This window comes from Pectobacterium aroidearum (assembly GCF_015689195.1).
GTDB classification, from domain to species: Bacteria; Pseudomonadota; Gammaproteobacteria; order Enterobacterales; family Enterobacteriaceae; genus Pectobacterium; species Pectobacterium aroidearum.
On the sequence record NZ_CP065044.1, the window covers coordinates 1727691 to 1785361 of the forward strand.

Sequence of the window (57671 nt, forward strand, 5' to 3'; positions counted from 1 at the left end):
CCCTAACAGATAGGGGATGTGGATGGCGTACTCATTCTGCATCGTTTCCTGATTAGGAATGGCGAACAGCGTGAAAGAGGCCGGTGCAGGCTGTGTTTCCCATTCAGCTTCGATCGCTGCCAGCTTGGTTTTCTGTACGTCGCCCATCACATAGCCGGATTCATCGCCTAGTACGATGACGGACAGCACCGAAGCCAGGCCGAAACTCGCTGCAATGGCGAACGAGCGCTTGGCAAAGGCAATATCGCGGCCTCTCAGCAGATAGTAAGAGCTGATGCCGAGGACGAACATCGCGCCAGCGGTGTAGCCTGCCGCTACCGTGTGCACGAACTTCACCTGGGCTACCGGGTTCAGCACCAGTTCGGCGAAACTCAGCATTTCCATTCGCATGGTTTCATAATTGAATTCAGCGGCAATCGGGTTTTGCATCCAGCCATTGGCGACCAGAATCCACAGGGCGGAGAAGTTGGATCCCAGCGCAACGAACCAGGTCACCAGCATATGCTGGACTTTAGTCAGACGATCCCAGCCGAAAAAGAACAGGCCGATCAACGTGGATTCGAGGAAGAACGCCATCAGCCCTTCCATCGCCAGCGGCGCGCCAAAAATATCGCCCACGTAGTGAGAATAGTAAGACCAGTTGGTGCCGAACTGGAATTCCAGCGTCAGACCGGTTGCCACGCCCAGCGCAAAGTTGATGGCGAACAGCTTGCCCCAGAATTTGGTCATATCCTTGTAGATTTGCTTGCCGGTTAACACATACGTGGTGTTCATAATGGCCAGCAGGAAAGACAACCCCAGCGTTAGCGGGACAAAAAGAAAGTGATACATGGCGGTCAGGGCAAATTGCAGCCGCGACAGCTCAACGACATCAAACATGTTACGCTCCTAACTTCAGGCAGGAAAATGCAGTTATTCCGATACTTGCCGGAATAAATAGTGATGAATAAATGTGAATAAATTACCGTCGACGGTATTTGCATCCGTCGGAAATTAACGTCACTGATTGACGTGAGATAAGAATAAATAGTGAGTGAAACGTGCGGGGATTATACCGTGCAAAAACTGAAGGATAAATAGTACAGTTTTTCGATTTGGCATCTTTATCGTTAATGTTGTTTTTTCGGTTTTATATTTTTAATTTTATCTTATTTTTGGTTTTTAATTTCACATAAGTTAAATTTATTGTGTTTTTATTCTTGATTACTGCATGTGTCAGTGACTTATTTTAATTTAAACAGTACAGATTTGAAATATATAAATATAACAGTTTCATTTTTTATTTAAATTTACATTTTTGATGGGGAATAATTAGGGATTATCAGGATAGCCTGCTCAAAGAGACGGAAATGATGAGAGTGCCGTACGCTCAATACGGCACTCCTGATGTGTAATGGTTGCTGGTGTTACCGATTAAATGGATGGGGCTTCTGGCCACATTACTGATGTGGCTGTGAGGTCAATGCGGCTCAGCGCGACCAGATAAATTTTCCATTGGGTTAACCGTTCTTGCTCTTCATCCGTGGCAATGGCTAAGTCCACGGCGTAGCTCAGCTCGGTAATGTGGGTGTTTGCCGCCGTGCGTCGTGTTGTCAGTTCTTGTTGTAGACCTTGGGCTGTGGCAAGCTGTTGCGCCTCCCGGTTTGTCACCCATGTCATTCCATCCCACCGATCAAACTCGGTTACTGGGGCCAAAAATGTCATATTTTCAGGTAGATCGCCGAATTGCGTCACCGTCTGTGGCTGGCGGGTTTCCGTGCTGTAAACCGTCTGGCCACGATAGTCCGGCACCTGTTCCCACGATTTTCCATCAGCAGAACGGCGCAGGGCTTGTCCAACTGGCGGTAATTGCGGTTCGTCGGCATAGCTGTCGGCGGGCAGGCCAACACCTTGCATTACATATTCATAGCTGGCGCTCTGATATTCTCGAGTCGTCGGGTTCACGTGATAAACGGTAATCCATCCCGTATTGATGGCTAATCCGTGTTCGTTCAATTCTGCGTTTTTAATTTGTGTTGAATAGTTACTCATTATGCTGCTCTCACGATGTAGTTAAAGGCGATATTGCGTGGACGGGTTTCAGTTCCACCGGTCATTGATGTTAATTCTCTACTGGTCGACCCTGCTGAATGTCCGATATCCTCAATAACGGCGCTAGGTTGATTATGGGCATAGCCATATATTGCTCCGGCCCAAAGCGACGGATCAGAAATTGGTAGCATGTGATTGTGAGACTCTATCATTCCGATTTGCGCACTCAGTAGAGCACGCCCTGCATCAGCGCCGCGCCCATCATCCCAGCCGCGCACGAACTCGCCGCGTAGGTCTGGCAACACACCGGATGGATAACGGGATGCTAAAATCGGATACCGTGATTTATCAAATGATTGACCGTTGCATTTTAGCCAGCCAGTAGGGGCGACAGCGCCGGGGAATGGCAGGGGGATGCCAGCTAGATCGTTGATGGAAATAGCTCCCACATCTGCGGAGGTGGGTTTATTGTTGGGACTGTAGATGCGCTGGCCTTTTTCAGTGATTGCACCAACCACATTTACATTATGCCCGGCAGTTAACTCTCCAGTGGCAAGATTGATATCAAATGGCCGTAATGAATTAAAACTCCCTTTTTTATCGCCTTTGTTTGTCAGTAGTATATAAAATCGGTAACCGTCATTACGAAAAATAACGCCATAATCCCCATAATTCAGTCGCAATCCATTAGCCGCTGATAGCTGTAGTTCTCCAGTTGCCTCCCCGCCGGATTGTTTTAAATACCGGGTATCACCCTCGTCTTTTGAGTATGTACCGATGTCTTCCGGTGTAGGCTTATTATTCGGGCTGTAAACCCGTTTCCCTGCTTCATGCAGCATGCCGGAAACATATAACGACCCGTTAGAATTCAGTGACGCCAGTTCGCTTAATGCCTCATGATTGCCGTTCCAGAATGAAAAACCGCCACCGCCGCTGCCACGGTGATTCACGAAATCGGTACGTCCTTCCCCATTAATGCGATTCCAGCATAAAAACGCGCCTTGAGAATCCGGTAATTCAGTCCCCCTTCCGGTTACTTTTACAATATCGTTTGTCTCCAGACGACCGGACATTTTACCCCCGGTCAGCGACAGTTTTCCGGCTAACGCATTCAGTATCGTGGTGGAGAAGTTCGGATCATTACCTAACGCCGCCGCCAGCTCTTGCAGCGTATCAAGCGCGGCAGGTGAACCGTTTACCAATGCGGCTACGGCGGCTTTCACAAAGGCGGTTGTCGCCAATTGCGTGTTATTAGAATTGGAGGCAGCCGTCGGCGCTGTTGGGGTACCCGTGAACGCAGGGCTGTCTTTCGGGGCATATCGAGGGTGTGCATCAAGGACGGAAGCATGGGCATTCAGCTTATTGGCCGCATCAGTTTTCACATCAGCAATTGCATTCAATATGGTTGTGCTGAAGTGCGGATCGTTGCCTAACGCATTCGCCAACTCTTGCAGTGTATCCAGTGCCGCAGGAGAACCATTAATCAGTGCGGCAATGGCCGTTTTCACAAATGCCGTAGTGGCAATTTGCGTGTTATTTGTCGTCTGCGCTGTGGTAGGTGCAGTAGGCGTCCCCGTCAACGCTGGGCTATTTTTGGGGGCATATTGCGAATGCGGATCGCTGGCGGCGAGATGGGTTTGCAAACTCTTGCCCGTGGTTTCCTGCATTTTTTTCAGATAGGCCGTGCGGCTGGCTAACTGCTCTGCCTGACGGTTGGAGATTCCCCCAGGGCCTGCGACAACGGGATCCGATGTCTCAAGCTGATAAATTCCATCAATCCAGCTTTCTTGTTCAGATAAATTTGCCATGTTCATGCCTTCCTATGGTTGTGTCGTCGCTACGATGCGGTTTTTTCAGCGATTTTTTCTGTTTCCGCGCCGATGTCAGCATCGTGCCGATGGCTATAAAACAGTTTTAGTAACGATGATGAGAGTACCTTTTACGGTACGGCGGGTTTAGTAACGGAGTTTAAAAATGGAAGTGAAACGTGCACGCAAATGGCAGTCATCGTGCGGAGCACATGTCGTTTCTTTCTGCCGCATTGAACTGAGGTAACTGGCGCGCTAATTGCATCTTTCTGGCAGTGGTTTTTTTCAGGAGAGACAGCGATGGTGGCGGAGCCTTCAACGACAATTCGATTTTTACTTGCCTCGCGCCAGTGTGAGCTAAACAGCCTGCGCTACCTGCTGCAAAGTGGTGAGCTGGTGGGGAAAATCAGCCAGCTTGTGCATCTGTTGCAGCGCGAACGGGGAACGGCCAACCTGTTTCTTTGTTCCGATGGCCGATTTTTCGCTGACGAACTGGCGCTACGTGAGAAAGATGTGCAGGCGGCGCAGGCACACTTGATGACGCATCTGGCCGGATTGGAAAAAATGACGGCAGAATTGCCGCAGGCGAGCCGTCTGTTCAGCCGTGTCGCCAGCGTGGTCTATGCGCTGAGTCTGCTGCCCGCGCTGCGTCAGCAGATTCGCCAGCGTTTGCTGCCTCAGCCGCAGGCGATGACATTTTTCAACGATATTGTCCGTAACCTGCTGGCACTGGTTTTTGAGGTCTCTGACACGGCGGCCGATCCGGGGATTTCCCGCACGCTGATTGCCATGTTCAGCTTTATGCAGGGGAAAGAACTGGCGGGGCAGGAGCGGGCTATTGGTGCGGCGGCCTATGCAGCAGGCAGCGTCGATGAGGACACCCGGCAAAAGCTGCTGGATTTGATTGAACGGCAGGAGCGTTGTTTCGATACTTTTCTGAGCTTTAGCGATGAAGAAAACCAGCAGTGCTGGCGTGCTATCGCGGTAGACAGTGAATTTGAACGCTTGCGCCGCATCGTGTGCACCCGTAGCCCGATAGAAAAACTGTCGGAAGCCGACAGCCTGCACTGGTTTTCGATTGCCACGCGACGCATCGATGAAATGAAACAGATGGAAGATGAACTGGAGCAGACGCTGATGCAGCGCTGTCGGACTCGTATTGCGGCGGCGGAGAAAGCGTGCAGCGATCAGCGGGCGGATCTCGAAGAGCTGATGGCACATCAGGAGAATGACGATCCTGGTTATTCGATATTTGTCGCCGGTCACGACGTGGAAGGGCAGAATGCCCCTCCCGGTTGGCTACATAGTGATGGCGTCAGTCCACAACTGGGACGCTCGCTGCTGTCGCTGGTGCAGCAACAGTCGCGGCGCTTACAGGCGCAGGATCATGAACTGGCTGCACTACGAGCGACGTTAAATGAAAGAAAACAGATCGATCGCGCGAAGGGCTTACTGATGCAACACCGTGGATTAAGCGAAGAAGAGGCCTACAAAACCCTGCGCCGCATGGCGATGAGCCAGAATAAAAAGCTGATTGATATCGCAACGGCGATGCTCGCGGTAGCAGACGTATTCGGGGATACCCCTTAAGAGGTATATGCACATGAACTGTGCGTGTTCTGCCAGTTAGCGGTGCAAAACTCTGTCTTGTGAAGAGGAAATCGTGGAGTCAATAGAGGAGTCACTGACGGTGTGAAATGGTTTCGTGCGTAGTTGGTTCTCGCTGTCGTTGTGTTGTGATGAGCGTAAATAACGCTGAAGGAAAAACAGGCTTAGGATGAGCGGCAGGGAAGCCGCGAAAGTCGTTGCCGCGCCGGGAGCGCGTCAACGACGGTCCGTTAAGAGACTGTTTTTTCTGAAGGTATCGCATAGCGACGTTATTTCTCGCGAAAAAGCCACGGGTCACGGGGCGGCGGCGACTGAGCGCCCCGTGTCGGGCGCGTGCTACGGCGTAGCATAGAAATGGCAGTATTCTCGCGCACGAAATAATCATCATAATTTACATGTGGTTACCTAAATTTCAGTTCACTTATCGATTAAACAATCCCGCTCGACAATACGCAAAACTGTGACATCTGGCACAAACCTTGCTTTAACTCATTAGCAACAACCAAACATTCATAACGCGTTTCGGGCCAACGGCGGTGCGGAAGGTGTTAATCGGACAACGGCGTCCATAAGCGTGCAGATTTTGCATGGGCTTGTGGACGCCGTTTTTGTTTTTTCCGCCTGAAAAGGTGTTTTGCGCAAGGGTGTCGTTGATGAGTGATTCCAAAACCAAAAGCATGACCGTCTCTCGCCGCCAGTTTCTGTTGGGGAGTGCAGCACTGGGAGGCAGCCTGATGCTGCCAGGGTTGATGAATAGCGCCTGGGCCGCGGGTTCCGATGCACCGGAGAAAAAGGAAATCCGGGTCGGTTTTATCCCGTTGACGGACTGCGCCTCGGTCGTGATGGCGGCAGTGAAAGGTTTCGATAAGAAATATGGCATCACTATTGTGCCCAGCAAAGAAGCCAGTTGGGCAGCGGTGCGCGACAAGCTGGTGTCGGGCGAGTTGGATGCCGCACACATTCTGTACGGGCAACTGTACGGTCTGCAAATGGGGCTGTCCGGGTCGCAGAGCAACATGGCGGCGCTGATGACGCTCAACCAGAACGGGCAAGGGATCACGTTGGCTAACCAACTGCGTGAAGCCAATGTCACGGATCTCGCTGCGCTACAAAAATATATCGCCGCCAGCCCGGCGGGCACCTATACCTTCGCGCAGACCTTCCCGACCGGTACGCACGCCATGTGGCTCTATTACTGGCTGGCCTCCGCCGGAATTCATCCATTGAACGATGTACGCACCGTGGTGGTGCCGCCGCCGCAGATGGTGATGAACATGAAGATCGGCAACATGGTTGGTTATTGCGTCGGTGAACCGTGGAACCAGCGTGCCATCAGCGAAAAAATCGGTTTTACCGCTGCTACCTCGCAAGACATTTGGCCGGATCACCCCGAAAAAGTGTTGGGCACCCGCGCTGACTGGGCGAACGCCAACCCACACAGCGCCCGTGCACTGACCGCCGCGATTCTCGATGCTTCGCGCTGGATTGATGCCTCGGACGACAACCGCCGTGAGACGGCAGGTGTCGTTGCCGGACGTGCGTACATCAATGCTAAAGAAGAAACCATCGTCGGACGCATGTTGGGCCAATACGAAAACGGGCTGGGCAAAAGCTGGAAAGACGAACACGCGATGCGTTTCTACCACGACGGTTCCGTGAACTACCCGTACCTGTCCGATGGCATGTGGTTCCTCACCCAGCACAAACGCTGGGGCTTGCTCACCGAAGAGCCGGACTATCTGGCCGTCGCGAAGCAGGTTAACCGGATTGATATCTACAAGCAGGCGGCCGAGGCCGTGGGAAATGTGCCGTTACCCGGTAGCGACATGCGCAGCAGTGTGCTCATCGATGGCCGCCGCTGGGATGGTAGCGATCCGGCGGGCTATGCCAACAGTTTTAGCGTGAAGAAATAAGTGAGGTTGATGATGAAAAACCAGGCCCAAATCATTCCGATTACTGCGGATAACGCTTCGGAAACCGTGCACAGCGCTGAAATTATGCCGCTGCCAACCAAACCGGTAGCACCTGAAAAAGCACCGGCAACGCCTGCTTTCGCCTACCGCCCGCTGCTGCGTAAGCTGTTTCAGCCGCTTTTCCCAGCGGTACTGGGGCTGGGTCTGCTGGTGGCGGTTTGGCAGATTGCCGCGCTCAACAGCGAAAACTTCCCGACGCCGTGGGCGACCTGGCTTGCGGCGCTCAGCCTCTTCGCCGATCCGTTTTATATCGCAGGACCGAACGATCAGGGTATCGGCTGGAACGTATTGGCCTCGCTGCAACGCGTGGGTATTGGCTTCGGGCTGGCGGCGCTGGTCGGCATTCCTACGGGGTTTCTGATTGGCCGTTTTACGTTTCTGGCCAATATGCTCAACCCGATTATTTCGCTGCTGCGCCCGGTCAGCCCGCTGGCGTGGCTGCCTATCGGGCTGCTGCTGTTCCAGCGCGCTGAACCGGCATCCAGTTGGACTATTTTCATCTGCTCCATCTGGCCGATGATCCTCAACACCGCCGAAGGCGTACGCCGCATCCCGCAGGATTACCTGAACGTGGCGCGTGTACTAAAGCTCTCCGAATTCACCATCATGCGCAAAATTCTGTTGCCTGCGGTGCTGCCTAACGTCTTAACCGGCGTACGTCTGTCGATTGGCGTTGCCTGGTTGGTCATTGTCGCGGCGGAGATGCTGACCGGTGGCGTCGGTATCGGCTTCTGGATTTGGAATGAGTGGAACAACCTGAATGTAGAAAACATCATCATCGCCATCGTGGTGATTGGCGTTATCGGTCTGCTGCTTGAGCAGGGACTGGTGTGGATTGCTAACCGTTTCAGCTATGACAACCGCTAAGGAGCCGACGATGCGTACAACACCGATTATTCAAGTGCAGCAGGTGAGCCAGCGTTTCAATACCGCCAGCGGTGAGTTTCTGGCGCTGGATCAGGTGAGTTTTGACATTCATACCGGTGAGACGATCAGCCTGATCGGCCATTCCGGCTGCGGCAAGTCCACATTATTGAACCTGATCGCCGGTCTGACGCTGCCGAGCAGCGGCGGTCTGCTGTGTGACAACCGTGAAATCGACGGACCGGGGCCGGAGCGCGGCGTGGTCTTTCAGAATCACTCGCTGCTGCCGTGGCTGACCACCTACGAAAACGTTGCGCTGGCGGTACGTCAGGTATTTCGCGGGCAGATGAATAAGCACGAGATGCACGAATGGATTACCCACAATCTGGAACTGGTGCACATGGGGCACGCGCTGAACAAGCGGCCGAATGAGATTTCCGGCGGGATGAAGCAGCGTGTGGGTATCGCCCGCGCGCTGGCGATGAAGCCGAAAGTGTTGCTGATGGATGAACCGTTTGGTGCGCTGGATGCGCTGACTCGCGCGCACCTTCAGGATGCTGTCATGGAGATTCAGCAGCGTTTGCAAACCACGATTGTGCTGATTACTCACGACGTAGACGAGGCGGTGCTGCTGTCGGATCGCGTGCTGATGATGACTAACGGCCCGGCGGCGACGGTCGGTGAAATCATGACGGTCGAGCTGGAACGTCCACGCTCGCGCGTCGCACTGGCTGACGATCCGCGTTACCACCACTACCGTCAGCAGGTGCTGCATTTCTTATATGAAAAACAGCCTAAAGCAGCCTGATAGCGAGGCCGGAACGATGATGAAACCGCACCTGATTGTGATTGGTAATGGGATGGCAAGCGCACGATTCGTCGATGTGCTGCGTCAACTGGCCGCGACGCGCTACCGCATCACCGTGATTGGTGATGAACCGCGCGTCAGCTATAACCGCATTCTGCTGTCGCCGGTATTGAGCGGCGAAAAAGCGTTTACGGATACGTTGTTAACGCCCGCGGCTATCGACGACGATGCGGCGTTGCCGGTGAACACTCTGCTGGGTGAGCGGGTAACCCATATCGATCGCCAGCAGCGTGAGGTGACAACGACGCAACGGCAACTGCATTACGACCATCTGGTGCTGGCGACAGGTTCCACGCCGTTTATGCCGCCGATGCCCGGTATCGATCTGGCGGGGGTGTGTGGCTTCCGCACGCTGGATGATGTCGAGCTGATGTTGACGACGATCCGCCGGTCCGTTCCTGCGGTGGTGATTGGCGGGGGCTTGCTCGGGATTGAAGCGGCAGCGGCGCTGAAACTGCGCGGCGCTGACGTCACGCTGCTGCATCGCGTTCCGGTTTTGATGGAGCGGCAGTTGGACGCTATGGCAAGCGACCTGCTGTGCGACAGCCTGCGCGCACGCGGTATTGCCTGTGAGACGGATGTGCAGGTTGTGGCGCTGCACGGTGATGAACACGGCGTCACGGCTGTTGCACTGGCGGATGGCCGCACGATCCCCGCCGGTCTGGTGGTGGTGACCGCAGGCGTGATCCCCGCCAGCCAGCTTGCACGCGAGTGCGGATTACCCTGCAACCGCGGCATCCTGGTGGACGGTCAACTGCAAACTGCCGACCCCTATATCAGTGCAATTGGCGAATGCTGCGAGCTCAATGGCGAAGTTGTCGGGCTGGTTGCCCCATGTTTCGCCCATGCCACTCTGGTGGCGCAGCGTCTGGCCGGACACGCACCGCAAGATTATCAACGTGAACAGGCGGCGACGCGGTTGAAAGTTACGGGCATTGGCGTGGTCAGCGGCGGCGATATCAACGTGGCGCCTGACGATGAGGTGTACACCCTTTTTGATCCGCAGACGCAGCACTATCGTCGTCTGCTCCTGCGCGACGGGCGGCTGAGCGGTGTTCTGCTGTATGGCGACACCGACGATAGCCAGCGTCTGCTGGCCGCAATGGATCGCGCAACCGCAGGCGAGACGATTCCGCCTGCCTCGCTGCTTTTTGGCTTTTCTTCCCCCGATTCTGACTCACAGCCTGAAGCTGTAAGGATTCCTGTCATGAGCAAACCTATTTTAGTGGTCGTTGGCCACGGCATGGTCGGCCACTATTTTCTTGAACAACTGGTCGAGCGCGACTTGCACCAGCACTACCACATCGTCGTCTTTGGCGAAGAACGCCATGAGGCCTATGACCGCGTGCATCTCTCCGAGTATTTCTCAGGGCGCAGCGCCGCCTCGCTGTCGCTGGTAAAAGAGGGCTTTTTTGCCGAGAGCGGTATTGAGCTGCGCAGCGCCAGTGAGATCGTGGCTATCGATCGGGGACGTCAATGCGTGTGTGACGCGCAGGGCAGAGAAATCGCCTACGACAAATTGGTGCTGGCGACGGGCTCTTATGCGTTTGTTCCGCCGATTCCCGGCAATACGCGCCCCGGCTGTCTGGTGTATCGCACGCTGGACGATCTGGACGCGATTGCGGCACAGGCGAAAAAGGCTAAATCCGGCGTGGTAATCGGTGGCGGCTTGCTGGGGCTGGAAGCCGCCAACGCGCTGCGTCAACTAGGGCTGGACACTCATGTGGTGGAATTTGCACCGCGCCTGATGGCGGTACAGTTGGATGACGGTGGTGCCACCATGCTGCGGCGCAAGATTGAAGCGCTGGGCGTACAGATTCATGTCAGCAAAGAAACGCGAGAAATTACCGACGGCGAGCAGGCGTTGCATCGTCTCTGCTTTGCTGACGGCAGCGTACTGGAAACCGATTTAGTGCTGTTTTCCGCCGGGATTCGTCCGCGTGACAAACTGGCGGATAGCTGTGATTTAGAGAAAGGGCCACGTGGTGGCATTGTGATTGATGACCATTGTCAAACCTCCGATGACGCAATTTTTGCCATCGGCGAATGTGCGCTATGGAAAGGCCAGATTTTCGGGCTGGTGGCACCGGGCTACCAGATGGCACGCAGCGTAGCCGATACCCTGGCGCAGCGGGATACGCCATTTACCGGCGCGGATATGAGCACCAAGCTGAAACTGCTGGGTGTTGACGTGGCCTCGATTGGTGATGCGCACGGACGAACGGCGGGAAGCCAAAGTTATCAGTGGACGGATGGTCCGAACGAGATCTACAAGAAAATCGTCGTGTCTGCCGACGGCAAGCATTTACTGGGGGCGGTATTGATTGGCGATAGCAGCGATTACAGCACGCTGCTGCAAATGATGCTCAACGATATGCCGTTGCCCGCACAGCCGGAAAGCCTGATTTTACCTGCACGTTCTGGCGATGCGCCGAAAGGGCTGGGCGTAGCGGCCTTGCCGGCCAGCGCACAGATCTGTTCTTGCCATAATGTCAGCAAAGGCGATATCTCAGCGGCGGTAGCGGGTGGCTGCGGCGAGCTGGGCGCGCTAAAAACCTGCACTAAAGCGGGAACGGGCTGCGGCGGCTGTGTGCCGCTGCTTAAACAGGTGATGGAATATGAATTGACGCAGTTAGGCGTCGAAGTGAAAAAGGACATTTGCGAGCACTTCGCCTACTCACGTCAGGAGCTGTATCACCTGATTCGCGTGCATGAAATCCGTTCATTCGACAGCCTTCTTGAGCGTTATGGCCACGGTTTGGGCTGTGAAGTGTGTAAGCCGCTGGTGGGGTCGATGCTGGCGTCTTGCTGGAATGATTATCTGCTGCAACCGCAGCACCTACCGTTGCAGGATACCAACGATCGTTTCTTCGCCAACATCCAAAAAGACGGAACGTATTCCGTGGTGCCACGTGTTCCGGCAGGGGAAATTACGCCAGAAGGGTTAATCGCCATCGGTCAGGTGGCGCAGCGCTACAACCTGTACACCAAGATCACCGGCGGCCAGCGGGTGGACTTATTCGGTGCACGATTGGAACAACTACCGGCGATCTGGCGTGAGCTGATCGATGCCGGATTTGAAACTGGCCATGCCTACGGCAAATCGCTGCGTACCGTGAAATCCTGCGTGGGCTCGACCTGGTGCCGCTACGGCGTGCAGGATTCCACCGGGCTGGCGATCCAACTGGAACACCGTTACAAGGGGCTGCGTTCACCGCATAAGATCAAAATGGCGGTGTCTGGCTGTACCCGAGAATGTGCAGAAGCACAGAGCAAAGATATCGGCGTGATTGCCACTGATAAAGGCTGGAACCTTTACGTGTGCGGCAACGGCGGTATGAAACCGCGCCATGCGGATCTCTTCGCCAGCGATCTGGATACGGAAACCCTGCTGCGCACCATCGATCGGGTCTTGATGTTTTATATCCGTACCGGCGATCGCCTCCAGCGTACCAGCACCTGGATGGATAATCTGGAGGGCGGTATCGACTATTTACGTCAGGTGATTCTGGAAGACAGCCTGAATATCGGCGAAGAATTGGATAAAGAGATGCAGCGCGTGGTGGAGGCCTACCAGTGCGAATGGCAAACCACGTTGGAAAGCCCGGAACGTCTGGCGCTGTTCCGCGGCTTCCTGAACAGCGATAGCCCGGATGAAGCGGTGGTGATGGTGCCGGAGCGTGGACAGATTCGCCCGGCACAGGATCATGAGAAAGCGGTATCGCCAGAACCGGTTGCGCTGAAGCCCACGACACATGAAGCGGAATGGGTGCAGGTGGCGACGCTGGGGGATATTCCGCGTCATGCGGGTATGGCGGCACGCCTCGGACAGCAGCAAATCGCGCTGTTCCACCTGCCGGGTAGCGAGCAGCAGGTGTACGCACTGGAAAACCATGAACCGGGCAGCGGGGCGAATGTGTTGTCCCGTGGGCTGATAGGCGACGTGGCGGGTGAACCCGTCGTGATTTCTCCGCTGTACAAGAAACGCTTCAAGCTGCGTGATGGCGTGAGCCCGGATGACAGCGCGCTGTACGTGCGCGCCTGGCCGGTGCGCGTGGAAGACGGCGAGATTTGGGTGTGCTGTCAGCCGCTGGCCGTACCGGAAAGCGTCGGTCTGGCAGACGCTGCTATGGCGAAAGCATCATGAACGCGGGCGTCTGTCGGACAACCTGCCCGTATTGTGGCGTTGGCTGTGGCGTGCTGGCAGAGCGTGACGAGCAGGGTGCGGTAAAGATCAGCGGCGATCCCGTGCACCCGGCGAATTTAGGGCGGTTGTGCGTCAAAGGCTCTGCGCTGGGAGAGACGCTGGATTTGAATGGTCGCCTGCTGTGGCCGCTGGTGGAAGGACGTCGTGTGAGCTGGGAGCAGGCGCTTGATACGGTGGCTGAACGGCTGCTGGCAACCATGCAGCAACACGGCCCGCAGTCGGTGGCGTTTTATGGTTCAGGTCAGCTGTTAACAGAGGATTACTACGTTGCCAACAAGCTGATGAAGGGCTTTATTGGCGTCGCCAATATGGATACCAATTCGCGGCTGTGCATGGCGTCGGCGGTGATCGGCTACAAACGTGGACTGGGTGCGGATGCCGTTCCCTGTAATTACGAAGATATCGAACAGGCGGATGTGGTGGTGCTGGTGGGATCTAATACCGCCTGGGCGCATCCGGTGGTGTATCAGCGACTGGTACAGGCGAAACAGCAGCGGCCACAGATGCAGGTCGTGGTGGTCGATCCTCGACGTACCGCAACCTGCGATATCGCCGATCTGCATTTACCGCTGCAACCCGGCAGTGATGCCGGGCTGTTTAACGGCCTGTTGCAGTGGATTGTGCAGCACTCGCGTGTCGACATCGCCGAACTGGCCGAGCGTTTTTCCGGCGTAGAAGAGACATTACAATCGGCGCAGATGTGGTCGGTGGCACAGGTGGCAGATTTCTGCCAGTTGAATGAAGCCGATATCGTGCGTTTTTATCACCTGTTCAGCACGAGTGAAAAGGTGGTCACGCTCTATTCACAGGGCGTTAATCAGTCGTCATCGGGTAGCGATAAGTGCAATGCGATCGTTAATGCTCATCTGCTGAGCGGCAAAATCGGCGCGCCGGGTTCTGGTCCGTTTTCGATAACCGGACAGCCAAACGCGATGGGCGGGCGGGAAGTCGGCGGATTGGCTAATCAGCTTGCCAGCCACATGGGCTTCACGCCGCAGGATATTGATCGCGTGGGGCGCTTCTGGCAGAGCGATAACGTAGCGACGCAGCCTGGCCTGAATGCGGTGGATCTATTTCGCGCCGTGGAACGTGGCGATATTAAAGCCGTGTGGGTGATGGGCACCAATCCAGTGGTGTCGATGCCGGATGCGGATCGGGTAAAACAGGCACTGGAGCGCTGCCCGTTGGTGATCGTCTCCGAGGTGATGCGCCATACCGATACCGCAGAAACCGCCGATATCTTACTCCCCGCGCTGGGTTGGGGGGAAAAAGACGGCACGGTGACCAATTCCGAACGCCGGTTATCTCGCCAGCGTGCCTTTCTACCTGCACCGGGAGAAGCCAAAGCCGACTGGTGGATTCTGAGCCAGGTGGCGCAGCGTATGGGATTTGCCGAGGCATTTACCTATCAGCATCCGGCTGACATCTTTCGTGAACATGCAGCGCTATCCGGGTTTGAGAATAACGGGAGTCGTGCGTTTGATATCAGCGGGCTGGCGGCGCTTAGCAATCAGCAGTGGCAGCAGTTGGAACCGATACAGTGGCCAGTGAACGCGGCATTCCCACGCGGACGTGCCCGACTGAGTGACGATGGTCGATTCTGGCATGCCGATGGCAAAGCACGTCTGGTGGCGATAACCCCATCGCTGCCGCAAAGTCCGTGGAGCGCGGCATATCCGCTGGTGCTGAACACCGGGCGTATTCGCGATCAGTGGCACACCATGACGCGCACAGGTAAAGCGGCTCGTCTGATGCGTCATATCAGCGAACCTTACTGCGAACTGCACCCGCAGGATGCGCAGACGCATGATATTCAGGCGGGCGATCTGGTGCGTTTATCGTCAGTGCACGGTTGGATGCTGGCGCGGGCGCGGATTGACGCCGGACAGGCGCGCGGTAGCGTGTTTGTGCCGATGCATTGGAATCATCAGTTCAGCGCACAGGCGCGGGCAGACAGCTTAGTCGCGCCGATTACCGATCCCCATTCCGGCCAGCCGGAAAGTAAACACAGCCGGGTACGTATCCAGCCTTGGCATACCGCCTGGCAGGCAACGCTATTTTTTGCCGATGAGTCGGCTTCAGCTCCATTAACCTTACCCGCGGAGCATGATGTTCTGCCTCCGCCTGCAACGTATTGGAGCAAGATTCCGCATGCGGGTGTGACGCAGTACCTGTTTGCCGACCGCGTGCCGGTGGACGATTGGCAGGCGTGGTTGACGGAACATTATGGGTTAGAAAATATGCAGTGTCAGATCGCGCAGGGCAACGGCGTATTTCACCTGGTTGGCTGGCGCGAGAGCCGCGTAGTGCTGGCTTGCTATGTCAGCGCACAGGCGTTACGTATCGACAGCGATGCGGTGTGTCAGGCGTTTATCACGCCACCGCAACTCCCGCACGAACGCCACGCGTTACTGGCGGGTCAGGCACCGCAGGGGCAGGAACAGCAAGGGGCGACGATTTGCAGTTGCTATAGCGTTGGCGAAGCGATCATCGTCGGTGCGATTCGTCAAGGGTGCCACAGCGTTGCGGCATTAGGGGGAGCCCTGAAATGTGGCACTAACTGCGGTTCCTGTATCCCCGAACTGAAGGCGTTATTGAGCCAGCACGTGCCAATAACGGTCAATGAATTGAAGAAAGCAGGTTGAGCGCCACGGCGTAATGAGGTGTGACATGATGACAACACAATCAATATTGGCGCAGGGCCAACGGCGTCAGCCTGTACTCGGCGGTGAAATCTGGCTGGTGGGCGCAGGGCCGGGCGATGTGGAACTGCTGACGCTGAAGGCGCTGCGGGCAATCCAGCAGGCAGATGTGGTGGTCTACGATCGGCTGGTGTCGGCGGAGATAATGGATCTGGTGTCGGAGCAGGCGCTGTGCATCGACGTTGGGAAAACACGCGGCTGCCACCGTCTGTCACAGGAAAAAATCAATCAGCTGTTGGTCGAGTTGGCGCAGGCTGGGCAACGGGTGATCCGTCTTAAAGGCGGCGATCCCTTTATTTTTGGTCGCGGCGGCGAAGAGATGGACTATGCCCAGCAGGCCGGAATTGTCTGTCATGTGGTGCCGGGTATTACTGCCGCGACAGGCTGTGCGGCGGCCGTGGGGTTACCGTTGACCCACCGCGCCTGTGCACAGTCGGTACGTTTCGTGACCGGCCATTCGCGCGACGGCGAACCGCAGCTAGACTGGCCGACGCTGGCGGACAGCCAGCAAACGCTGGTGTTTTATATGGGGCTGAGCCACAGCAGTCGACTGTGTCAGCGCCTGATTGAGCATGGGTTGTCAGCACAAACACCCGTTGCGATTATCGAACGCGGCACCCAGCCGGATCAGCGGCTATTGACTGCAACGTTGGCAACCTTACCGGCATTACTGGCACGCTATCAGCCGCAGTCGCCCAGTCTGCTGGTGGTTGGTGACGTGGTCCGCTTCTGCCGTCATCCGGCGTTGCACGTCGACGCGGCTCCTGCGCGGCTGGCGATGGAAAAGCATGAAGCCGCCTGACGGTAACGACTCACTGACTATAGCCAGCGCCTCGACATAAACCGTTTTTTCTTCGAGGCGCTTTCCACTTTCTACGCTGTTTTCTGCTTTATTATCGCGTCCCCGTTACCCTCCCTACTGAATTTTTAGCCAGCGTCTGACAGGGAAGGGGGCGAGATGCCATCGCACGATGCGATCTTTAAACAGTTTCTGAGCGACATCGCCGTCGCACGGGATTTTCTGACCATTCATCTGCCGAATGAAATCCGCGAGCGCTGTGATTTCAGCACGCTGCAACTGGAGTCGGCGTCATTTATTGATGAAAAGCTGCGTGCGCGCATATCGGACGTGCTGTACTCGCTGCGCACCACCGCGGGTAAAGGGTACATTTACTGTGTGATTGAACACCAAAGCCGCCCGGAAAAGCAGATGGCTTTCCGGTTGCTGCGTTATTGTCTGGCTGCCATGCAGCAACATCTGGATCAGGGACACGATCGCTTACCGCTGGTGGTACCGCTGCTGTTTTATCACGGTAAGACCCGTCCTTATCCCTACCCCCTTCGCTGGCTGGACAGCTTTGCCGATCCCGTACTGGCACAAGCGCTGTATGAACAGCCTTTCCCACTGGTGGATTTAACTGTCATGCCGGACAATGAGATTCGCACGCATCGACGTATGGCGTTACTGGAACTGGTACAGAAGCATATTCGTACCCGTGATATGCTGGAGCTGGCGCGAGAGATTGGGTTACTATTTGAACGCTGGTCTGTGCCGCTGACCCAGCGTCGGGCGCTGTTATTTTATATTGCACAAGTGGGAAATACATCCAAACCCGCAGATTTCATTGACGCACTGGCTGCACCGCTATCAACCGGTCAGGAGGACATTATGACGATTGCAGAACAATTGAAAAAAATGGGATTCGAGGAAGGCATCCAACGCGGTATTCAGCAAGGATTAGCACAAGGACTAGAACAAGGATTGGAGCAGGGCATGAAAAACAGTGCCAGATTGATTGCCCGTAATTTATTGCTAACGGGGATGGATAAGAATAGCGTGCAACAGGTTACTCAGCTTGAGGAAGAAGAGCTGGAGCAGTTGGTCACAGCTATCCTGCATGAAACACAGCACTAATATCGCATTAAACGATACCGTATTAAAAACCGAGCGTTGCTGATGCCTGTGATGGAAAAAGGCCAGTCAGGCAACGCTCACGTCCTTTCGCTAACGCGTTGCCGTTAGCCCTTGCGTACTCGCGCCGTCAGCCCTTTCAGGAAGTAGCGGATGACCTGATCGCCGCAGGTGCGATAGTTTTTGTGGTCAGGTGCGCGCATCATCGCGGTGACTTCCGGCACTGAAATGCGGAAATTTTGTTCCAGCAGGATCGCCTGAATATCATCCGTTTTTAGCGAGAATGCGACACGCAGCTTTTTCAGAATAATATTGTTGGTCATCTTGCGCTCAAACTGCGGTGCAGGCTGATTTTCATCTTTGCCACGTTTTTGCAGAATCAGCCCATTCAGGAAATAACTCATCACGATGTCCGGGCAAGGTTGATAGCCTTCCTCACCCTCTTTTTTGACGTAGCTCGCCAACTGCTGGGGAGGGACGGTCATCTCCACCAGCGCCAGGATTTTCAGCAGGTGGTCATTATTCAAATTCAGCATATAGCGCACGCTGCGCAGGACATCGTTATTCATCATTACGGAAGGGGTCTCGCCGTTCGTCTTGGTACAAAACGCACAGTATAAAGGGAACGGCGGAGAAATGCAGAAACGATCGTGGAATTAGTGAAACGTCTCCCGCCCGGTAAAGTGCCCAACCCAGCCTTCTGGATTAGTAAAAATGCGGATCGCGACAAAATCAGGAAATTCGCCGCAGTCAAACCAGTGCAGCGTGTTGGCGGGAACGCGTAAGAGATCGCCGGCCTCGCAGGTAAGCTGGAAAACCTGCTCGCCAATCGGCACAAAGAAGCTTCCGCTGCCGCGCACGAAGAAGCGCACTTCATCTTCACTATGGGTGTGTTCCTGAAGAAATTTTTCCCGCAGCGCCAGTCTCTCGGCATGATCCGGCGTCAGGCTGATCACGTCGGCAGAGGTGTAGCCCTCTTGCTGTTTGAGACGCTCAATATCGGCATGATATTGCGTCAAGATGGTTTCGTTGCTGGCGTCAGGCGGCGGTGCGTCAGTGTGCCAGTGTTCCAACTGGATCCCGGCGCCGGCGAGCAGGGAAGCGATGTCAGTAAACGCGGTGAGCTGTTGGACGGGCTGTGTGATGTGCGGGCGGTGATAAATCGAGAGCGTTGTCATGGCCGTTTTTCTCATCAGGATAGAAGAGCCTTAACCATTCCCTTTATGGGGACAAAAAACAAGATGCTTTTTTTATAACTTATTCCTGCTAATTCAATGATTAACAATCATTACATCTGCCGATCAACGCTATTTCCATTTAATTACTAGCCATTATCATTTTTGTTATTTCGATTTAACTTTTCCCGTTGCTAATCTCTCTCCCTGCTAATAATTTTATAAAAATCGGGATAAAAATGATGAAGACGCGCTTTTCTCACCTGGCTGCATGCGTGTTGGCTACAGGGGTAATGACCTCGGTTCAGGCAGCGGATGAGACATTGTCATTGAAGGGAAAAACCATTGGCGTTGCCGTGGTGGGAACACAGCACTTTTGGGACCGTGAGGCCTACAAAGGGGCAACCGAAGAAATTGAGAAACTCGGTGGGCAGGTCGTGGGCGTGGATGGAGGGCGTGATAATCAGGTTCATGCCAATAACCACGATATTCTGCTGGCGCGCAAGGTCGATGCGGTGATCAGTATTCTCGGCGACAGCGCGGTAGAGCCGAAGTTTAAAGCGTTGCGTGAGGCAAAGATTCCGGTTTTTACCGTCGATCATGTCTCGTCTTATTCCATCAATAACACGACGTCAGATAACTACGCGATCGGCTCGACGATCGGGCGTTATACAGCGGATGCACTGGGTGGAAAAGGGAATATCGCCGTTTTCAACGCCTTCTCCAACGCGCTGCGTATCTGCGGTATTCGCTATGACTTGTGGAAATACGTTCTGCAAGACTATCCGGGGATCAAAATCATTCAGCCTGAACTGGCTGAACAATATTCCAACTCACCGGAAGATGCGCGCAAGAAAACCCTTGAACTGCTGAGCCAGCATCCGAAAGGCACGCTGGATGCGATCCACGTCGCCTGCTGGGATCAGCCTGCCATCGGCGTGGTGCAGGCATTGGAAGAAACCGGGCGTGACAAGGACGTGAAGGTCACCGCGATTGATGCTGGGCCAGAAACGTTGGAAATTATGGCGGAAAAAGGCAGTCCGTTTGTTGCCAACGTTGCGCAGCAGCCGCGTCTTATCGGTACAACATCGGCGAAAAACGTTGCCCGTTATTTCGCGGGTGCCACGCTGCTGCCGCAGACGTTTGTGCCGGTCTTGCCCGTCAAAGGGGAGGCAGAAGCCAAGGCGGTCTATAAACAGCTTGGCTATGGCGACCTGAAATAATCTATGGCGGGATATGATTCAGCCCCGTCGCCATCTGGCGGCGGTCTGGCAATGACGCACATCAGCAAGCAGTTTGCGGGGATTTCCGCGCTGGACAACGTATCGCTAACGGTCCGGCCAGGAGAAATTCTCGGTCTGATTGGGGAGAATGGCGCGGGGAAATCGACCTTAATCAAGGTGCTAGCTGGGGTCTATGCCGCAGATGGCGGTGAAATCGCTATCGATGGGCAGCGGTTGAGCACCGTGACGCCAGCGGTTATCCACGCGCACGGCGTGCGTTTTATCCATCAGGAACTGCATCTGATTCCCCATTTTACCGTGGCGGAATCGGTGTTTCTCGGACAGGAGCCTGTGAACCGCTGGCGAGGTGTCGATCGTCGGGCGATGCGGCGTGAAACGGAGCAGTTTTTTCAGCACACCTTTAATTTATCGATAGACGCTAACCGGCTGATTCGCGAGTTAAGCCTGGCGGAACGCAAACTGGTACAGATTGCGAGGGCACTGATTGACGGCAAGGCACGGCTGGTGGTGTTTGATGAACCAACCGCGCCGCTGGAAGCACGCGAAGCCGTACAGTTACTGCATACGATCCAGACGCTGAAACAGCGTGGTATCGCCATTATCTATGTCTCTCACTATCTCAATGAAATTGCAGATATCTGCGATCGCGTCACCGTGTTACGCAATGGTCGGGGCGTGACGACGCTGGACGATCCTGAGACGAAGGATATCGATGGAATGATTCGCCTGATGGTGGGCCGAGAGATTGCCAGCCTGTTTGACGGGAAACGCAAGACAGAGAAAAGTGAGACGCCGCTGCTACAGGTTGAACAGCTCACAGATCGGCAGCATTTCCAACCGATCCGTTTTCAGGTGGCGGCAGGAGAAATTGTTGGTATCGCGGGGCTGTTAGGTTCGGGGCGTGAGGCGCTGGTTGATGCACTCTATGGTATTGCGCCCGCCCGAGAAGGACATATTACGATCGAGGGTCAGACGCTACGCCCGCGTTCTCCGGTACAGGCCATCGCGCAGCGTATGGCGCTGGTGCCGCGCGATCGTCGCCATGACGGGCTGATTTTACCGCTATCCGTGGCGGACAATATCAATCTGGCTTCCCTGCCTGCTGTCGCCTGGCGCGGCTGGCTGCGGCGTAAGAAAGCCACTACGCAGGCGAATCATCTGGCGCAGATGCTGGATATCCGGCCGCGCGATGTCAGCGTACCCGTGCGCAATTTAAGCGGCGGCAACCAGCAGAAGGTAATACTGGCGCGCTGGCTGAAGACGGACACCCGACTGTTTATTCTTGATGAGCCGACGCTGGGCGTTGATATTGGCGCGAAGGCGGAAATCTATCAGCTCACCCGGCAACTGGCGGCGGAAGGGCGGGCCGTTATCGTCTCTTCCAGCGATGACGGCGAACTTCTGGGGCTGTGCGATCGCATTCTGGTGATGTGGCGCGGCGAACTTATCGCCGATGTGCCGACGGAACGCCTCTCGCTGGATAGCCTGTTGGCGTTGACCAGCAGCGGCCGAATGCAGGAGGCAGTATGACTCGAGCCTTACAATCCCTCCGAGCGACGCCGTATTTAGCCGGGTTTTTCAATCATATTCCCTTGTTGCTGTTTGCCGCGCTATTGCTGTTCCTCTGCCTGAGCGCACCTTACTTTCTCAGTTGGCAAAATATCACCATTATTTTGCGACAAAGTGCGCCGTTGGCAATTCTGTGCTTCGGACTGGTCTGCGTCATTACGGGCGGCGGTGATGATGTTGTCTCCGGCGGTATCGATCTCTCGCTGCCCGCGATTGCGGTACTTGCCGTAGCGATAATCAGCGATGGTTTGACGAACGCAGGGTTCAGCTATCCGTGGTTGATTGCATTGGTGGTGGGGGCGGCGCTAATGGCGGGGGCGGTGAATGCTGCGCTGGTGGTGGCGATTAGGCTACCGCCACTATTGGCGACGCTAGCCTGCTCCGTGGCGGTTATTGGACTCACCAATTTGCTCACCCAGCAGCGGCGCATTAGCGTTAGCGATCCGGTGATTGTGGCGTTTCGTGATAGTAGCCTGCTCGGGTTACCGCTGGCGGTCTGGTTCATGCTACTGGTCTTTGTCTTGTTTCAGTTTATCGTCCACCATAGCCGCTGGGGCCAGCATTTGCAGGCCGCGGGCGGAAACCGCGAAGCGGCGCAGCTGTCGGGCATTTCTCACACCCCGTTGGTTATTGGTTCGTATCTGTTAGGGGCGCTGGCGGCGGCGCTGGCCTCGCTGACGCTGGTAGCGCAAGGATCGGGCAGCTCGCCCGGCACGGCAGAACCGCTGTTGCTGGAGATGGTATTGGCGACGTTTCTCGGTGCGGCGTTCTCTCGCCGCCGGATGGTTACCATCTGGGGGGCGTTGCTGGGTACGCTGCTGGTTAATGCTCTGTCGAACGGCATGGCGCTGCTGCGAGTCGATATTTTCTGGGTTGGCGCGATTAAGGGCTTACTGATTCTGGTGGTGCTCACCGCTGCCTCGTTACGCAGGCAAAGGAGTCACGCGTGAAACCTTCTTCTTTGGCGGCGCAGCCTGTGCTGCCGGGTAACAAGCCAGGGCTGTCGTTTTTTATCCGCTATGGTTTTCTGGTCATCCTGCTGGCCTTTCTGGTGTTTTTCTCACTGCAAAACCCGATATTTTTGACATTAGGCAACTGGGGGAACCTGCTGCAGGGCAGCGCGGTGCTGCTGATTGTGGCGCTGGCCATGACGCTGGTGGTGACAGCGGGTGGGATCGACCTGTCCGTGGGCGTTGCGCTGGATTTTGGCGCTGCCTTCGCGCTGGTGGCGCTCAAAGTCTATGGTCTGCCGTGGCAGGCTGCGGTATTGGCCGCGTTGGCGGGGGGCGCGCTGGTAGGGCTGGTTAATGCGGTGCTGATTATTCATTGTCGAATTAAGCCGTTTTTGGCGACGCTAGGGACATGGTTTATCGGTAGCAGCATCGAACGTATCTACACCGAAGGCGGTGGGCCGATCGCTTACCGCCGGATGGCGCCGCAGTACCACGAACTGGCCGTGGGTGACCTGTGGGGCATTCCGGTGCCGATCGTGATTGTGGCGGTGCTGTGGCTTGCCTATTACCTGTTATTTGAACGGACGATTGCCGGTAAACGTATTCACGCGATGGGCTTAAATGCGCCAGCGGCGCTGATTGCCGGGGTTAACGTGCGGCGCACGATGTTCTGGCTGCTGATTGTCACGTCGGTGACATGTGCCATCGGCGGCGTGGTGTTATCCGCCAATCTGCGTCAGTTTACGCCACTGGCCGGACAGGCTTACCTGATGGACGCTATTGCCGCTGTGTTTATCGGCACCGCGTTTCATGCTCAGGGGCGGCCCAACGTGACGGGGACACTAATCGGCGTGCTATTTCTCGGTATGATCGCCAATGGTTTGAACCTGATGGGGCTGAATTTCATCGTAAAAGATGCGCTGAGCGGCGTGATTTTAGTGCTGGCGTTAGCGCTCTCTTTCCTGCAGGGGCGGCTGCGTCAACGGCAATAATGAATCGAACACGAATCAAAAACAGAATGTGAAGAGGGAGCGAGCGTGGGCCAATTTGATGCGGTTTTTGTCGGATTAACCATTCTGGATGTCGCTGGTCGACCCGTAACCGGTTTGCCCGAAGGCGGTGGTGTCCACTTTATCGATGAAATTCGCCTTAATCCCGCCGGTACGGCCAGCGGTGCGGCGATGAATGCAGCCAAACTCGGTATTCGTACGGCGACGGCCGCTTGTCTCGGTGAAGATGAAAAAGCCGATTTTATTCTGGCGACCTATCGCAAGCTGGGCATCGACTGTTCGCTAATACAGCGAACGACAGCGGCATCGACCTCTGCGACTATTCTGACCATTCGGCCGGACGGCGAGCGTCCAGCGCTGCATTATCGCGGTGCGTCAGATCACCTGTTCATCGATGAGCAGGACTTTGACGCCGTGTGCAATGCGCGTTTCTTACACCACGGTGGCACGGGGCTGCTGGCGAAAATAGATCAGGGGCAGAGCGCGCGTCTGCTTCGACACGCCAAAGCGAAGGGGTTGACGACCAGCTTCGATCTTATCGCGCCAAATGCGGAGACGCTGGCGCTGCTGACGCCGTTGCTGCCAGATGTAGATTACTTTATGCCGTCGCTGGACGAGGCCGCGTTTATCTCCGGCCTGACTATACCGGCGGAGATTGCGGCTTTCTTCCTCGATCGCGGCGTTGGCACCTGCATTTTCAAGGCAGGAGCGAGCGGGTCTTATGTGTTCGGTCAGGATGTCACGCTGCGCATTCCCGCCTATCGCGTGGCGGTATCGGACACAACCGGTTGCGGCGACAGCTACTGCGGTGGCTTTATTGCCGGCCTGGCAAAAGGCTGGGATCTGGAGCAGGCCTGCCGGCTTGGCTCGGCCGTTTCAGGGCTGGTTGCCACCGGATTGGGTTCTGACGCGGGCGTGATTGACTGGGAGGATACGCTGCGGTTTATGGCAGAAACGCCTACCTATTAAGAGACGCTGACCTACCAGATCGGTGCCGTGTCTATTTCCATTCGTAAAGCAGCGGTTCGCCGCGAATAAACCGCTGCAGGTCGGCGGCGATCATCGCAGTGTGCTTGATCAGCGTCTCCCGCGTCGCGCCGGCAATGTGTGGCGTGAGTACCACATTATCAAATTCGGTAATGAACGGGTGATGACGCCAGAGCGGCTCGCTGTCGTAAACATCAAGTGCGGCACCCGCCAGCCACTTTTCGCGTAGCGCCGCGATCAGATCGGCTTCGACAACAACGGCAGCTCGCGAGGTATTGATCAGATAGGCGGTAGGACGCATGGTTCTGAGCCTATCGAGGTTGACCAGCCCTTTGGTTTGCGGTGTGCTGTTCAGGTGCAGGCTGACGAAATCGGACTGCGAAAACAGCTCGTCCAGCGTGGTTTTTCGCATGCCCGGTTCATCGATCTCTTCGGCGGCGACATACGGATCCGCTATCAGCAATTGCATACCGAAGGCACGCGCCAGCTTCCCGACACGATGACCAATACTGCCATAGCCGATAATACCGAGCGTTTTATTACGCAGTTCGCCGCCTTTGAAAACTTCATACGGGCTGTCTTTGTCTACGTCCCACACTACATCCTGCCGTAACCCGTCCTGTGTCTGTGTCACTGTGTGGGTTTCGCGCGTGAATTCGCCGCGCTTTAGCGCGCTATGAGCCTGAGGGATGTGGCGGGTGGCATTCAGCATCAGCGCCAGTGTTAATTCTGCTGCGGCATCGGCATTGCGTCCGGGCGTGTAAAGCACCGGAATACCTCGGCGGCGTGCGGCCTCGATATCGATGTTGACCGGGTTGGCGCGGGTACAGGCGATAACCCGTAGGTGAGGACACGCCTCAATGACGCGGGCGGTAATATCGTCATAGCTGGTAACGATGACGTCGGCGTTCTCCGCCAGTCGAATCAGCGCCGCTTCGCTCAGTTTGGGCTGACCGATGGCCCAGCCGTCTACCACCAATTCCCCCAGTGCCTTAAAGGCATCAAGGTTGCCGCCGTATTCGGCGGTAAATACGATCTTCATGAGGCAAGACTTTCCTGTGAGCTAGGAGCCGTGTACGAACGCGCCGCGTTGTGATTGTCGAGTGCATTAAGCGCCTGAGCCCGTGCCTGCCAGAGCGGCTGTAGCTGGTCGCGCAGTTGGCGAAAAATTGGAAACAGAGTCTGATACTGCCGATGGACGTCGGCATCAGGGAGAAACGTTGAGGCCTGTGCATTGGCGGAAGGAACCAGGTTGGCACTTTCTCCGATGGACAGGGCGGCAAGGCGCGCGGCACCGCATGCGCTCAGTTCCTTAACCGAACTGGCAAGCACCCGCCGTCCGGTGCAGTCCGCAATGATTTGCAGCCAAATCGCTGAAGCGGCGCCGCCACCGGCGATGTAGAGATCGCCGTGGGCAGGGTAACCGCTGAGCGCATCGGTAATCGCATAGGCGAGCCCCTCAAAGACCGCGCGCAGCAAATGCGCGTTAGTGGTGGACTGCTCGATGCCAAAAAATCCCGCTCGTGCTGAGGTGCTGTAAAACGGCGCGCGCTCGCCATTAAGGTAAGGCTGATAGAAAACGCCACCGCTGCCGGGCGGCACGCGGGCAATGCGTGCGTTGATGGTCTGAAAATTGGCATCATCGGTCAGCGTGCTCAGCGCCCAGTCAATATTCGGCGTGCCAGACTGCATCGCGAACAGGTTGAGATAGTGACCTGGCCAGGCGTGCGCGACAAACCGGGTTTGCAGGCTCACCTGTGTTAACCCCCGGCAGACAATGCCAGTGCAGCAGGTGGTGCCGAGAATGGTGAAAATGTCGCCGTCGTGAATAGCGCCTATGCCCAGCGCGGCGGCGGACACATCCAGTGCGCCTGCGCAGACGGGAATTCCCGCAGACAGACCCGTTTGTGCGGCGATGGCGTCGCTGAGCGTGCCAGCGATGTCATCGGGATAAAGCAGCGGCGGGAAAAGTGATCTGATGGCGTGTAAGTCCAGATTATCCAGCACGGTTTTTGACAGCGTTTCGCTATGTAGATCCAGCAGCGACGTCCCAGCATCCGTCAGTTCCAGATTCGCCTGTCCCGTCAGTCGAAAGCGAACCCAGTCTTTGGCAAAAAAGAAGTAATCGGCATTGTTCAGCGCATCCGCCTGATGCTGTGCCAGCCAGCGCAACTGCTGCGCGCTGTTGCAAGGGAGCAGGGGAGAACCGGTTTCGGGAAAGAGCGTCGCTTCCAGATTCGGGCGCTGTTTAAGCTGATGAACCTGTTCCGCCGTCCGAGTATCGCTCCAGAGGATGGCTTGCCGGATAGGTTGCCCGTGGCGATCGCTCAGCCAGACACCTTCGCCTTGGCCAGTCAGCCCGATGGCTCGCACACGCCCGTGGTGAAGCAGCGGCGAAGCGGCCAGCGTTTTCAGGGTGGAAAGTACGCCGTCCCATACATGGTGCATATTTTGCTCGGCGTAGCCGGGCTGCGGAGAGTAAGTAACGGTATTGGCTGATGCAATCTGAAGTTCGTTGAAATCGGCATCGAATAACACCGATTTGACCTTTGAGGTCCCGATATCAATGCCAATGTAGTAATCCATCCACGCAGCCTCATAAAACCCGTATCAGCATCAGAGTAATGGAAAAATGGCGGCCGCTATATTCATAGAAATGCAAAGCAAAGCAGCAATATTGGAATAGCAGGAAAGGGATAATGGAGGGGCGTGTGCAATGGCGGAACGACCGCCATTAATGCTAAAAATTTACTCGACAGGTTGAGACAGAATGGCGTCGAGCAGGCCGGGAAAGCGCTGTTGCATTTCACTGCGGCGCAGTCGGTTGATGTGCGTAGTACCAATGTTGGTGGTATGCAGCAAGCCCGAATCGCGCAACACGCGAAAATGGTGCGATACGCTGGATTTCGGACGGCCGCCATCAAGTTCGCTACACGTTGCTTCTTCTTGTACGGATAAACAACGCACAATGGATAAGCGTAACGGATCGCTCAAGGCATACAGGACGCGCTCAAGGGTAAATTCTTCGGGGGATGGGTGCTTAAAAGGTCTCATAGGGGAATTATAGCGATAGGGTTGTCTAAAATCCATTGTTCGATTAATATCGAATTATCGAAGTTAACAAATGAAATAGGAAATGTTATGTCCGCACTGTTTCAACCCTTCAAATTGAAAGACATCACGTTACGCAACCGTATTGCCGTTCCACCGATGTGTACCTATTCCGCGAATGACGGCCTGATTAACGAGTGGCATCAGGTGCATTATGCTTCGCTGGCGCGTGGTGGTGCCGGGTTGGTTATCGTAGAAGCGACGGCGGTTGCCCCCGAGGGCCGCATTTCTCCGCACTGTACTGGAATTTGGAACGATGAGCAGGCGCAGGCGTTTGCCAAGGTCGCCAAATCCATTAAGGATGCAGGCTCCGTGCCGGGCATTCAGATTGCACACGCCGGACGCAAAGCCAGCGCCAATGTTCCCTGGGAAGGCGACGACCATATCCCTGCTGGCGATCCACGCGGCTGGCAGACTATTGCCCCTTCCGCGGTGCCTTTCGGTGCGAATTTGCCCAAGCAGCCGCAGGAAATGACGCTGGAAGATATCGCCCGCGTGCGTGATGACTTTGTCGCTGCCGCTCGTCGTGCTTTGGACGCTGGGTTTGAATGGCTGGAACTGCACTTTGCTCACGGCTATCTGGCACAGAGTTTCTTCTCCGTACACTCCAACAAACGTAACGATCAGTACGGCGGCAGTTTTGACAACCGCAGCCGTTTTCTGCTGGAAACGCTGGCTGCCGTTCGCGACGTGTGGCCGCAACATTTGCCGTTGACTGCCCGTTTCGGCGTGATTGAATTTGACGGTCGCGATGAGGAAACCTTGCAGGAATCCATCGAACTGACGCGCCGCTTCAAAGCTGCTGGGTTGGATATGTTGAGCGTCAGCATTGGTTTCTCTACACCGGAAGCGAATATTCCGTGGGCGCCTGCCTTTATGGGACCGATTGCTAAACAGGTACGCGAGCAAGCCGATCTTCCTGTCTCTTCCGCCTGGGGCTTCGGTACGCCGGAACTGGCCGAGCAGGCCGTCGCTTCGGGCCAGTTGGATCTGGTGATGGTGGGTAAAGCGCATCTGGCGAACCCGCACTGGAGCTATCAGGCCGCCCGCGAACTGGGTATCGATCGCGCCTCATGGACGCTGCCAACGCCTTACGCCCACTGGCTGGAACGTTATTAATTACGACTCACGATGGCAGGCGGCGTTTGCCGCCTGTAGCAACGCCATGTCTCCTTTCGCTTAACCGACTTCACCCTCCTTGTTTATCCAACGTTGTGTCAGAAACGAACGTTCTTATGTCGCGGTCTATTGATTTAGGAGAGGGGAACTCGTTCTCCCACACGGACTGCACTCTTCATTTTTTGAAAAATGTTTTCAGACTAACTCTTGACTAGGTAGAATGATCGTTCTACCATTTATTCATGAACAAAAAACTAAACGACACCCGAGAAAAAATCCTGGCGACCGCTGAGCAACTTATCTATCAGAACGGCATTCATGCGACTGGCATGGACCTTCTGGTCAAGACCTCTGGCGTAGCAAGGAAAAGTATTTATCGCTATTTCGCGACCAAGGATGACGTGGCAGCAGCTGCGTTGAATGCACGTGATGAACGCTGGATGCACTGGTTCAGAACGGAATGTGATAAAGGCAATACCCCTCAGGAGCGAATCCTGAATATGTTCACTGTACTCAAAAGCTGGTTTGAGTCAGAGGGCTTTCGTGGTTGTGCCTTTATTAACACGGCTGGAGAAGTCGGTGACCCTGCCGATCCCGTTCGTCAGATCGCGAAGCTTCATAAACAAAAATTGCTGGATTACACGCTTGAACTCACCAGTCAATTAAACATCGAGCAGCCGTCAGCCTTGGCCAGACAGTTGCTGATTCTGATAGAGGGTGCCATCACCACATCACACGTGATGGGTGATTACAGCGCAGCCGATAGCGCAAGAGAAGTGGCGCAACTGTTGTTGAAGCAGGCCTCTCACTAGAGCCTGAGTTTCAAAAAATCCCGTTCTACTGATGTATACCCCCAAATAATTCGAGTTGCAGGAAGGCGGCAAGAGAGGGAATCCCGATGAGCTTACTCAGGTAAGTGATTCGGGTGAGTGAACGTAGCCAACGCACATGCAGCTTGAAGTATTACGGGAATATCCAAATTTTCTGGAGGCTCTACTATGTCCGATAAACAGATTCGCCCGCCACTTCCTCCTTTCACTCGCGAAACGGCGATTGAGAAGGTGCGACTCGCTGAAGATGGCTGGAACAGCCGAGATGCCGAAAAGGTATCGCTGGCCTACACGCTGGACACCAAATGGCGTAATCGCGCCGAGTTTGCAACCAATCGTGAAGAAGCCAAAGGTTTCCTCACGCGGAAGTGGAAAAAAGAACTTGAGTATCGTCTGATTAAAGAGTTATGGGCGTTTACTGATAACCGCATCGCCGTTCGGTACGCTTATGAATGGCATGATGACTCGGGTAACTGGTTCCGCTCTTATGGCAACGAAAACTGGGAATTTGAAGCCGATGGCCTGATGCATCGTCGCTTCGCCTGTATAAACGACATGCCGATTAAAGAGAGTGAGCGCAAGTTCCACTGGCCACTGGGTCGCCGTCCGGATGATCATCCAGGTCTGTCGGAGCTGGGCCTGTAACGTTCTAAATTTTCTTCCGCTAAGCTCCCGACTTGTGTCTCAGCCGGGGGCTTTTTCTCAATCTAAAAATGGCGGCATATATTTATCGTACTAATGATGCCATTCGGGTGAGGTTATTATCGTTACTCTTTTGACCGACAGTAGCATGATTCAAGTTTGTCGAGGAACGTGAATAAAACTTTGTTCATTTCACTGTAATCATGAGCCCGTAGTTCTTCTGGGGTGTTGATGAAACGATATTCTGCGGCCTGACTTAATTCCTTATCTGAGTGTGCAATTAATAATTCGACGACGTCCGGCGTGAGTTCCATATGGCATTGAAACCCGTAAACCCGTTCGGAATAAGCTACGATCTGGCGTGGGCATCCTTCGCTGTAGGCGATAATTTTAGCCTCAGGCGTCAGGCCTGGCATATCGTTATGCCAGTGGCCTACGTTGAGTCGATTTCCGAAGTGAGAGAACATCTCGCTTTGGATGCCATGATCCGTCAGAAAAATGGGGAACATGCCTATCTCTTTTTCCGGACTGTGAGCAAATGTGGCACCCAGCGCTTCGCCAATCAGTTGAGAGCCCAGACAGACACCAATGATGGCTTTACCGAAACTCACTGCAGAGGCAATCAGCGCTTGCTCAGCTTTTGAATCGAAATGGGCGCATTGATCTACGGTGAAAGCAGGATCCTGTGGACCGCCCATCACGATCAACAAATCGATTTCTCGGGCATCTTGCGGCAGTTTTTCACCCGCATAAACACGGGAATACGTTATCTCATGACCGCGACTGATGGCCCAGGTTTCATAAGCGCCGGGCGCTTCGAAACTTTCATGCACAATAAAATGTACTCGCATTGGCGTATGCTCCAGTAATGTTTGTCACAACCTTAATTCAGCACGCTTTACCCTGCCAAAATGATCAGCTGGGTAGCGTCAGCTAGCTCATGGTAAACAAAGGGCTTCAATCTGAGATGTCAATATGTATAGATAAAGCGCCAAGACACGATGAGGCGACGGGTTGGTCAGGAACTGCCATATCCTATCAACGTGGAGAGGTCGATCCTCCTCATTACCATCTTGAAGGGCAATTACTGTTTGCCATTAAGGGGGTTATGCTTGTTGAAACCGCAGACAAGCGGTGGGTTATCCCTCCTCAGCGTGCGCTTTGGATCCCACCGTTGATGGTTCACTCTTACAGCCTTCTGTCCCATACAGAATTACGTGCTATCTACGTTAGCAGCAGCCTTATTGCGGAGTGCACCAATTTTACGAGGAACAGTCAGGTTCATGTCATTAACGCGACAGCGCTGTTGAAAGAGTTAATAGCGGGTCTGTTTACTGATGAATACAACGCTGCGACTAAGCGAAAAATGGCGCTTTTACTACTGGAAATTCTTAGTGAAGCGCCATCCGTGACAGCGGAACTCCCTATGCCGCGTGATGAACGTTTATTTCGTGCCGCAAGAGAGCTGGTGTTCAACCATCGGTGGGAAGCGACCTTAATGGACATGGCTGACATTGCGAATATGTCGGAACGTACTTTTTCCCGCCGTTTTTTACATGACACAGGTTTCAGCTTCAGAATGTGGAAACAGAGAGCCAGAATATATACATCATTAGATCTTCTCTCTAATGATGTACCCGTTAAACAGATTGCCTACCAACTCGGCTTTTCCTGTCCTGCCGCTTTTTCTGCTGCATTTCGTTCCGTGATGGGGACAACCCCAAGCGAGTTCTAACCTGGCTTTGAGTGTTTCTACTTAATAAATTCACTCGCTGTGGATACAAGTTTTCGTTTTCGCTCTTAACTGACGGAGCGGTCCTTTTACCTGACTGATAAGTGCTAGAAGTGGACGTTGATGGACTGGTGGTAAATCCCATTGTAGTGAGGAGCGTGTATCTGACAGATTCCTATTCGATACGTTTCACATCAGGATGAAGCTCTGTTGCTGCTTCATGGAAAATATCGCCTAGCCAGCCCAGTATCTCGTCTTCTGTCATATTATCCGGAATAGCAATGTCGTAAAGCCGGGAGAGTTTTCGCTCCGTCAGGTCTGCGCGGAATACCAGCCAGCGAGCACCTTCACGCTTGACCCCAATATGTCGTCCAAAAACGTTGTAGATCAGCACGATCGAACCCCTTTCAAGAATTGTGTAACTGGGATGGTATAGTCAACTCATGATGATTACTTCGTCAACAGATGCAAAATGTCTACCCTTTGCTTAAAGTAGACCTTATGCGCCACAGGCTTTTCAGTTGAGTGACAAAAGCGGAAGTTACGCGCATAGTCTTACATCAATTTGCGGCATTGGCTGATTGCTCATAGCTGCTAATGAAATTATATGTATTAGATGAAATTTATCTTTTAGAGCGCATCAATTTATGAAAAAGATTATGGAATATGCTCTTGAAGAATCACCGCTTTTCTCAGGAACGCGTTTTCTTTTTCTGGGTGAAGCTATACACGGTGTGTCAGAATTTTCTAGATTGAGGATGGAAATTGCAGAATGCTATTTCCGCAATCTAGCGGTTTTGATATTTGAAGCCGATAGCAGCGGGATGCTGTTTTCGCATCAACACAATGAAGATGCCAGCTCTCGCCTTGAAAACTTCCCACGCATTATGCGGACTCAAGAGATGCGGAATTTTCTCACCTGGGCTATAAGCAGAAAAATTCCCTGTCTTGGTATTGACTGTATTCCCCGTCGTTCTTTAACTGAATTTCCTCGGGAATGGCATTCGACACGCATGCGAGAAACTGATGATTATCTTAAGGCTAAGTCATCACAAACTTTTTTTGAATGGCGTGACATCCGAATGGCTAACCAATTGATTAAGTTAGCCTCATGCTATCCGGAGTATCGCATGTTGATCATGCTCCATAATCTGCACATAAAACGCTTTGGTAGCCAGGAGACGAGAGATCTGAGGTTGAAATCAGTACGGGAATACTTCGAGGATTTTTTCCCTCAGCAAAGCAACTCTATTGCTCAACTTGCACGAGGCGGTACTGCTTTACACAATGATTTAACGCCATTCAGTTTTAAAATAAATGACCCATTCTCTCTGGAAAATTACTCAGGGGCGGCTAACTGTATTTTACTTACAGAGTCAAAAATACCGGATGCTTGCATTACATGGCATCACGCTTTCGAACGCGAAACAATAACACCCAAAAAGCAATATGAGGGATGTTTTATATTCAAAGAAGTACACCCTCCGACGTTGGTATAAGCTGAAGGTAAAGGTAGACAGTAATCACTTATAAAATCACATATCAAAAAGATTTAAGAGTCCGGCGTATTTATGTCCGCACCTCGCTCAAAGCAGACCTGACAGCCCCTCGCTTTTTGGCCGCCTAGTACCAAAAACAGACGCTGTGAACATCACGGTGAGTTAGATCTTATTTTTATGGATCCCTGAGATGAGTCAGATGCTCTGATTAACAGGGCATAAGCAGAGCGAGTGGGTGAGCTGAGCAACGCCCCATCATCTGAACTGGGGCGGTTCGAGTGTGTATTGATTGACAGCGTATAGCCACAAGCAGCCTGTAAGCACACGTCTAACAACGATCAGAAGCGATATGTCACCTTCAGGCTTCCGGTAGGCGATGTTTTTCGTTGAACAATTGAGCTATTGCGCGCATCACCAGTCAACTGCGTAAAGCCTGCTGCGGCAATCATGCTCCAGTTTTGGTTGAACTTGTGCGTCCAGTCAGCATTCAGTGAATAGGCATAAATCCCAGATCCGACATCATGTTGGGTAAACCCCGATGCGGCCGACTGTGATGCATTTACCCCGTAGTAAGTCTGCATGTACTCGCTAGTCCCCCAACTGCTGGTCAGCGCCAGCGTTACGGAATTTTTCGATGAGGTATAGAGCGGGCTGATAATGCCAAAATGCAGGGCTTCACCATTGCTTCGTTGAGAAACCGGCACCTCAGCCTGCAATTGCAAATTAAGCCAGTCCGTTACCTTATACCCCAGACCAAGTACACCGATAGCCGATCCTTTGACGTCACCCATACCTCGTAAGTCGTCGCTACCGTAGCTGATCGAGTCGCTGTCCACGTCACGATCCTTACGGCCTGCGCGATAGCTCAGCGCAGCGCTGTAATCCAACTTGCTGATGTTGTTACCGTAACCGATACCACGTGTGGTGCTGACGAAGAAGCCATTTACCATAGAGTAATCAATCACTAGGGCAGTGGTGACGCGGCTTTTATCCGAACCAGAATAACGTGGCGCAACATCCACGCCTCCGCCTAAGGTCAACTCGTTGCCCTGTTTCTGTTCTGCTGCCAGTATTGGGGCGGCCAGTAACGCCAGGGCAGTTCCCGACAATAGTTTTTTCAGCGTACGCCCCGAGAGCGAATGGAGGAACTTATGACGCAGTTCGATGTTTCTCATTAAAGAAGTCCTTGTGGATTCAACTGATTACGATACAAGCGGTTTTAAACGCCAGAAGGCGCAGTTTGAATGCTCACCCTGAAGTTCTCATGAGCCAAAAATGAAGAAATGCTGAAGTCAGTACTGTGCTGCAAATCTGGTCGATTTCCTGATACCGTTTTTTTCTTCAGACGTTCTTCATTCACTGTTGATAAAGTAACTACTGTGAACATTCTCCTAATTGAAGACGACCTCGATCTCGGCAATGGCGTACGTATTGCCCTTGAAGATCAAGGATTAGATGTTATATGGGTGCGCCGTAAAGTGGATGCGCTGCATCAACTCGATCTCTGCGTGCCAGAACTTGTACTGCTCGACCTCGGTCTGCCCGACGGTGATGGTATGAGCCTGATGGCGAGTCTGCGTCAGCAGCTCAAGGGGATCCCCGTTATCATCCTGACTGCCCGAGGTACCCTGCAAGATCGCCTGACTGGGCTGGATGCTGGTGCGGACGACTATCTCGTCAAACCTTTCGTTCTCGCCGAGTTGTTGGCCAGAGTGAGAGCACTTGCGAGGCGCAGTTACGGTTTTCAGGATGAGGTGATAGAAATTCGAGGATTATCTCTCCATGTGCCGACTCGACGCGTGGCCGTGGGTACACGTAATGTTGATTTGACGGCAAGTGAATACGCGCTGCTTGAAACGTTAATGCTGCGCACTGACCGCGTGCTTACACGACGGTTTCTGGAAGAAAAGATATTCGGTGCAAAAGAAAACATGAGCAATCCTCTCGATGTGCATATGGGCAATTTGCGCCGCAAAATCGGCGAGGGCTATGTGCGAACGGTGAGAGGCGTAGGGTATGTTATTGATACCGTACCGATTCAGAAGGGGGCTGGTTGATGCGCAATTTTTGGCGCCACCTGAGAATCCCAACGCTCGTACGGAGAATTATTATCGCCCAAATGTTATTGCTTACGCTGCTTTGGTGTCTTTTTCTGACCTACGTTTTATGGGAGAACTTGCGCAGCCCCGCTATGCTATTGGGCAACAAGACTTACGAAACCATTCTTACATTGGTTGATCGTATGGGGGATCGCCCGCAGGATCTAACCGATGTGCTGGAAAAATTCAGCAAGGCGTTGCAGGAAGGTTATGGCGGAGGGGAAGATCCAGCACTGTCAATCAGCCTAATCGTTCGGAAGAATAAAGAGATAATTTATTCATCTGACGGCGCTCCGGTGGGGGTGAGAAACACCCGATATGAGAAAATTCAGAACATTCAGAGTGATGGTCGCACCTGGACTAGCCGTACACTAAAGTCCGCGAACTCCGATGCGGAGGTAACGCTGGTCACCCCTGCCGGAGGCTGGAACTTCTTTATATACCTGAACTCGCGTGGATACTACATATTGCCGCTGCTGGTATGCATTCCTTTTCTTTTGTTTCCCGCGTGGCTGTCAATCCGCATTGCAATGCGCCCCTGGAACAAGGTGGTAAGTGAAATTGCCTTACGCACTCCAGAAGATCTCTCTCCTTTAAAAGAAGTACCAAAGCACAGGGAGCTTCGCCAAATGGTGGACGCGACTAATATATTTCTTGCCAGGGTGCGAGAAAGTGCTGAAAGGGAAAGGGTTTTCATTGCAGATGCTGCTCATGAGCTGCGTACCCCTCTGGCTGCGATGCGTATCAATGTTGAGGCTTTGCAGTCCTATATAAGCAGCGATAATCAACAGGCGTTGCTTGCGGGGATTATTCGCAGCAATAGCCGTGCTGCTCGTCTCGTTAATCAGCTGCTGCTGTTGATGCACAGCGAAGCGCGCATTGACACGGTTATGGAGCCTGTGCCGCTGACGACGCTCATACAAGAGCGAATGGCCGTGTTGGCACCGCTAGCGGCTGGGCGCAGGATTGAACTTGAATTCTACTCCCATGATGAAGTTTGGGTTACCGGTGTTAAGGAACGCCTGATGTCGCTGATTGATAACGTCATTGAAAATGCCGTGAAGTACAGCCCTGAGGGCGGACGGGTTGAGGTAGAGGTACGATCATTAGATCAATCCATGCAGTTACGTGTCTCAGATGCAGGGCCCGGTATTCCCGTTGAATTGAGGGAGCGCGTGTTCGATAGATTTTTTCGCGATCCTAATCAGACGCAAAGTGGGAGCGGGCTGGGACTTGCAATCGTCAAAGCGGTTGCGCAGCAACACAACAGCAACGTATACCTAAGTACGTCTGCAGAAGGCGGGCTCATGGTCACGGTTGACTTTCCACACCACAATTCCGTCTTGAACCAAAGAATAAAATGATGCGGGTTTGTCGAGCATATCCCCAAGTGACGGGTTGTAAGAGTGAAACTCAAAAAAAGTGGCTGATGTTGTCCTTTTCCTTATTACTTGAGAAATCAGCCGCTCATTATCACTGCGCGTGCAGATACGCCTCATACCAGCGGCTGAGCTGGTCGGTTACCGGGCGGTGTTCGGTGTTAAACGGGCGACCGTCCAGCGCTTTTACCGGGGTGATGCCTGCCAGCGTGCCAGTGACAAAGGCTTCATCGGCAGTAAGCGCTTCTGCCAGCGTAAAATCCTGAGCCTTGACCTTCAGCCCGTTTGCCTCTGCAAGGTTGATAATGGTCTGGCGGGTAATGCCGTTGAAACAGTAGCGGCCTGATGATGTCCACAGTTCACCGCGGCGGACGATAAAAAAGTTGGTGGAGTTACAGCTGGCGACAAAACCGTGCGGATCCAGCATCAGCGCCTCATCCGCACCCGCCTGCAACGCCTGTAGTAGCGCCTGAATAAGATTGAGCCGACTGTGCGAATTCAGCCGCAGATCGAAGACGTCTGGCGTACTGGTGCGGTAGGTTGAAGTAAACAGCGTCAGGCCACGCTTTTTCGCCGCCGTATCGACGACTTTATACTCTGCCACGCACACGAGGGTGGCGCCGCCGATAATAAAGCGGGGATCCTGATTTGGCGTATGTTTTTTCCCTCGGGTAATCATCAGACGAATATGCGCGCCATCGGTCATGCCGTTGATGGCAAGCGTTTTATGGAGAATATCAGTCAGCGCTTCCCGGCTATGGCCGATATCCAGTTGGATCGCGGCAGCGCCGTCGAACAGGCGATCCAGATGGGCGTCCAGCGCAATCAGGCGACCGTTAACCAGACGCAAGCCTTCCCATACGCCATCTCCGCACACGTAGCCGGAATCAAAGATCGACACCACCGCGTTGTCGCGATGAACAAATTCCCCATTCACATACACCTGTACGTCGCGGTTACGCGGATCTTGCAAATAAGCCTGACTGCTTTGGCTGGATAAGGTGGGTTGCATCGTGCTGTTCCTGAATGATGAGTTAAAAGGCGCGCTCGGCAAAGCGGGCGAGAAAGGCTTGGGTACGGGGTTGCTGCGGATTTTTGAGCACCTGCTCGGCGCTGCCCATTTCGTGGATCACGCCATTTTCGATAAAGATAACGCGGTCGGCGAAGTGATAGGCGAATCCCAGTTCATGGGTGACTAACAGCAGGGTACGGCCTTCCTCTGCGAGCGCGTGGATGGTGTGCAGCACTTCGCCCACCAGTTCTGGATCCAGTGACGATGTCGGTTCATCGAACAGCATGATCTCCGGTGACATCGCCAGCGCACGGGCAATTGCCACCCGCTGCTGCTGACCGCCGGACAAGCTGCCGGGGCGGGCTTCTTGCTTGTTGCTCAGCCCGACCTTTTCCAACTGGGCTTTGGCGATGATATCCGCGTCATGTCGCGGCATTTTCTTCACCGACACCAGCGCTTCACGCACGTTTTCCAGCACGGTCAGATGGGGAAACAGGTTGAATTGCTGAAACACCATGCCCACGCGTTCCCGCACGGCGCACAGCTGCTTTTCGGGATAATCACGCTGGCCTTGCGCATTGGTTTTTCCCAGTACCACGCCATCGAGTTCGATGGTGCCGGCGCTGGGGATCTCCATAAAATTCAGACAGCGCAGCAGGGTGCTTTTTCCCGATCCGCTGCCGCCGATGATGGCAATTTTTTCGCCACGGCGTACATCCAGATCGATCCCCTTTAAGACCTCAACGGCACCAAAGCGTTTCTGAAGCCCGCGAATGCGCAGGACGATATCTTCATTCAAAGTACTGTTTTCATTCAAGGTAATAGTTTCACTCATAGCAATCCTGTGGCGCTGTCAGACTAGGGGGTTGAACGGAAACGACGTTCAAGTCGTGCGGCAAGGTAACTCCCTGGCCAGATCAAAATGAAATAGAGCAGCGCGACCACCGTCAGGATTTCCAGCGGACGATAATAGGTGCTGCTCAGCAGCCGGCCCTGATACATCAGTTCGTTGACGGCCAATATGGAAGCCAGTGAGGTCACCTTGGCCAGTTCGATCATCCGGTTGGTGAGGGCGGGCAGCATATTGCGTAACACCTGTGGCAGAACCACGCGCCGCAGGATCACGGCCTGCCGCATGCCCAGCGCTTTTGCGCCTTCCCACTGTCCGTGATCGATGGATTGCAGCCCCGCGCGGAAAATTTCCGTACAGTACGCCGCGCTATACAGCGTCAGAGCCAGCGCCGCGGCGGCAAAGGTGCTGAACTGTATGCCGACTAGAACTGGAAAAGCGTAATAAAACCAGATCAGTTGAATCAGGACCGGGGTATTACGGAAAATTTCGACAAAGACTCTGGCAGGCAGCGACAGCCAGCGTTTGCCAAATACGCGAAAAAGACCGAAAACCAGCCCTAGCACGGTTCCCAACACACCGGCCAGCAGCCAGAGTTCGAGTGTGACGCCGAGGCCTTTCAGCAGCACGGGAAGGTTGTCCCAGACCAGCGAGAAATCCCATTGATAGTGCATGATGTTCCTTACACGAGCCGACGGTCTGCCAGCGACAGCCGTTTCTCAATATGTTGACTGAACAGGCTAATCAGCAGCAGCAGGGTGAAATACATCACCGCCACCAGACTGTAGACTTCCAGCGGTCGGTAGGTTTGGCTGTTTATCTGCATCGCCTGATAAAGCAGCTCGCTGTAGGCCAGAGAGGACGCCAGCGATGTCGATTTGATGAGTTCAAACGAGCGCTCAATAAAGGGCGGGATCATCCGGCGTAACGCCTGTGGCAGAATAACCCGACGCAATGCGGTCGATTTCGGCATACCCAGCGCTTTGGCCCCTTCCCATTGCCCCGCGTGAATCGAGGAAATCGCACCACGGTACACTTCGGCATAAAAGGCACCGGACTGTGCGGACAACGCGATCACGGCGGCGGTGAAAGGCGAAAACGTTAACGGCGTAATGACGGGCAGGGCGTAGTAAATCCAGAAGAAGTGCACCAGCGCGGGCGTATTACGATAAAAGCCAATCAGCATCGCGGCGGGCAGGCGCAAGAGCCGCCGGGGCGACATTTTCATGGCGGCAAGCACCATGCCAGCCACCATCCCGATCAGGATGCTGGTGGCACCGATCTTTATCGTTCCCCATAGCCCCTCCAACAGCAACTGGTGGTAAGGCCAGATGGCGGAAAAATCCCACTGATAAGACATAAAATAGCGCCCCTGGAAACAACGTAATTAGGAAATACATTTCTTATTTTGTTAGAACCGATGCATCTTAGCAGGTCGAAAAAATGATAAATAAATAATAAAACGTGGTGCTAATATTCCTTTTATTTATAAAAGAATGGCGGTATGCCGATGTCTCACGCTGATGAACTCCCTCTGACGTTGCGCCTCGCGACCTTTGCCCACCGATTGACGATTCAGGACATTCCCGCTGCGTTAAGAAGAAAAATCGCGCTGCATTTTATCGACAGTCTGGGCTGCGGCATTGCCGGTGCAGGTAGCCTGGTGGTGCAAGACTGCGCCCGCGTTGCTCGCCTGCACTATGCGGCAGGCAACAGCCCGATATTGGACGGTGGCGCACCGCTGGGTGCTATTGGAGCGGCGTTTTTGAATGCGGCAGCGATCAATGCGCTGGATTACGATGATGGCTATGAGGTTGCCGGACGCGGTATGGGGCACCCCGGCGCTTCGCTGGTTGCCGCCGCATTGGCAGCAGTCGGTACGCGTCCGATCGACGGCAAAACGCTGATCTGCGCGCTGGCCGCGGCGTATGAAATCAATGGCCGGATCATTCAGTCTCAGCAACCGAGTCCGGCGCGTTTTCAGCAGGTCTATGGCGTGTGTCAGCATGAATCGATCGGGGCAGCGGTGGCCTACGGTTTACTCACGGGGTGTGACGCCACAGGGTTAGAGAACGCCATCGGTCTGGCGGCGTCGCTGACGCCGTTGCCCAGCTTGCACAAATACAACTGGCAGCAGCGGCCGCTGGTCTCTTTTAAGGATTACAACGCGCCTGCGGCGGAAGCCGGCGTCCGTGGGGTAGAGCTACATCGCGGCGGGATTATCGGGCCAAGAGATGTGCTGTCCGGCGAGCAGGGATTCTGGCGCATGATGGGATCTGACCGCTTTGATGAAGCGGCATTGATTGCTGGCCTGGGAGAGGCGTGGGCGATCCAGCACGCCAGTTTCAAGGCCTATCCAGCTTGTCGCTGGATACATACCGCATTGGAATCCTTCGAACGAATACAGCATGAGTTGGCGCTTGCACCGCAGGATATTGAGCAGATTCGGGTCAAAGGAAGCCAGAGGCTGGCCGCTGATTTTATGGATGCACGGCCGCAAAATGCGACAGATGCGCAGTTCAGCCTGCCGTTTGCGTTGGCGTGTCTGGCCTATCGTATTCCGCGCCATCACTGGAGTGCGGACGACACCTTAACCAGCCCGGAACTTCTGGCGTTGGCCGATAAGGTTCACGTTGAGGTTTCTCCCGAACTTGATCAGTTGATGGCGCAGGAGCGTCGGCCGGTGCTGCAGGTTGATGTCGTCACGCGGGGAAGTGTTGTAGGCGGTGAGCGCATTGCGTTTCCCCTCGGCAGTGCAGAACACCCGCTGGCGGAAAGCCGCATCATGGCGAAATTTGCGGAGAATCTCTCGTCCCGACTTGCCCCAACAACGGTTGCGGAGGCAACGGCGGCGTTATCCGAACTGGAGCAATGTCAGGATGTCGCCACGCTGCTGACCCCGCTAATGCAGATGTCCTGAATCCGTTCAGGACTGTCGCTTTAACCGCTTCGGGCTTATTTCCAGTCTTCTTTAATGACCGATGGCACTTTGCTGACGTCAACGCCGCGCAGTTTGAGCGCCTGCTCATAGTAGTGCTGCGTCTTGCCGGACTTATACAGCTTGGCAAACTCGTCATTCAGGAAGTTATGGAAAGTCTGATCGGCTTCTTTACGGATTGCCCCGCTCGTGCTGACCTCAATAATCGGCTTCGGCAGAATCAGATTGCCCTTGCCGACTTTAGCCTGCTGCAGCGCCAGCGCAGGGTGGAAATAGGACAGCGCATCGACCCGGCCAGCGTAGAACGCGGCCACGCCTTCATCCATATTCGGGAAACGCACCAGTTGCGCTTTTGGCAGACGTTTGGTCAGAATCAGGTCGGGGCTGGAGCCTAGCGTGACGCCGATTTTGACATCTTCCCGATTGAGATCGTCCCAATTGGTGACGGCGATGCCATCGCGAATCAACACGCCTTGTGCATACCAAAAGAAGGGCTGCTCAGGAAAATCGACCGCTTTTTTCCGCTCTTCCGTTGGGTCGAGCACTAACATGGTATCGATCTGACCAGTCTGTAAGGCCGCGATGGCGTTGCCCCAGGTGGTTTCCACCGTCACCAGTTTTACCCCAAGATCGTTTGCCAGCTCTTTTCCGATGTTATAGCCGATGCCGTCCCATTCTCCGGTTGACGGATTTTTAAAATACCAGGGCTCGCCCTGTGCCACACCGATGCGTAACTCACCGGTCTGTTTGATGTGTTGCCATGTCGAGGTTTGTGTGTCGGCGGCCTGACTGAAAAAGGAGGCGCTAATCAGCGTGATCGCCATGAATACCTGGTGAAGTGAACGTTTCATTATAGTTACCTTGATGATTGAGTTTTAATCGAGGCGATATATTTCGCTCATGCAGAGTAGCGAAATACTTATAATGAAATTAGTTTTTTTCGTCTTATCTCATTCCAGATAAATATAAGAATAACGCGGATGAAAAACCGCGTTGGTACGCGGCCTGTTTCGCTACAGGGCGTGGTGTCTGGGGTTGTTCCATTTACCCCGTCATGTAGCCGATGAGTATTGCCACGGTTTGCCATGTTTTTTCCCGGAGGGAAGGCATAGCAATAATTTCGCTATGCTTTTTAACTATTGGCAATTACTGATAATGCACCGTTCTTTCAGGTACCGTTCTTTTAGGTACAGTTTTTTCAGGTACTACGAGGCAGCGTCATTATGATGACAAGTCCGCCATTCTTGCCGTGTTCTGCATAAATAGCGCCGCCATGTGCAGTGATAATGGCTGACGCGATAGATAGCCCAAGCCCGCTGCCGCCGGAGTGCCGTCCACGCGAATGCTCTGCACGCCAGAAGCGGTCAAAAAGCAGGGGCAGCGATTCTGGCTCAATCCCCGGACCGCGATCGGAAACGGTAATCTGCCAGCACGGCGCGTTTTCACGCAGCGTCGTTTCACGTACATCAATTGCCAGATAGCGGCCATCGCTGGCGTAACTTAATGCATTCTCAATCAAAATCGAGAACACCTGTCCTAACCGTTCGCGGTCGGCAAAGCAAAAGTCGCGTTGTTCAATATGCGTATGCGTCTGGAACCCGGCTTGTTCTAGCTGCGGCCGATACCAGGTCAGTCGCTCAGTGATGAGCTCATCGAAGCAGAAAGGGGTGTGGACCAACTGCAGCTGTCCTGCTCTGGCGAGTGACAGGAAGTGCAGATCCTGAATGACGTGGTTGAGCTGTTCGAGCTGTTTGATGACCATTGTCAGCTGTGATTTATCTCGTGGAAAGACGTCATCAAGCATGCCCTGAACGCGCCCCATCGCCGCATTTAACGGTGTACGCAGTTCGTGAGCCAGCGCCGCGCTGGATTCACGCAGTTCCCGCTCGTAGCGCTCCAGCTGTGCGGTCATGTTATTAAAGTCGTCTGCCAGCGTCACCAGCTCCATCGGCGCCTGTTCGACAAGCTGCGTGCGCGTGTCAAACTTTCCCTGAGCGACGTCGCGTGCGGCGCTGGCAATATTGGAAAATTGCTGTGACAGCGGCCTCGCCCGCCACAAAACCACGACGACGACGATGGGCAAGGCGATCAGAACCATGATCGAGAGCACCAGCCAGTCGGTGCTGGCAATATTCGGCACAAAGAAATCCGGGCCGTAATACTGATTGATAATCTGCTGGTAGCGAGGATTACCGTAATCTTTCTCTTTGCTTAACAGCTGAAACTCAGCTCGCACCTCATCCGGCATCTGCTGTTCGACGTAGACATTGTTGACGGCGAAGCGCAGCCACATCAGGGTAGCGATGATGAGCAGGGTGGCGAGCAGCAGAGAAATAATACGGAAACACAGCCAGCGCCACAGCGACATTTTTTCTGACAGAAAGATCGATTTTTTCATCAGGTTCACCGGAATCGGTAGCCGACAGAACGGACAGTGACAAGCACATTGATGATGTTGTGCTGGTTGAGCTTCTTCCTGAGATTGTGGACGTGAGTGTCCACCACACGTTCCAGCGCGTCGCTTTCCGGCAGGCTGGCTTCCAGTAATTCGCCCCGTGTAAAGGCGCGGTTTGGCGCTTTGAGCAGCGTCACCAGAATATTGAATTCAGTGGGGGTAAGGTCGAGAACCACGGATTCGGATGGTGATAGCGCGATGCTTGCTGTCACGGAGCTCGGGTCAACGGATAAATTTTCGAATGTCAGGATCGCCTCTTCCCGAATGGCGTAGCCGGTGCGCCGAAGCACGGCCTGCACGCGCGCCACCACTTCCTGCGGGTTGTAAGGCTTGACGACATAATCATCCGCACCGTAGCGCAGTGCGCCAATTCTTTCCGGCTCGTCGCCGATGGCGGTGACCATAATCACCGGAATATTACTGCGCTGACGCAGGGCGGACAGCACCTCAGAGCCATTCATCTTCGGCAACATCACATCCAGCAAAATCAAATCGGGTTTACTGGTCAGCGCCATGTGCAGACCTTTTTGTCCATCAGACGCGATAGAAACCTGATAGCCATCGCGTCGCAGATAAGCTTCGAGCACGCTGGCGGCGTCCATGTCGTCTTCAATAATTAACACCCGTTTTTCTGCCATCACGACCTCTTGATGAAATCTTAAAAAACCACAAATCGTTTCTTGACTAAGCATCAGCATAATTCGCCACGGTGCCGAAAAGCCAACACCAATTACCTTGCACCCGCCGGGGAAACACCACGGTGCAAGATTATCGCGTTAAAGAGGGGATGTATGAACATAACAACAATGATTTTATCCACCAGTCTGTCCGCTATCGTGCTATCTGGCACTGCATTCGCTGCGGAGTCGGAAGCATCGTCGCCCTCGCTTTTGGCCGATCACACGGATGTGACCGTGGGCGTTGCCGCCCAGAATGCGCCGCGTTATCGAGGGAGTAAAGCTCGTCAAACCAACGCTCTGCCTGTACTGACCATTCAGCGCGGCCCACTCTATTTCGATTCCACGCACGGCATTGGCTGGCAATATCAATCGCCTTCCGGTTTTTATCTGGATCACGCGATTGGCTACGACATGGGAAGGGATGACAAAAACAGCCAATGGCGCGCAGGCTCAAACCGACTGAAAGGAATGGGTAAGGTTAAAGGATCGGTCACCACCACCGTAACGGCGGGGTATCAGTTTGCGCCGTGGCTGGCGCTGGAAGCGAGCGGCGAATTTGCGCTGAGTGAGACAAAAAGGGGAAACCAGTATCGCGTCGGAGCAAAGAGCACGGTATGGCAGTCTGCGGCAAAAGACGATGTGCTGGCGCTGTCGGCGGACGTGCTGATGGGGGATGCTCGCTTTAACCAAACTTACTACGGCGTGACGCAGCAGCAGAGTCAGCGCTCTGGATTGGCCGCGTACCATGTTGGAAAAGGCGTTTACGGCTATGCGCTGGGCGCGAACTGGACGCATCAATTTAGCCCCGCCTGGTCAACGAACGTCGGGGTGGCCTCAACCTGGCTCACTGACAAGGTTGCTGATAGTCAGGTGGTGGAACGACGGAATGATACCAGCGCCACGTTGGCCGTTCTGTATTCGTTCTGATGTTATCTGATGAGTGAGAGGATGCGATGATGGTCAGTCGTTTTGCCTTCTGTCTGCTGTCAGCCCTGCTGCTTAGTGGCTGCGACAGCGCCGATGATTTACCTGCGCCACCGCCCGTCAGGCCGGTGAAAACGCTGGTGGTTATGCCTGCGATGAACCGGGAACCCGTGACGTTAACGGGGGAAGTTCGCCCACATGAAGAAACGGCGTTAGGTTTCCGGCTGGATGGCCGCATCCTTAATCGTCTGGTGGATGTGGGGGCGTCGGTGAAGCGGGGCGATGTGATTGCGACGCTCGATGCGCGCGACAGTGAAAATCAGCTGCGCAGTGCGCAGGCGGATTTAGCCAGCGCCATCTCGGCGGAACGGCTGGCGAAAAGCAACTTTTCGCGCATGAAGGCGCTGGCACCGGGCGGGGCGATTGCGCGGGTACAGCTTGATGAAGCGCAGGCAAACTGGGATGCAGCGGCTTCCCGTCGTGAAAGCGCGCAGGCAACGGTGAAAGGTGCGCAGGAACGCTTCGGCTATACGCAACTCACAGCCGCGCAGGACGGCGTCATCACGACGGTCAGCGCAAACCCCGGTCAGGTAGTGAGCGCTGGACAAGAGGTGGTGAAGTTGGCCTCTCTGGGCGGACGCGATGCGGTGTTTGACGTGCCGGAGCGGCTGGTCAATCAGTCACTTGCCTCGCGCGTTATCCGCGTTTCGCTGCTGTCTGAGCCGAACGTTCAGGCTGAGGGACGCGTGCGGGATATCAGTCCGCAAGCCGATCCCGTTACGCGTACTTTTAGAGTGAGAGTCACGTTAACCTCGCCGCCCGCTGCGATGGTATTGGGTGCCAGCGTGAATGGTGCGATACAGCAGTCCGATACTGCCGTTATTGAACTGCCCGCTTCTGCGCTCACCCGACAGGGCGATCAACCTGCTGTCTATGTCGTGAATTCTGCGACTCAGACGGTACGTTTGCAGCCAGTTACCGTTGCCCGCTATAGCGACACGGCGATCTTCCTTTCCGGAGGACTGGAACAAGGCGACCGCGTGGTAACCGCTGGCGTCAGCAAACTACGGCCGGATGAGAAAATTCGGCTGGATGAAGAGGGGCGTCGCTAATGGCACAAGAACCGCAATCGACCGCACGTTTTAACCTGTCCGCCTGGGCATTAGCGAATCAGCAACTGGTCGCCTTTATGATGCTGGTCATTATGGCGGCAGGCGTGATGAGCTATCAACGTTTGCCCCGCAACGAAGATCCGGCGTTTACCATCAAGTCCGCAGTGGTGTCTGCCGCCTGGCCGGGCGCGACGGTGGGCGATACGGTCAATTTCGTCACCGATAAGCTGGAGAAAAAATTACAGGAAACACCGTACCTCGATTATGTCGAGAGCTACACCCGAGCCGGGGAGTCGGTTGTTTTCGTTAACCTGCGTGATGATACGCCGCCGTCTGCCGTGCCGAATATCTGGTATACAGTGCGTAAGAAAATGACGGATATTTCCAGTTCGCTCCCTGATGGCGTCAGCCCACCAGCCGTTAATGACGAGTTTGATGACACGTTCGGTACGATTTATGGCTTCACCGCCGAGGGATTCTCGCCGCGAGAGCTGCGCGATCGCGTTGAGGATATTCGCTCTGCGTTACTGAGCGTACCGGATGTCGGTAAGGTCGATATGCTGGGGGTGGAAGAAGAACAGATTGTGGTGACGTTTTCTCCCCGACGACTGGCTGGATTAGGGATTGATGCGCAGCAGGTTATCGATTCACTGAAAGCGCAGAATGCGGTCACGCCCGCCGGTATTATTCGCACCGACGATGAGAAGATCGCCGTGCGCGTCAGCGGCGCGTTTACCTCCGAGCAGAGCCTGCGTCAGATTACGTTACGCATCGGCGGAAAATTTGTCCCGCTGGTCGATATCGCCACGATTAATCGTGAAACGGCCGAGCCACCGTCGCCGACGTTTCGGGTTAATGGCGAGAAGGCCATTGGCCTGGCGATCTCAATGGCACCCACTGGCAACATGCTTCATTTCGGTCAGGCGATTCGCGAAAAAATGAATACGCTCTCTGCGCAACTGCCGCATGGGATTGAGATGACACGCGTGGCCGATCAGGCCGAGGTGGTGAAGGGGGCTGTCGGCGGTTTTGTAAAAGTGCTGCTGGAGGCCGTTGCCATTGTTCTGGCGGTGTCGTTTGTGTCGCTCGGCAGCCGCGCGGGACTGGTGGTGGCCGCCTCTATCCCGATTGTGCTGGCAATGACCTTCATCGGTATGGAAATCACCGGTATCGGGCTACAGCGCATTTCGCTGGGGGCGCTGATTATCGCACTGGGGCTGCTGGTGGATGATGCCATGATTACGGTGGAAGCGATGGTGTCACGGCTGGAGCAGGGCTGGGATCGCAAACGCGCGGCGGCCTGGGCTTATGAAAGCACGGCATTTCCGATGCTGACGGGGACGCTGGTGATGATCGCTGGGTTTATTCCGGTTGGATTTGCTGCATCCAGCGCGGGGGAATACTGTTTTTCGCTCTTTATTGTGGTTCTGATTTCGTTGCTGAGCTCCTGGATTGTCGCGATTCTCTTTTCGCCGTTGCTTGGTGTCTGGCTGTTGCCAAAAACGTTTAGCCACCATCACGACGAGCCGGGACGATTGGGGCGACTGTATCGCCAGTGGCTCCAGCACGCGTTGGCGCACCGGGGAATGACGCTAGCTATTACTCTCATTCTTCTGGTCATTTCGCTGTTTGGTGCTACCCGACTGGAGGGCGAGTTTTTTCCTGCATCCGACAGACCGGAACTGCTGGTCAGCCTGACGCTACCGGCGAATGCCTCACAGGCGGCGACGGAAACGCAGGCGAAACGGCTGGAAGCCGTGCTGAAAAACGATCCCGATGTTGACCATTTTTCCACGTATGTCGGATCGGGCGCGGTGCGCTTTTATCTCCCGATGGATGTCTTGCTGAGCCACGAAAATATCGCGCAGCTGGTGGTGGTGGCAAAAGATCTGGATGCGAGGGATGCGCTGGCAGCACGGTTGAAGCAGGTGCTGGCGCAGGATTTTAGTTCCATTGTGGCGCGCGTGTCTGCACTGGAGCTGGGGCCGCCAGTGGGCTGGCCGCTTAAATATCGGGTGGCGGGACCGGACAGTCAACGTGTCCGCGATATCGCGCAGGGGCTTGCCAGTCTGGTAGGGAAGCAATCCGACGTTCGTGAGGTGAATCTGACGGCGGGTGAACCTGAACGCACCGTGAACGTGGTGCTGAATCAGACGGAAGCGCGCGCCGTAGGTATCAGTTCGCAGGATGTGGCGAGTATGCTGGCGGCGATATTTTCCGGTTCGACGCTGACGTCGGTGCGTGATGGCAATCGGCTGGTGGATGTGGTCGTTCGCGGCACGCCGCAGGAGCGCAGAGACGTTGCGACGATCGCCAATCTGCAAATCCCGATTGCGGATGGACGTTCCGTACCGCTGGGACAGATTGCGACCGTTACGTATGGCGTTGAGGATCCGATTATCTGGCGTCGTCAGCGCGAACCGTTTATTACGGTGCAAATGGACATGGCGCCGGGCGTGCGGGCACCTGCGCTGTCTGAAAAACTGGCACCTGACGTTGAACGTTATCGCGCCTCATTACCTGCGGGTTACCACATCACGGAAGGCGGCGTTGCGGCGGAGTCCGACAAGGGTAATGGTTCCGTGTATGCAGTGCTGCCAGTGACGCTGCTAGTGATGCTGGTGTTATTGATAATTCAACTGAAGCGGATTTCCCGTATGGTGCTGGCGTTCCTTACCGCGCCGTTTGGCCTGATTGGTATCGTTGCGGCGATGCTGCCGACGGGTACACCGATGGGGTTCGTGGCTTTACTGGGGGCAATTGCGCTGGCGGGGATGATCATTCGTAATGCGGTGATTCTGATTGGTGAGGTCGATCTGAACGTGAAAAACGGACAGCCTGTGGTGGAGGCGATCGTGAATGCGGCCAGTCACCGTTCACGCCCGATTATACTGACGGCGCTGGCGGCGATTCTCGGCATGATCCCGATTGCACATCAGGTATTTTGGGGGCCGATGGCCTACGCGATTATCGGCGGATTGATGGTCGCGACGCTGCTGACATTGCTTGCTCTGCCTGCGGCGCTGAGTCTGCTGATGCAGTGGGAAGGACGGAAAATGGCAAATCAGACACCGCCCTAAGAGCAACACGGCAGGTCGTGGCGCGATATCTGGTAGCCACGACCTGCCGAAACACGGTTATTGATCGACGACGGAACCGTCGACGTGCAGTCGGGTTTTCAGGCCGCGACGGCGATAAGGGAAGCGGTTCTCCAGATCGTCCGCCAGCTCGATACCGATGCCTGATTGCGTCGGGATCTCCATAAATCCATCCACGCACTTGAAGGTGTTCTTCACCACGTCTTTTTTCCGCACGCCGTTCTCTACGCCAGTCGCACCAAATTTTTCCGACAGTGCCGGCTGGTCATCTCCCGGATATTCCAACAGCGCGAAGTTGGGAATGCTGACGGCGATCTGCAAACAGGCGGCAGTAGACACCGGGCTGAGCGGGTTGTGTGGCACCACCATTAAATCGTTGGCTTCTGCCAGCGCGGCCACTTTTTTCGCACCGGTAATCCCACCGCACATGCAGACATCAGGGCGTACATAGGCGACCGCGTTGCGGCGAATCAGCATCGCGAACTCCTGTGGATTATTCAGGCGTTCACCGGTGGCGATAGGAATATTGATTTTGTCGGCCACTTCAGCCATAGAATCGAAGTTATCCGCGCCGATAGGATCTTCAATGAAATAGGGATAAAACGGCTCAATGCCGCGTGCGAACACCACAGCATCGGCGGGTTTCAGACGGCGGTGAACTTCGATACACAGGTCGACATCGTTACCGACCGCTTCCCGATAAAGGCCGATGCGCTCGATGGCTTCGCCGATCTCTTTGGCGTGAGTAGTGAAGTAGGGCGCGTCGCGTGACTCATCCAGAAAAGGCGTCAGATGACCAATCGCGGTAAAGCCGTCAGCTTTGGCCTGTTTCAGGTTAGCGATGGTTTCTTCTGTAGTGCGACCACCCGCATGGGCATAAACGCGCGCCTTGTCGCGGCAGCGCCCGCCCAGCAGATTATAAACCGGCGTATCGTAATATTTGCCCGCGATATCCCACAGGGCGATATCGATGGCGCTGATCGCACCCATGATGGCGGCGCCGCGGAAATGCCAGCAGCGGTACATATATTGCCAATGGTGTTCGATACGCAACGGATCCTGCCCAATCAGATACGTGCGCAATGCCTCGACGGCACCTTTTGAGGCATCAAGAAAGCCCCAGGCACCAGATTCGCCAATGCCCGTTAGCCCTTCGTCGGTGGTGACCTCAACAAACATATATCGATTCGCGAGAATCACGCGCACGTCGGTAATTTTCATCAACCCTTTCCTTAAGTTAGCCTGCTTATCATTGAGTCTAATCACAGAGATGTGCGGGTTGTCAACGCTGGCGTCCGAGACGGTAGTCGTCTTCGAACGCCGGGTGACTTAGAGATGTCCTGACAGGCGCTGGTGAATTTTGGTGCTATGGGTATCTAACCCGACGATCGCGACTTTCGCATCGTAGCGATGATAGCGGGTCTCGATTGCGTCGAGCGCCGCCACGCTGGAGGCATCCCAGATTTGAGCGTGCGTCAGATCGATGGTGACGTTCTGCGGGTCCTGCGCATAGAGAAAGTGCTCGAAAAGATCGTTGCTGCTACCGAAGAAGAGCGGCCCACGTACCGTGTAGTGCACCGACTGGCCGTCTTCGCTCACCTGACGCTCCGCGTGAATGACGTGCGCCACGCGGCGTGCAAACAGCAGGATGGCAAAGATCACGCCGCCTGCCACGCCGATAGCGAGGTTGCCCGTCGAGACGGTCGCAATAACTGTCACGATGACCACCAGCGTTTCCGACAGCGGCATACGTTTCAGCGTCGCGGGGTGCAGGCTATGCCAGTTCATGGTTTTCAGCGCGACGATCATCATAATGCCCGCCAGTACCACCATCGGAATCTTCGCCATGATTTCGCTTAGTCCGGTCACCAGCAACAACAGCACCAGCGCGGCGGCGAGAGTGGAAATGCGCGTGCGCGCTTTGCCTAATTCCACGTTGACCACGGTCTGCCCGATCATCGCACACCCGGCAATGCCGCCATAAAATCCGGCGAAGATATTGGAAACGCCCAGTCCCCAGCACTCACGGCGCTTGCTGGACGGGGTATCCGTGATGTCGTCGACCAGTTTGGCGGTTAACAGTGATTCCATCAGCCCGACAAAGGCGATACTCAGCGCGGTTGGCCAGATGATGTGCAGTGTTTCAAGATTGAACGGCACCAGCCACTGGGTGAAGTCCGGCAATCCGGGCTGCATCGGGCCAGCATCGCCGACGTTAGGCACCGTGATGCCGGTAAAAATCGCAATCGCGGTCACCGACACAATGGCAACCAGCGGCGCGGGGATACTTTTCACCACATAGGGCAGCAGCAGAACAATCGCGAGCGTCAGCGCAAACAGCAGCCAGACAAGCGAGGATTGTCCGTAAACATGCGGCACCTGCGCGGCAAAAATCAGGATGCCCAGCGCGTTGACGAAGCCGATCATCACCGAGCGGGGAATATAGCGCATCATCCTCGCCAATCCGGCCAGCCCAAACAGAATCTGCACGATCCCAGCCATGATCACCGCAGGCAGAATATAGGCCACGCCGTGCGCGTGCACCATCGGACCGATAACCAGCGCCACGGCACCCGCCGCCGCCGTCACCATCGCCGGTCTGCCACCGAGAAAGGACATGGTGAAACATAATACGATGGAAGCAAACAGACTGACTTTGGGGTCAACTCCCGCAATGATGGAAAAGGAAATCACCTCTGGGATAAGCGCCAGCGCGGTGATGGTGCCCGCCAAAACCTCGCGCATTAGCAGCGAGGGCGAGCGTAATACAGCAAGCGTTGACGTCGCAGAGGGCGCTGGCGTCGGCGTTGCGTCGGGTGATGAGATCATATATGCAGGCTTAATTTTTATGTCATAACAAAAGGCGGGAGAGGATAAATTATCGGCAGGATAAAAGATACTGTCCTTCATCGGCGGGCAGGGAAAAGCCCGCGGAGAAATGAAGGGCGGATATCCTTGCCGCGATATCCGCCCGATCGCTGTGTTTGCGTCGTCAATAACTAGGCATCAAGTGCCAGAATAGCCATAAACGCCTCACGCGGAATATCTCGTTTTGAGAACCCAGTATTGTGTTTTTTGTTTTCCCGCTGTTTACGGATCAGGCGCTGTTTTTGCGACAGGCTACCCTGAAAGCCTTGTGCCAGTGCGCTTTTGCGTAGCGGGGGAATATCTTCGCGAGCGATGACGCGATTGCCTATTTTGGCCTGAGCAGGGACGGGATATAGCTTGCGTGGAATCACGTACTTCAACGTTTTCACGATCTCGGTTGCTCGCGGCCAGGCCTTGTGACGGGGAATGATGAAAGAGAAAGCATCAACTAACTGGCTATCAAGATAAATATCACAACGCACCAAATCGGAACGTCGGTAGCCATCTAACACGTAGTCCAACGTCGCGTAGCCTTGTGTCAGTGATTTCAGAGCATCAAAGAAGCCAAAGACCATTTCGCTAAGCGGCAATGTCCAGTTGAGTGCCACCAGACCATTATCAAGGTATTGCATATCGATAAATTCCCCGCGCCGCGATGCGCCATATTCCATCAGTGTGCCAACGTAGCGCTGGGGTGAGTGAATCGTGCAGATAACGTAGGGTTCTTCGACAAAATTTAACGTCTCTTCACCGGGGAAATGTGCCGGATTATCGATGGTCTGGCTCTGGCCGTTATGCAATGTAACCCGATATTCCACGCTGGGCGCGGTGGCGATCACGGAGATGCCGTACTCGCGTTTGAGCCGTTCGCGCACAATATCCATATGTAACATTCCAAGAAAACCACAGCGGAAACCGGCACCCAGTGAGGCGGACACATCGGGAGTCATGTGCAACGCCGCGTCATTAAGCGACAGCTTATTCATGGCGTTGCGCAGGCTTTTCAGATCGTCGTCCGCATCGGGGTAGAGCCCAGAAAATACGACAGGTTTTATTTTCTGATAGCGCGCAACCGGTTCTGTCGCGGGGCGATCGGCTAAGGTTAGCGTATCGCCCACCCGAATCGCGGCGGCATCTTTCAATCCGGCAGCGAGATAACCCACTTCACCCTTTCTCAAGACGCGACGAGGCTGGCGTTGGGGAGAAAAAACGCCAGTTTCGGTGACGTCGAAACACGTGCCGGATGACATAAAACACAGCGTTGATCCTGCCTGAACGCTGCCATCCACCACGCGAACGTGCATGATTGCGCCCTGATAGGGATCGTAATGTGAGTCAAACACCAGCGCGCGCAGCGGCGCATTAGCGATCCCTTTTGGCGCCGGGAAGCGGTGAGCAACAACACTCAGCACCGCCGCCACGCCTTCTCCGGTTCTGGCCGAGACGGACAGCACGGTAGTGATATCCAGCGAAGGAATATCTGCTAACTGCTGCATTACCTGCGGCACGTTAGCCTGTGGGCTGTCGATTTTGTTCAGGACGGGCAAAATGGTTAACCCGGCTTGTTGAGCGAGATTGAGGTTGGCGATGGTTTGTGCCTGAACGCCCTGCGTGGCGTCAATCAGGAGAATAGCGCCGTCACAGGCGGCCAGACTACGGGAGACTTCCGCAGAAAAATCGACGTGCCCCGGCGTATCCACCAGATTGAACTGATACGGCTGGCCGTGTTCATCCTGATAGCTCATGCACACGGTTTGCAATTTGATCGTGATACCGCGTTCCCGCTCTATCTCCATCGAATCTAGCAGCAGCTCACGCATGTCACGCTGAGCGACGGTGGCGGTTATTTCAATAAAACGGTCGGCGAGGGTGGATTTGCCATGATCGACATGGGCAATAATGCAGAAATTACGAATCTGAGGTGTACACATAGAACAAGGCCTTTCACATCATAATGCCTGACTCGGTATCGTCGGGAGCAGGCAGAGAAATTCGCGCTGAAAAACTTCAGCGAAGGTGAAAATCAAAAGATGTAAAAGTGAATAGCCGCGGCGATGATAGCGCGTTTTATTTTGCTGCGGCAAGTCATGATGTTTGAGGGGGGTTGTTCCCCGAGAATGATTGCTCGATTGACGTCATTCCGCCGCCAGCCGTTTGCCATGCGCTCGGCGTTACCCGCTCACATTGAGCGCCCATGTTTACTGGCAGCGCAGCCTGTCAAGCAAGGCATGGTCGGGGTAGCCATCCGGCGGTAACCCTTCCTGTTGCTGGTAGGCGCGGATCGCCTGCGTGGTGCCGCGGCCAATGTTGCCGTCAATCGCACCCTGATAGAGCTGTTTTTCCTGTAACAGAATTTGCAGCGCCTCGCGTTCTTTGCGTGTTAACGGCATTTCCTGCCGCGGCCACGGTTTGCGTACCGGCGCATCGTGCTGGTAGTTATCCGACAACAAGCCGACAGTAAGCGCATAGGAAACGTCATTGTTATACCGCAGAATGGCGCGGAAATTCTCCGTCACCAGAAACGCCGGGCCATTCTTCCCTGTCGGCAGCAATATCGAGGCTTTCTCCGAAGACAGCGCTGTCAGATCTCTAGGCACAGCGGTTTTTACCCCGAGCGCCTGCCAGTCAGCGACGGTTTTCTGGTTATCCATACCGGAAAGAGAATAATCAAAACCGGTGGGCAGATTCACTTCAAACCCCCAGGGGACGCCCGCCTTCCATTTAGCCTGCTGCATATAGTTTGCCACCGACGCCAGCGTGTCTGGGAAAGAGGTCCAGATATCAGGGTGGCGATCGCCATCAAAATCAACGGCATATTGCAAGTAAGAGGTCGGTATGAACTGAGGCATCCCCATTGCTCCAGCCCAGGAGCCTTTAATTTGTTCTGGCCGCGTATTGCCGTTTTGAATCATACGTAACGCCGCGATCAGATTCTGCCGGTTAAACGCACGACGATAATTGTAGTAATCCAGCGTGGCCAGTGAGCGTATGACCGCTTTGTTGCCGGTATTGGCACCATAATGACTTTCAATGGAGAGAAAGGCGAACAGCAGTGGCGGATCCACCTGATAGCGCTGATTGATGCGCGTCACGACGTCCGCGTATTGCTTAAGCAGCGTTTTCCCCTGCGCAATATTTTCCAGCGTGATCCGCTGTTCAAGGTAGGTCCACACGGGAGTGACCAACTCAGGCTGTTTTTGTGTGGCGGCTACCACGTCGGTGTCCGGCGTCAGACCAGCCAACGCGTTATCAAAGGTATCCGCCGTAATTCCCTGAGAAAGAGCTATCTGTCGTAGTTCCGCCTTCCATTGCTCTATGCTTTTGTCGGGCACGGGGAGACCCGTGGACGTGTCGGTGACACCGTGCGATTGTAGTAACCCGCTAATATCCTTGCATTCACGAGGTGTGTGAGCGCATGAACTCAACACACCGGAACCGATCATCAACACCATGACTCTCGACATCACCAGCATGGATGATGCCTGCGTTCTGTTATTGACCATGTGACTGCTCCATATAAGAGAGATACCCATCACACCGCAACTCGAATGATTTAGGGTATAGAGATGTATCGAAAGCAGGCCCGTAACGCCACAACCGAATCATCGTTGTCGGGCACCACTATGAAATCGTGCAACCTCTCTTAGAGTAATAATGCAGCAATACGTCAGAATATACAGACAACCATGGACACAAGTGTCACTAACCACACTCATCCGTAAGCATTACTTCTGTTTTCGTAACGGCGTATTGCCACAGGCTTTGCTCCCCGCCGCGACACCTCGTTTAGTGTTGCGGTGTCCACTCTCAGGTTCGTGGGGTTATGACGTCTTCGCGGTGGTTTCTGGAGGCTGCCAGCCGCCGGATGTTTCTATGGCGATCCTGAAACAGCTACAGCCCATCATTGATACGCTTCCCGCCGGATACCGTATTGAACAGGCTGGCCCGATTGAAGAGTCAGGGAAAGCCACTCAGGCAATGGCGCCGCTGTTTCCGATCATGATTGCCATCACGCTACTGATCATCATCCTACAGGTGCGCTCAATGTCGGCAATGGTGATGGTGTTTCTCACTTCACCACTGGGGCTGATTGGTGTGGTGCCGACGCTGTTGCTCTTCAATCAGCCGTTTGGCATCAATGCGCTTGTGGGGTTGATTGCGCTCTCTGGTATCCTGATGCGCAATACCTTGATCCTTATCGGGCAGATCCATCACAACGAGCAAGAAGGGCTCTCGCCATTCGATGCGGTGGTGGAGGCGACGGTGCAGCGAGCCCGCCCCGTGTTACTGACGGCAATGGCCGCCATTCTGGCGTTTATCCCGCTGACGCACTCGGTGTTTTGGGGAACGCTGGCTTATACCCTGATTGGCGGAACGTTTGGTGGCACCATCATCACACTGGTGTTTCTGCC

The 57671-nt window shown here is 54.5% G+C and carries 46 protein-coding genes and 1 pseudogene (2 of these 47 cut by a window edge); 25 read left to right on the forward strand and 22 right to left on the reverse strand.

The genetic code is table 11. The features are described 5' to 3' along the window. The 3 genes from cydA to I2D83_RS22330 all read right to left on the reverse strand — a co-directional run. On the reverse strand, window positions 1-879 hold the 5' portion of the coding sequence (gene cydA, locus I2D83_RS07715) for a cytochrome ubiquinol oxidase subunit I (protein WP_205947826.1). It extends 699 nt beyond the left edge of the window; only the first 879 of its 1578 coding nucleotides appear in the window; its start codon is at window positions 877-879; its stop codon lies off the left edge, out of view. 534 nt (window positions 880-1413) lie between these two features. Then, window positions 1414-2031, reverse strand: a complete 618-nt coding sequence (locus I2D83_RS07720; protein ID WP_181845321.1) for a tail fiber assembly protein — start codon at window positions 2029-2031, stop codon at window positions 1414-1416. Further along, on the reverse strand, window positions 2031-3839 hold the full coding sequence (locus tag I2D83_RS22330) for a phage tail protein (RefSeq protein WP_241007287.1): 1809 nt from the start codon (window positions 3837-3839) through the stop codon (window positions 2031-2033). Before I2D83_RS22330 ends, I2D83_RS07720 begins: the two co-directional genes overlap by 1 nt. A 300-nt stretch (window positions 3840-4139) precedes the next feature. Here I2D83_RS22330 and I2D83_RS07735 point away from each other — a divergent pair, with 300 nt between their 5' ends. The 8 genes from I2D83_RS07735 (at window position 4140) to I2D83_RS07770 (ending at window position 17976) form a co-directional block, all read left to right on the forward strand. After that, entirely contained in the window at window positions 4140-5429 is a 1290-nt protein-coding gene (locus I2D83_RS07735) for a nitrate regulatory protein (RefSeq protein WP_205947827.1), read from the forward strand. A 671-nt stretch (window positions 5430-6100) separates the two neighbouring features. Further along, window positions 6101-7360 (forward strand): CmpA/NrtA family ABC transporter substrate-binding protein, encoded by a 1260-nt coding sequence (locus tag I2D83_RS07740; RefSeq protein ID WP_205947828.1) that lies wholly within the window; start codon window positions 6101-6103, stop codon window positions 7358-7360. 12 nt (window positions 7361-7372) lie between these two features. Next, window positions 7373-8287 (forward strand): nitrate ABC transporter permease, encoded by a 915-nt coding sequence (gene ntrB / locus I2D83_RS07745; protein WP_205948154.1) that lies wholly within the window; start codon window positions 7373-7375, stop codon window positions 8285-8287. A 10-nt stretch (window positions 8288-8297) separates the two neighbouring features. Further along, window positions 8298-9092, forward strand: coding sequence for an ABC transporter ATP-binding protein (locus I2D83_RS07750; RefSeq protein WP_015840929.1), 795 nt, complete (start codon window positions 8298-8300; stop codon window positions 9090-9092). A gap of 19 nt (window positions 9093-9111) precedes the next feature. Next, entirely contained in the window at window positions 9112-13299 is a 4188-nt protein-coding gene (gene nirB / locus I2D83_RS07755; protein ID WP_205948155.1) for a nitrite reductase large subunit NirB, read from the forward strand. After that, window positions 13296-16004, forward strand: a complete 2709-nt coding sequence (locus tag I2D83_RS07760) for a nitrate reductase (protein ID WP_205948156.1) — start codon at window positions 13296-13298, stop codon at window positions 16002-16004. The genes nirB and I2D83_RS07760 overlap by 4 nt, the downstream gene beginning before the upstream one ends. Window positions 16005-16029: 25 nt before the next feature. Then, entirely contained in the window at window positions 16030-16863 is an 834-nt protein-coding gene (gene cobA / locus I2D83_RS07765) for a uroporphyrinogen-III C-methyltransferase (protein WP_180777658.1), read from the forward strand. A 156-nt stretch (window positions 16864-17019) separates the two neighbouring features. Next, window positions 17020-17976: an Rpn family recombination-promoting nuclease/putative transposase gene (locus tag I2D83_RS07770; RefSeq protein WP_205947829.1), complete on the forward strand. Its 957-nt coding sequence runs from the start codon at window positions 17020-17022 to the stop codon at window positions 17974-17976. Window positions 17977-18080: 104 nt separating this feature from the next. Here I2D83_RS07770 and I2D83_RS07775 read toward each other — a convergent pair whose 3' ends face one another. Both I2D83_RS07775 and I2D83_RS07780 read right to left on the reverse strand, forming a co-directional pair. Continuing rightward, the gene (locus I2D83_RS07775; protein ID WP_015840924.1) at window positions 18081-18545 is read right to left on the reverse strand and encodes a YehS family protein; all 465 of its coding nucleotides are present in this window, start codon (window positions 18543-18545) and stop codon (window positions 18081-18083) included. A gap of 84 nt (window positions 18546-18629) precedes the next feature. Next, window positions 18630-19151, reverse strand: coding sequence for a 1,2-dihydroxy-3-keto-5-methylthiopentene dioxygenase (locus tag I2D83_RS07780; protein WP_205947830.1), 522 nt, complete (start codon window positions 19149-19151; stop codon window positions 18630-18632). 239 nt (window positions 19152-19390) lie between these two features. On the opposite strand from I2D83_RS07780, the gene I2D83_RS07785 reads away from it, so the two are divergent. The 5 genes from I2D83_RS07785 to I2D83_RS07805 are packed head-to-tail and all read left to right on the forward strand — an operon-like array spanning window position 19391 to window position 24893. Beyond that, window positions 19391-20371 carry a sugar ABC transporter substrate-binding protein gene (locus I2D83_RS07785; RefSeq protein WP_370294241.1) on the forward strand — a complete coding sequence of 327 codons (981 nt, stop codon included), beginning with the start codon at window positions 19391-19393 and terminating at the stop codon, window positions 20369-20371. 3 nt (window positions 20372-20374) lie between these two features. Beyond that, complete coding sequence (locus tag I2D83_RS07790; RefSeq protein ID WP_205947831.1) at window positions 20375-21922, forward strand: sugar ABC transporter ATP-binding protein; 1548 nt, start codon at window positions 20375-20377, stop codon at window positions 21920-21922. Beyond that, window positions 21919-22911, forward strand: coding sequence for an ABC transporter permease (locus I2D83_RS07795; protein WP_205947832.1), 993 nt, complete (start codon window positions 21919-21921; stop codon window positions 22909-22911). The genes I2D83_RS07790 and I2D83_RS07795 overlap by 4 nt, the downstream gene beginning before the upstream one ends. Continuing rightward, window positions 22908-23906, forward strand: a complete 999-nt coding sequence (locus I2D83_RS07800) for an ABC transporter permease (protein ID WP_205947833.1) — start codon at window positions 22908-22910, stop codon at window positions 23904-23906. The genes I2D83_RS07795 and I2D83_RS07800 overlap by 4 nt, the downstream gene beginning before the upstream one ends. A 45-nt stretch (window positions 23907-23951) precedes the next feature. After that, the gene (locus I2D83_RS07805) at window positions 23952-24893 is read left to right on the forward strand and encodes a carbohydrate kinase family protein (protein WP_205947834.1); all 942 of its coding nucleotides are present in this window, start codon (window positions 23952-23954) and stop codon (window positions 24891-24893) included. Between the two features lie 31 nt (window positions 24894-24924). Here the strand turns inward: I2D83_RS07805 and I2D83_RS07810 are convergent, their stop codons facing one another. The 3 genes from I2D83_RS07810 to I2D83_RS07820 form a co-directional block, all read right to left on the reverse strand. Beyond that, on the reverse strand, window positions 24925-25953 hold the full coding sequence (locus I2D83_RS07810) for a 2-hydroxyacid dehydrogenase (protein ID WP_205947835.1): 1029 nt from the start codon (window positions 25951-25953) through the stop codon (window positions 24925-24927). Continuing rightward, on the reverse strand, window positions 25950-27497 hold the full coding sequence (locus I2D83_RS07815; RefSeq protein ID WP_205947836.1) for an FGGY-family carbohydrate kinase: 1548 nt from the start codon (window positions 27495-27497) through the stop codon (window positions 25950-25952). The genes I2D83_RS07810 and I2D83_RS07815 overlap by 4 nt, the downstream gene beginning before the upstream one ends. Before the next feature lie 162 nt (window positions 27498-27659). Next, the gene (locus tag I2D83_RS07820) at window positions 27660-27965 is read right to left on the reverse strand and encodes an ArsR/SmtB family transcription factor (RefSeq protein WP_043881797.1); all 306 of its coding nucleotides are present in this window, start codon (window positions 27963-27965) and stop codon (window positions 27660-27662) included. Between the two features lie 87 nt (window positions 27966-28052). On the opposite strand from I2D83_RS07820, the gene I2D83_RS07825 reads away from it, so the two are divergent. The 3 genes from I2D83_RS07825 (at window position 28053) to I2D83_RS07835 (ending at window position 30616) form a co-directional block, all read left to right on the forward strand. After that, window positions 28053-29141 (forward strand): NADH:flavin oxidoreductase/NADH oxidase, encoded by a 1089-nt coding sequence (locus I2D83_RS07825; protein ID WP_205947837.1) that lies wholly within the window; start codon window positions 28053-28055, stop codon window positions 29139-29141. A 242-nt stretch (window positions 29142-29383) separates the two neighbouring features. Further along, window positions 29384-29953: a TetR/AcrR family transcriptional regulator gene (locus I2D83_RS07830; RefSeq protein ID WP_205947838.1), complete on the forward strand. Its 570-nt coding sequence runs from the start codon at window positions 29384-29386 to the stop codon at window positions 29951-29953. Window positions 29954-30139: 186 nt separating this feature from the next. Then, complete coding sequence (locus I2D83_RS07835; RefSeq protein WP_014915971.1) at window positions 30140-30616, forward strand: nuclear transport factor 2 family protein; 477 nt, start codon at window positions 30140-30142, stop codon at window positions 30614-30616. Window positions 30617-30738: 122 nt separating this feature from the next. Here the strand turns inward: I2D83_RS07835 and I2D83_RS07840 are convergent, their stop codons facing one another. Beyond that, complete coding sequence (locus I2D83_RS07840) at window positions 30739-31464, reverse strand: type 1 glutamine amidotransferase (RefSeq protein ID WP_205947839.1); 726 nt, start codon at window positions 31462-31464, stop codon at window positions 30739-30741. 116 nt (window positions 31465-31580) lie between these two features. On the opposite strand from I2D83_RS07840, the gene I2D83_RS07845 reads away from it, so the two are divergent. Beyond that, the gene (locus tag I2D83_RS07845) at window positions 31581-32348 is read left to right on the forward strand and encodes an AraC family transcriptional regulator (protein WP_205948157.1); all 768 of its coding nucleotides are present in this window, start codon (window positions 31581-31583) and stop codon (window positions 32346-32348) included. Between the two features lie 172 nt (window positions 32349-32520). Here the strand turns inward: I2D83_RS07845 and I2D83_RS07850 are convergent, their stop codons facing one another. Beyond that, window positions 32521-32739 (reverse strand): DUF7661 family protein, encoded by a 219-nt coding sequence (locus I2D83_RS07850; RefSeq protein ID WP_205947840.1) that lies wholly within the window; start codon window positions 32737-32739, stop codon window positions 32521-32523. A 253-nt stretch (window positions 32740-32992) separates the two neighbouring features. Between I2D83_RS07850 and I2D83_RS07855 the strand changes: the two genes are divergently transcribed. Then, entirely contained in the window at window positions 32993-33844 is an 852-nt protein-coding gene (locus I2D83_RS07855; RefSeq protein ID WP_181847813.1) for a TraB/GumN family protein, read from the forward strand. A 338-nt stretch (window positions 33845-34182) separates the two neighbouring features. Here the strand turns inward: I2D83_RS07855 and I2D83_RS07860 are convergent, their stop codons facing one another. Beyond that, window positions 34183-35019 carry a MipA/OmpV family protein gene (locus tag I2D83_RS07860; RefSeq protein ID WP_205947841.1) on the reverse strand — a complete coding sequence of 279 codons (837 nt, stop codon included), beginning with the start codon at window positions 35017-35019 and terminating at the stop codon, window positions 34183-34185. A gap of 204 nt (window positions 35020-35223) precedes the next feature. Between I2D83_RS07860 and I2D83_RS07865 the strand changes: the two genes are divergently transcribed. Both I2D83_RS07865 and I2D83_RS07870 read left to right on the forward strand, forming a co-directional pair. Continuing rightward, window positions 35224-35901, forward strand: a complete 678-nt coding sequence (locus I2D83_RS07865; protein WP_015840899.1) for a response regulator — start codon at window positions 35224-35226, stop codon at window positions 35899-35901. Beyond that, the gene (locus tag I2D83_RS07870; protein ID WP_205947842.1) at window positions 35901-37307 is read left to right on the forward strand and encodes a sensor histidine kinase; all 1407 of its coding nucleotides are present in this window, start codon (window positions 35901-35903) and stop codon (window positions 37305-37307) included. The genes I2D83_RS07865 and I2D83_RS07870 overlap by 1 nt, the downstream gene beginning before the upstream one ends. Before the next feature lie 109 nt (window positions 37308-37416). Here I2D83_RS07870 and I2D83_RS07875 read toward each other — a convergent pair whose 3' ends face one another. Genes I2D83_RS07875 through I2D83_RS07890 form a run of 4 tightly spaced genes read right to left on the reverse strand, consistent with a single transcriptional unit; the run spans window position 37417 to window position 40544 of the window. After that, on the reverse strand, window positions 37417-38334 hold the full coding sequence (locus I2D83_RS07875) for an aminotransferase class IV (protein ID WP_205947843.1): 918 nt from the start codon (window positions 38332-38334) through the stop codon (window positions 37417-37419). Window positions 38335-38356: 22 nt separating this feature from the next. Beyond that, window positions 38357-39169 carry an amino acid ABC transporter ATP-binding protein gene (locus I2D83_RS07880; protein WP_194430437.1) on the reverse strand — a complete coding sequence of 271 codons (813 nt, stop codon included), beginning with the start codon at window positions 39167-39169 and terminating at the stop codon, window positions 38357-38359. Between the two features lie 23 nt (window positions 39170-39192). Beyond that, on the reverse strand, window positions 39193-39858 hold the full coding sequence (locus I2D83_RS07885) for an amino acid ABC transporter permease (RefSeq protein ID WP_015840895.1): 666 nt from the start codon (window positions 39856-39858) through the stop codon (window positions 39193-39195). Between the two features lie 8 nt (window positions 39859-39866). Beyond that, the gene (locus I2D83_RS07890) at window positions 39867-40544 is read right to left on the reverse strand and encodes an amino acid ABC transporter permease (protein WP_205947844.1); all 678 of its coding nucleotides are present in this window, start codon (window positions 40542-40544) and stop codon (window positions 39867-39869) included. Window positions 40545-40694: 150 nt separating this feature from the next. Between I2D83_RS07890 and I2D83_RS07895 the strand changes: the two genes are divergently transcribed. Next, window positions 40695-42104, forward strand: coding sequence for an MmgE/PrpD family protein (locus I2D83_RS07895; protein ID WP_205948158.1), 1410 nt, complete (start codon window positions 40695-40697; stop codon window positions 42102-42104). A gap of 35 nt (window positions 42105-42139) precedes the next feature. Here I2D83_RS07895 and I2D83_RS07900 read toward each other — a convergent pair whose 3' ends face one another. The 3 genes from I2D83_RS07900 to I2D83_RS07910 form a co-directional block, all read right to left on the reverse strand. Then, window positions 42140-42973: a transporter substrate-binding domain-containing protein gene (locus I2D83_RS07900; RefSeq protein WP_015840892.1), complete on the reverse strand. Its 834-nt coding sequence runs from the start codon at window positions 42971-42973 to the stop codon at window positions 42140-42142. Between the two features lie 347 nt (window positions 42974-43320). Next, the gene (locus I2D83_RS07905) at window positions 43321-44520 is read right to left on the reverse strand and encodes a sensor histidine kinase (RefSeq protein ID WP_205947845.1); all 1200 of its coding nucleotides are present in this window, start codon (window positions 44518-44520) and stop codon (window positions 43321-43323) included. 5 nt (window positions 44521-44525) lie between these two features. Beyond that, window positions 44526-45215 carry a response regulator transcription factor gene (locus I2D83_RS07910; protein ID WP_015840890.1) on the reverse strand — a complete coding sequence of 230 codons (690 nt, stop codon included), beginning with the start codon at window positions 45213-45215 and terminating at the stop codon, window positions 44526-44528. A gap of 153 nt (window positions 45216-45368) precedes the next feature. Between I2D83_RS07910 and I2D83_RS07915 the strand changes: the two genes are divergently transcribed. The 3 genes from I2D83_RS07915 to I2D83_RS07925 are packed head-to-tail and all read left to right on the forward strand — an operon-like array spanning window position 45369 to window position 50373. Next, a complete protein-coding gene (locus I2D83_RS07915; RefSeq protein ID WP_181847829.1) occupies window positions 45369-46184 on the forward strand; it encodes a MipA/OmpV family protein in 816 nt (271 codons plus the stop codon). A 26-nt stretch (window positions 46185-46210) separates the two neighbouring features. Continuing rightward, window positions 46211-47293, forward strand: a complete 1083-nt coding sequence (locus tag I2D83_RS07920) for an efflux RND transporter periplasmic adaptor subunit (RefSeq protein WP_181844648.1) — start codon at window positions 46211-46213, stop codon at window positions 47291-47293. Beyond that, window positions 47293-50373, forward strand: coding sequence for an efflux RND transporter permease subunit (locus I2D83_RS07925; RefSeq protein ID WP_205947846.1), 3081 nt, complete (start codon window positions 47293-47295; stop codon window positions 50371-50373). The genes I2D83_RS07920 and I2D83_RS07925 overlap by 1 nt, the downstream gene beginning before the upstream one ends. Window positions 50374-50430: 57 nt before the next feature. Here I2D83_RS07925 and I2D83_RS07930 read toward each other — a convergent pair whose 3' ends face one another. The 4 genes from I2D83_RS07930 to I2D83_RS07945 form a co-directional block, all read right to left on the reverse strand. After that, window positions 50431-51612 carry a mandelate racemase/muconate lactonizing enzyme family protein gene (locus tag I2D83_RS07930; RefSeq protein ID WP_015840886.1) on the reverse strand — a complete coding sequence of 394 codons (1182 nt, stop codon included), beginning with the start codon at window positions 51610-51612 and terminating at the stop codon, window positions 50431-50433. Window positions 51613-51720: 108 nt separating this feature from the next. Further along, complete coding sequence (locus I2D83_RS07935) at window positions 51721-53220, reverse strand: SulP family inorganic anion transporter (RefSeq protein WP_181844652.1); 1500 nt, start codon at window positions 53218-53220, stop codon at window positions 51721-51723. A gap of 170 nt (window positions 53221-53390) precedes the next feature. Next, on the reverse strand, window positions 53391-55190 hold the full coding sequence (gene lepA, locus I2D83_RS07940; protein ID WP_205947847.1) for a translation elongation factor 4: 1800 nt from the start codon (window positions 55188-55190) through the stop codon (window positions 53391-53393). Window positions 55191-55457: 267 nt separating this feature from the next. Next, window positions 55458-56762 (reverse strand): lytic murein transglycosylase, encoded by a 1305-nt coding sequence (locus tag I2D83_RS07945; protein ID WP_205947848.1) that lies wholly within the window; start codon window positions 56760-56762, stop codon window positions 55458-55460. A gap of 349 nt (window positions 56763-57111) precedes the next feature. Here I2D83_RS07945 and I2D83_RS07950 point away from each other — a divergent pair. Next, window positions 57112-57671, forward strand: a pseudogene (locus I2D83_RS07950) (efflux RND transporter permease subunit) (its annotated part continues 73 nt past the right edge of the window); the annotation flags it as partial.

Excerpts from the sequence above, each read along its gene's own strand:
- I2D83_RS07720 (WP_181845321.1), bottom strand. The coding sequence starts at position 2,031 with ATGAGTAACTATTCAACACAAATTAAAAACGCAGAATTGAACGAACAC.
- I2D83_RS22330 (WP_241007287.1), bottom strand. The coding sequence starts at position 3,839 with ATGGCAAATTTATCTGAACAAGAAAGCTGGATTGATGGAATTTATCAG.
- I2D83_RS07735 (WP_205947827.1), top strand. The coding sequence starts at position 4,140 with ATGGTGGCGGAGCCTTCAACGACAATTCGATTTTTACTTGCCTCGCGC.
- I2D83_RS07740 (WP_205947828.1), top strand. The coding sequence starts at position 6,101 with ATGAGTGATTCCAAAACCAAAAGCATGACCGTCTCTCGCCGCCAGTTT.
- ntrB (WP_205948154.1), top strand. The coding sequence starts at position 7,373 with ATGAAAAACCAGGCCCAAATCATTCCGATTACTGCGGATAACGCTTCG.
- I2D83_RS07750 (WP_015840929.1), top strand. The coding sequence starts at position 8,298 with ATGCGTACAACACCGATTATTCAAGTGCAGCAGGTGAGCCAGCGTTTC.
- nirB (WP_205948155.1), top strand. The coding sequence starts at position 9,112 with ATGAAACCGCACCTGATTGTGATTGGTAATGGGATGGCAAGCGCACGA.
- I2D83_RS07760 (WP_205948156.1), top strand. The coding sequence starts at position 13,296 with ATGAACGCGGGCGTCTGTCGGACAACCTGCCCGTATTGTGGCGTTGGC.
- cobA (WP_180777658.1), top strand. The coding sequence starts at position 16,030 with ATGATGACAACACAATCAATATTGGCGCAGGGCCAACGGCGTCAGCCT.
- I2D83_RS07770 (WP_205947829.1), top strand. The coding sequence starts at position 17,020 with ATGCCATCGCACGATGCGATCTTTAAACAGTTTCTGAGCGACATCGCC.
- I2D83_RS07775 (WP_015840924.1), bottom strand. The coding sequence starts at position 18,545 with ATGATGAATAACGATGTCCTGCGCAGCGTGCGCTATATGCTGAATTTG.
- I2D83_RS07780 (WP_205947830.1), bottom strand. The coding sequence starts at position 19,151 with ATGACAACGCTCTCGATTTATCACCGCCCGCACATCACACAGCCCGTC.
- I2D83_RS07785 (WP_370294241.1), top strand. The coding sequence starts at position 19,391 with ATGAAGACGCGCTTTTCTCACCTGGCTGCATGCGTGTTGGCTACAGGG.
- I2D83_RS07790 (WP_205947831.1), top strand. The coding sequence starts at position 20,375 with ATGGCGGGATATGATTCAGCCCCGTCGCCATCTGGCGGCGGTCTGGCA.
- I2D83_RS07795 (WP_205947832.1), top strand. The coding sequence starts at position 21,919 with ATGACTCGAGCCTTACAATCCCTCCGAGCGACGCCGTATTTAGCCGGG.
- I2D83_RS07810 (WP_205947835.1), bottom strand. The coding sequence starts at position 25,953 with ATGAAGATCGTATTTACCGCCGAATACGGCGGCAACCTTGATGCCTTT.
- I2D83_RS07815 (WP_205947836.1), bottom strand. The coding sequence starts at position 27,497 with ATGGATTACTACATTGGCATTGATATCGGGACCTCAAAGGTCAAATCG.
- I2D83_RS07820 (WP_043881797.1), bottom strand. The coding sequence starts at position 27,965 with ATGAGACCTTTTAAGCACCCATCCCCCGAAGAATTTACCCTTGAGCGC.
- I2D83_RS07825 (WP_205947837.1), top strand. The coding sequence starts at position 28,053 with ATGTCCGCACTGTTTCAACCCTTCAAATTGAAAGACATCACGTTACGC.
- I2D83_RS07830 (WP_205947838.1), top strand. The coding sequence starts at position 29,384 with ATGAACAAAAAACTAAACGACACCCGAGAAAAAATCCTGGCGACCGCT.
- I2D83_RS07835 (WP_014915971.1), top strand. The coding sequence starts at position 30,140 with ATGTCCGATAAACAGATTCGCCCGCCACTTCCTCCTTTCACTCGCGAA.
- I2D83_RS07840 (WP_205947839.1), bottom strand. The coding sequence starts at position 31,464 with ATGCGAGTACATTTTATTGTGCATGAAAGTTTCGAAGCGCCCGGCGCT.
- I2D83_RS07845 (WP_205948157.1), top strand. The coding sequence starts at position 31,581 with ATGTCAATATGTATAGATAAAGCGCCAAGACACGATGAGGCGACGGGT.
- I2D83_RS07855 (WP_181847813.1), top strand. The coding sequence starts at position 32,993 with ATGAAAAAGATTATGGAATATGCTCTTGAAGAATCACCGCTTTTCTCA.
- I2D83_RS07860 (WP_205947841.1), bottom strand. The coding sequence starts at position 35,019 with ATGAGAAACATCGAACTGCGTCATAAGTTCCTCCATTCGCTCTCGGGG.
- I2D83_RS07870 (WP_205947842.1), top strand. The coding sequence starts at position 35,901 with ATGCGCAATTTTTGGCGCCACCTGAGAATCCCAACGCTCGTACGGAGA.
- I2D83_RS07875 (WP_205947843.1), bottom strand. The coding sequence starts at position 38,334 with ATGCAACCCACCTTATCCAGCCAAAGCAGTCAGGCTTATTTGCAAGAT.
- I2D83_RS07880 (WP_194430437.1), bottom strand. The coding sequence starts at position 39,169 with ATGAGTGAAACTATTACCTTGAATGAAAACAGTACTTTGAATGAAGAT.
- I2D83_RS07885 (WP_015840895.1), bottom strand. The coding sequence starts at position 39,858 with ATGCACTATCAATGGGATTTCTCGCTGGTCTGGGACAACCTTCCCGTG.
- I2D83_RS07890 (WP_205947844.1), bottom strand. The coding sequence starts at position 40,544 with ATGTCTTATCAGTGGGATTTTTCCGCCATCTGGCCTTACCACCAGTTG.
- I2D83_RS07895 (WP_205948158.1), top strand. The coding sequence starts at position 40,695 with ATGTCTCACGCTGATGAACTCCCTCTGACGTTGCGCCTCGCGACCTTT.
- I2D83_RS07900 (WP_015840892.1), bottom strand. The coding sequence starts at position 42,973 with ATGAAACGTTCACTTCACCAGGTATTCATGGCGATCACGCTGATTAGC.
- I2D83_RS07905 (WP_205947845.1), bottom strand. The coding sequence starts at position 44,520 with ATGAAAAAATCGATCTTTCTGTCAGAAAAAATGTCGCTGTGGCGCTGG.
- I2D83_RS07910 (WP_015840890.1), bottom strand. The coding sequence starts at position 45,215 with ATGGCAGAAAAACGGGTGTTAATTATTGAAGACGACATGGACGCCGCC.
- I2D83_RS07915 (WP_181847829.1), top strand. The coding sequence starts at position 45,369 with ATGAACATAACAACAATGATTTTATCCACCAGTCTGTCCGCTATCGTG.
- I2D83_RS07920 (WP_181844648.1), top strand. The coding sequence starts at position 46,211 with ATGATGGTCAGTCGTTTTGCCTTCTGTCTGCTGTCAGCCCTGCTGCTT.
- I2D83_RS07925 (WP_205947846.1), top strand. The coding sequence starts at position 47,293 with ATGGCACAAGAACCGCAATCGACCGCACGTTTTAACCTGTCCGCCTGG.
- I2D83_RS07930 (WP_015840886.1), bottom strand. The coding sequence starts at position 51,612 with ATGAAAATTACCGACGTGCGCGTGATTCTCGCGAATCGATATATGTTT.
- I2D83_RS07935 (WP_181844652.1), bottom strand. The coding sequence starts at position 53,220 with ATGATCTCATCACCCGACGCAACGCCGACGCCAGCGCCCTCTGCGACG.
- lepA (WP_205947847.1), bottom strand. The coding sequence starts at position 55,190 with ATGTGTACACCTCAGATTCGTAATTTCTGCATTATTGCCCATGTCGAT.
- I2D83_RS07945 (WP_205947848.1), bottom strand. The coding sequence starts at position 56,762 with ATGGTCAATAACAGAACGCAGGCATCATCCATGCTGGTGATGTCGAGA.